The sequence below is a fragment of the Salinibaculum salinum genome, from assembly GCF_037645885.1.
Classification (GTDB): domain Archaea; phylum Halobacteriota; class Halobacteria; order Halobacteriales; family Haloarculaceae; genus Salinibaculum; species Salinibaculum salinum.
On the sequence record NZ_JBBENW010000013.1, the window covers coordinates 1 to 56,099 of the forward strand.

Below are 56,099 nucleotides of genomic sequence, written 5' to 3' on the forward strand. Positions count from 1 at the left end.
TGATCAGAATTGAAGTACGGTGCGTCCGTTTTTCCTGTTGGCGGCCTTTGCTGAGAGTTGGAATTCGCAGCCATCAGGTCGCCATTACCGGCTTCACGCCGGTTTTAAATACTGGAAACGCGACAGACAGATCAAGCAGACTAAACAGACTTATTATTTGGCAGTATGACTTGAGTGGCGCAGATATTGCGACGGTCGTATCAGCCAGTATCTCCCTTATATTCGGCTATTGTTAAGCAGTTATGGTTGAAGATGAAGGAAAAACACAAACAAAGAACCCTCCTGATAGATTACCCCACAACAATAAATCTTAGTCACACTACTCCATATACCCCAACTGCTTCAACCGATCTTCCACTTGCTCAGAATCCGTCCCAACACGCGCGGTCTCGTAATCAATCGGCTCCCGCGTCCCCACATCTGGTTCCTCAACAAAAATATCCAACACCTCACCATCAATATCAGTTGGAACATCCACACCGTGAGATGCCAAAATAGTCGGCATCATATCCTGAATCGCAATCTCGCCGATATCACCCGCGGCCTGGAAATCCGGCCCGTTCGCTAAAAATATACCAGTCGGCGTGTTCTCGGCAGCCCAGCGGTCGGGCTTCGTCTGAATACTGTCGCCACCCATGCCATCGTTCACGTGCACACCGGGACGCTGGTCAACCACCACGTCCGGGCCAATATCGACGTAGGGACCGTCGTAGACCTCATCAGCTGAATAAACTCCCGCAAACAACGGCTCCCCGTCCACGTCAGTCACAGACCGAAGATCAGCAATCAACTGCTCACGAACCTCGTCCACGTTGTAGACGGGATTGATATAAATCGGCCCCTGCCCGCTCGCAAGGGCCTTCGTCTCACCAGGAACGATCAGTTCCATTTTCCGCTCGCGTTTGGCACCGGCAGACTGTGGCACCATCTCCTGAATCGACTCGGGCACAGTCTTCGCAAGTGTCTCCACTAACCCCAGTCGCTTCGCGACCCCGAGCGCATTCTCGCGGGTGAGCCCAACGCGCTGGAAGTAGTCCTCAACGCCCGTCCGCCGAGTGAGATACCCGTTCTCGGCGAGCCACTCGTTGATATAGAACTCCGTCGTCGTCGCGGCCGCACCGTGGTCGGACATGACGACGAGGTTCCCCTCCAGTTCCGCCAACTCGCCCAGCCACTCGTCGACGAGCTTCCAGGCGCGCAGGACTGGTTCGTCGTCCCAGAAGAAGTGATGCAGGACATTCAAGTAAAACAGCGTGACATGCGTGAAGTCGAGTTCTTCCTCAACAAAGAGGTCGCGAGCGACTTTCAGTCGAAGTTCGAGCAGTCGCAGAATCTCTTCGACTTCCTCGCCAGTCTCCTCGTTCGAGGAAAGCAGCGGGTCGGGATGGACCCGGTAGTCGTACTCATCGACGAGGCACTGTTCGAGGTCCGCCGGTGCAGTGTACCCCGAATCAAGCGAGCGGTACTCGCCTTCGACGGCGTCGGGTCCCCCAGAAACCACGAGCCCGTCGATATCTCGCGGCGGGTACATCGAGGGCATGTTGACGACGCCGGCGGTCTGGCCGTCCTCGTTGAGGTAGTCCCAGAGTTCGGCAGTCTTGTAGTCGCTGCCGCTCATGATGTCGATGCGTTCCTCGGCGAGGTCGATGCGCTCCCACCAGTAGACACTGTGTTTTCCCGGGTTCTTCCCGGAAGAATAGCACTTCCAGTTGGGGTAGGTGACCGGCGGCAGACAGCTGCGACTCGTCGCGTAGGTACCACTCTCGCGCAGGGCGGCGAGGTTCGGCAGGTGGCCCGCTTCGATCCACGGTTCTGCGAGGAGCCAGCTGGCTCCGTCGAGGCCGACGACGAAGGTCCGCGTCATCTGGTTCGAAAGGGGATATGCCAGGGGATATACGTTTCGTCTGCCCGGCAGGTTCGGGCGGAAGCGTCCGCATTCGCGGCGTTACTGCTCGCTCGACAGCAGCGTCGCCAGGTCGAGGTCGGCCATCGGAATCGCACCGAGCAGGGCCGGCAGATACACGCCGAATACGCGGTCGGCGAGAACGACAGCAATCGCCAGTTCTTCGCTGACACCGAGGCTGACCAGTACGAGCGTCGCCGACGCCTCTGCGATTCCGACACCACCTGGCGTCAGTGGAAGGACCGTCACGCTGTAGGCCATCACGAGCACGACTGGCAGGAGCCAAAGTGGCGTGAAACTCCCGCCGAGTCCCGTGAGGACGAGCGCGACGCGGAGGCCGGGGAATACCATCAGCGTCCCCGCCCACGCGAGGGCGTACGGGACGACCACACTCGGTCGCGCGGAGAGATCACGGAAGACTGCGGCCGATTCTTCGGTAAAGGTCGGGAGTTTGCCGACGAGTCCGGCCAGCCGATCGCCGATACGAGGGACGCGGACGACGAGTCGATCCAGTCGCTGGAACAGCACGCCAGCGAGTTCGAGGCGGCGGCCAGCGAGTAATATGAGCACGCCAACGACAGCGTACAGCGCTGTCGACAGCAAAATGACGACCACGAGACCACCCGACAGGCGCGGCAAGAAGAGAGCCAGTCCAGCGATGGCAACGACTCCGTAGAGCATCGCGTAGAGGCCCGTATTCAGACCAGCAACAGTTACGGAATCGGTCCACTCGCTGTCGGTGTAGTGTCTGACCACCAGTGGCGCTATCGAGTGGCCGGACACTTTCGAGGGGATGATGTGGTTGATGAACTTGATGACGAGGTCGATACGCGCCGCGGTCACGAGGTGCGTTGACCCGATACCGTTGAGCAACACCCACCACTGCGTGAATCTGGTTCCGAACTCCAGCACGGTGACGACGCCGACGACGGCGAGAATCCACAGGTCGACGCCAGCGAGCAGGTCGAGCGTCTCTCGCCAGGAGATTCCCCGGGCGACGTACCAGAGCGCGACGATGGTCAGCCCCCACTGGAGTGCAGTAATCAGCCGTCTTTTCCACCGTGGATTCATCGGTACCCGCTTCCTCCACTGGTGCTCTCTTCGGCAATCTGTCCGACTGGGACAAATTCGAAGGACGAATCGAGAATGCGGCGGACTGCCCGTCTCATGTACTCACCTGTGCGCCAGTACACACGGGATGGGACGCCTTCGACAGCGGGTAAGTCGACAAGTTCCCACGGGTGGACATACAGCACCGGAGCGATTCCCTGGCGGGCAAGGAGTTCCATCCCCAAAATCGTGTATCGAACCCCGAAAAAGCGAATCCACGTGCCCGTGAGCGGGAGGCGGAGTCCCGGCATCACTGCGACCGGCACCTCCGTCAGTGCGTCGGGCGCGCCTGGGCTGACGACACCGGCAGGCACTGGCTGCTGTGTTTCGTACTCGCCGCCGTACCAGCCAGGAATCGACCGGCAGGGAACGATACTGGAGTCGTACTCGTAGCCAATGTCGGCGAGCATCTCGAAGTGGTCGTCGGCGAAGTCGAAAGACGGTGCCCGAAAGCCAGTCACGTCAGCCCCGCTCGTCGCTTCGAGTTGTCGTTTCGAATCGACCAGTTGTGCGCGTCGTTGGTCGGGTGAGAGTTCAGAAAGGTGGCGGTGAGTGTGCGTGTGCGAGCCGAGTTCGTGACGGTCAGCGATGGTGGCGATAGTCTCAGGGTGGGTCTCGGCAATCTCCGAGACGGTGAAAAACGTGCCACTGCCACCACTCTCGGCAAAGGCATTGAGGAGGAAGTCGATACCGTCGTGGCCGACTGCCATCTGGTCCGTCGTGCCCCTCGCCCTTCGATAGGCGGGCAGGTGGGAGAAGAACTCCACGTCGACGGAGAGCGCGGCACGTGGCTGTGGCATCTGAACCGACGTAGCCAGCCATCCTACTTGTGTTGTGTGCTTTCGCTGCTGAGCGGCGGTACGGTGACCCTGCCTCCGATTCTCATCGGTAGATACAAACCGCCGTGGTGACTCTCCTCAACTGAATCAGCATGGCGGTTACGTCTGCCACCGGTCCGCTCGCTACCCTCCCCGGACTGAGCAACCAGATTCTCACGCTGCTGTTTACCGCACTCGCACTCTTCGTGCTCCTCTGGGGATTCGAACGCTATCGGACGACCTTCTCCAGAACCGAACTCGGCGTGAGCGTCCTCGTCGCCGCCGGACTCCTCGTCGTCGCGTTCGCCCCCGGCGTCGTCGGTGCGTTCAGTGACCTCGTAAACATCGAGAGTCGGTTCATCTTCGTCCAGATTCTCGCGAACGCCATCTTTCTCCTGTTCATTCTCTATCTCGTCGCTGCCGTAAGCGGCAATCAGGCGACTGTCGGCGAACTCACTCGTGGATTGACTGCGCAGCAAGCACCCGAACCCAGCGCCGAAATCGCCGATGAGGACAGCCTCTACGTCGTCATTCCCGCATACAACGAGGAGGACACCATCGGCGACGTGCTTTCGTCGCTTCCGGACCGCGTCGACGGACACGCTGTCACGCCCGTCGTCGTCTCCGACGGTTCCGAGGACCGGACCACCGAGGTCGCCCGCGAGTACGACGCTATCGTCGTCGAGCATCCACTCAACCAGGGCCAGGGTGGATCGCTGAAGACCGGCTTCCAGATTGCGATTCGCCACGGCGCCGATATCGTGGTAACGATGGACGCCGACGGGCAACACCCGGCCGACCAACTGCCGGAACTGGTCGACCCTATCACGGCCGACGAGGCCGACTACGTGCTCGGCTCGCGATACCGCGGTGAGGACCAGTCGGGCAATTCAGTGACTCGACAGAGCGGTATCCGGGTGTTTACCTGGCTTATCAACCGCCTCGCGAAGACGGATATCACCGACTGTACCAACGGCTACCGCGCGATTCGCGGGTCACGGCTGCCGGAGCTGACGCTCACCGAAGAGCGCTTCTCTGCACCAGAGCTCATCATCGAATCGCGGAAGAACGACCTCCGAATCCGTGAAGTGCCGGTGACGATTCACGAGCGAGAGGCCGGGGAGACGAAAAAGCCGAAGCTCGGCTACGCGGTCGGGTTGATGCGGACGATTTTCATCACCTGGATTCGGTGAATACGGCCGAGTTGGTTGGTGGCCAAGCGAATCAAAAGCCTGATACCCCGACTGAGACATTTTCGAGCCAATGGAGGACATCGTCTTCGTCACCGCAGATTCCGTGCGGTACGACTACATGGACGCGATGGAGTATCTCTCCTCGTTCGACGTCCAGGAGGGAATGGCAGCTGCTCACTACACTCGCCCCAGCCTCGCCAGCATCCACTCCTCCACGTTCAAATCGGTACTGACCGGGCGCGTCGAAAACCCGACGCTCGCCGAACAGCTCTCGGCGGCCGGGTACACCTGTCTCGGACTCTCTCCGAACCCGAACACCGACGCGACCTTCGGGTTCGGCGACGGCTTCGACCGCTACGACAGCTTTCTCGACCCCGGCAACCGCGGCAGCGGGCTCCGCCAGTATCTCGCTCGCTTCAACACACTCCGGAAGATCTACTACAAGTTCTATCCCCCACACGCAAAGAGCGAAGACCGACCGCGTGACCGCGAAGTGGTCGAGCAGGCAATCGAGTGGTTCAACGAGGCCGAATCGCCACGCTTCCTCTGGATTCACCTGATGGAGACCCACCGACCCTACGGTGCCGGCGACGACGCCGTCTCGAAAGAACTGGACCAGAAGGCGTTTTTCAAGCCGAACAAACTCACCGACAGCGAGAAAGACGAAATCGAAGGGAAGTACCGCGACTCGCTAGCTCGCGCCGACGAGAACGTCCAGCACCTGCTCGAAAACATCGACAGCGACCCCGCACTCGTCTTTACTGCCGACCACGGTGAGGGGTTCGACGACGAGGGGTACTACTTTCACCAGCCGCAGTTGCGCCGCGTCGACGACTGTCTGGTAAAGGTCCCGGTCATCTTCGACGGGCTTCCGGTCGACGAGGGACCGCTGAGTCTCCTCGATTTGGCGCCGACGATTACCGCCAGCGCCGGCGGCGAGGTGCCCGATTCGTGGCTCGGGAACAATCTGCTGGAAACCGACACCGACTACACGATTACCGTTGCGCCGTGGCACGACCAGGCGACCGTTCTCTGGCAGGACTTCGAGCACCGCCTCGTCAGCCACGACGCCGATGTCATTTTTGAGTCGGCAGGTAGTCGGACAGATGTTTCTGAAGACGAAGACGTTCCGGAGGATCTCAAAGAGCAGATGCGAGACCTCGGGTACGTAAAGTAGTCCCGACGGCGGGCTGTCGTTGCCGACAGACGACCATCTCGGCTACGACGGATTCTCGACGCTCTCGTACTCCCAGATGAGGTCGAAGTACCGCTTCAACCCGGCGACAAAGGAGCCGTTTTCGGTGATTGCGGCCTGGCGCATGTGATTGGGGACGGTCGGTTCCTCCACGAGGAAAATTGCCTCGCCGGAGTCGTAGTCGAGACTCGGGTCGATGAGCGTCCCGCGCCACGGTAGTCGCCCGGTCGAAAACCGAAGTCCCAGTTCCGGATAGCTCTCCTCGATGTACTCGACGATTTCAGCCTGTTTTGGGCGTTTTGCCTCGGCGAGCAGGTCGGGGTGGAGAAAGAGCGCGTCGACGCCCACGCGGTCGAGCGCGTCCGCGACAGTCGACTCCACGGATTCGAAGTACGCGAAGCTGTTCGTGATGACGTACACCTGTTCGGTGGCGTCGTTGTAGAGCCGGCGCGTCTCGCGCTCGCTTGGCTCGCCCACGTCGACGACGTAGAACAGTTCCTCGGCGGGCCGGATCTCCTCGCTCGCCTGTTCGTAGCGGGGCTGGAACTCGTCGAGAAACGCGTCGCGCATCTCGTCGAGTTGGTGGGTGAACTGTTCGAACTCCTGGCGACGGTTCTCGACGGCCCGGTCGAGGATGTCGGCGGGAGATTTGGGCTGGTACTCCTTCGGTCGACCGGGAACCACCTTAATGAACCCGCGGTCGGCGAGTGCGTCGAGGACGCCGTAGATGCGAGCCTTCGGTATCCCGGTCGCCTCCGCGAGGTTCGGGGCGGTGGTCCGGCCGAGCGTTAGCAACTCCGCGAGCGCCTGCTGTTCGTACTCGGTCAGCCCCAACTGTTCGAGCAGCGCCGTCGGCTCGGCGGACATTGCGCTGCAGTTCGACAGCCGCGCTCTTTAACCCTGCCGTTTGTCCACCTGCTCGCGTCTGAGGGACTGGTCAGTCAGCGTCGACGCCGTCCGGCAGTTCGTCCGTCTCGGGGTCGAAGGGGCGGCCGATGTCGTACCGGGGAGCCCCGACACCGAGGACGCGAACCGACCGGTCAGCGTCGGCGGGATTGAACGGCCGGTGTGGACTCTTCGGCTCGGCGACGAACACTTGACCGGCGGGGACAGTGTAGTCGCCATCTGGTGTCTCGACGGTCAGGTTACCGTCGATGATGTAGAACAGTTCCTCGCGCTGGTCGTGGTAGTGGTACGACCGTGGCAACTGTTCGCCGGGCGCGATGTCGTAAACGGCCGATGCGAGCGCCGAGAGGTCGACAGCTTCCGTCAGCGAGCGCCGGTCACACGGGTGGTCTTCAGACGGGGAGAGCGTCTCCGGGTCGACGACGTGGTAGCCCATACCAGTCGTTGCATCCCCAGCGCAAACAGCCCTGCGCTCCGATCAGGGCTCGGTCTTGGCAGGCAGTCCGACCACGTCGCGGAGCGAGCGCGGACTGTGCCGATAGAGGACCAGCACCATGTTGGCGACAAAGAGGAGACTGCCGCCAGCAAACAGACTGGCACCCGGGAGTGTCAACCACGCGAGGTCGGCGAGCTCCGCGAGGACGAGTCCGACCACGCCAGCGACCAGCAGCGAGGAGTCCACGGCGGCGATTCGACCGTCGTAGAGGTCGTCTATCATCGGCACGGGCTCGAATCCGAGCAGGTCGCTGTAGCGGTGGACCCAGACGATGAAGGGAACAATATGGTACAGTGTCCCGAAGACGACGAAACCGATACCGCCCAGGACGAGCAGGAATTCGGTCCCGTCTGCACCCAAAACCACGCTCCGACCGAGCGGGTCGCCGAGCCACGCCGGCAGCGTCAGGGCAGACCAGAGAGCGAGCCCAGCGACGAACACGGCGTACCGCGTGAGCATCGGCGTCCAGTCGACCTGCGTCTCCGCGAGTCGGCGGGCGAGAATACCCGCAACGACGAGAAGGCTGGCCGTCACCAGTACGCCACCGACTATCGCAGCGATTCGCAGGTCGACCAGCCGACCACCGGCGAGCAACAGGACGCCAATTGGGTACGCGACTGTCTCGGCACGCTGGAGGGGTATGTCGATACCGTGGAGTTCGGTCTGTGTGAACATCGTTCCCAGTTGATAGAGCGCACCGATAACAGTCGTCAGCACAGCGCCGAAGACGGCGACGGTAGCGTGGGCCTCGACAATATCGGGTCGAGACACCGGAAGCATCGTCCCCAACGGCTGATAGAGTCCGACCGCGAGGAGCAATCCGAGCGGTGCGAGCAGCGCGAAAAATCCCAGCGCGAGCACGAAGTGACGCTCGGTCACGTCGTGGCTGTCGAGTCTGGCGAGCGTCCGCGCAATGTTGTAGACGAACGTCCACAGGCCTGCGACGAGCGCGAGTCCGGCGGGGACGAACAGCCACCAGACGTTGCTGAGAAACGCGGCAACGAGACCGACGAGCCCGACTGCGACGAAAACGAGTTGGGCGGCGGCGAGTCGCCGTGAGTGAAGAGGTACGCCCGACCAGACCGGAACGAACTGCGTCATCGCGCCCATGATGGTCACGCAGACCCAGCCGACCAGTAACAGGTGCAACTGCGCAACACCAGCGAACCCACCACCAGTGCCGAGCGCTGTCCAGACGCCGAGAGCCGCGCCGACGAGGAGGAAGCCAAAGCCGACCACGAAGTGTCGGAGCGGAATCGTCATCGGCGGCTGGGTGTCCGTCTCGATATCCGACGGAATGGCAGCCATGCAAGACAGTTTGTCTCGGATATCCATCCCGATGGTTCCGAATATGTTCGGCCAAGGAGGCTGCGACGAGACGGCGGGTTCAGTCCGGCAGCGCTGCGTCGTCGATGGCGTCGCGACGCCCGTCGAGAACGGCGAACTGGTCGCCGCGCCGGCGTTCGAGCCACAGGAGGAGCCGCTCGGCCCACACCAGTTTCTGCCGTTTCATCGGGTCGACAGCCGGATCGTCGAAGTCCCAACCCGGGAACGTGAGTGTCTCAGCACCGCAGTGGTCGGCGAGAAACGCCGCGCGGTCGCCGTCGGTGAAGCCACCCACGTTGTGGACGACGGCGGTCGGCGCAGCCTGCGTCGTCGGAATCACCGCCTCAGCATCGAACGTCGGGACGTAGGCCTCCAGTGCCGGGATGTTGTCGCCGTGTGCGTGGACGGCGACGGGAGTTCCCCCAGCGGTGAGGTGGGCCACAGTTTCGGGATTCTTGTCGAGATCAGTTACCATACAGTCGACGCCGACACCGCACGCGTCGAGTCGGTCCGCGGCAGTCGAGGCAGCGACGACGCTGTCGGCAGCAGTTGCACGCTCGGCTTCCGCTTCGAGATTGGATCCTGCGCCCGCGATTGCGACAGTTTCACCCGCGAAATCCAATCGGTCCGGTCCAATCGTGGCAGTGGTATCGAGCAAATCGGCGAGCCTGTCGCGAGCACGTTCGTCGGCAGCCCGTTCGAAACCGAAATCGTCGAGGATCGAATCGTACACCGGCTCCCAGGTCGAGTAGTCCATTACTACCCACCGATGCTGTCAGTAAGGACAACAAAACTGTCGCTGTCTATCGGTTTATGTGTTTCCACTGATGAATAGTAGGTTCTATATAAACCGGGTTGAGCCGAAATGGCACACTGAACTACCCCTGCCCAGGTGCCCTTTCGGCCTTCAAGCGGAGGTTTACTCGCATCCGGCATAAGTTTTCTCACCTACACCCTTCCCGTACCCCATCCAGTGCGTCGGCGAGTGCGGGTGGGTCACGTACCCGCTCGGTCAGTTCGAGTAGCGTCGAGACGGGGCCGCCGAGCAGCACCTTTTCTCCGGTGTCTGCGGTGATGGCCGCAGTATTCCTGGCGGCGTCAGTCAGCGACTGCCGCGCAGGAGCCGGAACATCGAGCGCGAACAACCGCGAAACGGTTGAACCAGAATCGGGTGAACTCTCCGTGTTCGTCAGGTGCCGGGTCGCCTCCCGGACGGTGGTCACGTCGAGTTCTTCGACAGTCTCGTCGCGGACCCGCTCGCGGGCGAACTCGTTGCCAACGAGAGCCGCATCGCGCGTCTCGGCAACGTCGTGGGTTCGGACAACGTGGGCACCCCGCTCGACGGCCATCGACGTGGCCGCGAGCGAAACTGGCAGCGCCTCCTCGGTCGACCGGTCGGCGAGTTCCCGGAGGAAGTTTTTTCTGTTGATCGAGACGAGTATCGGCTGGCCGATGGCTCGGAACTCGCGGAGCCGACGGAACGTCTCGCGGTCGTCTTTGAGCGTCTTCTCCTCGCTCCACCCGCCAAAGGCCGGGTCGACGATGGTCTTGTCTGTCAGCCCATTCTGGAAAAGCGCCTCGTATATGTCGTCGACGTCCTCGACCGCACCCGGCCGTTCGAGGTCCGGCGGACTCGCCATCTTGCCGACAGCCACGTCGTACTCCGCACAGACGTCGGGCATCATCGGGTCGGCAAAACCACAGATGTCGTTGACCATGTCGAACCCGCCATTCAGCGCCGCTTCGGCCACTTCGTGATACCGCGTTTCGATCGAGAAGACGGCATCTCCTGAGACGGAGTCGATTGTCTGGAGCGCCGTTTCGAGACGGTCGAGTTCCTGCTCGGCCGAGAGCACCTCGAATTTCTTGTTCGCGGATTCGAGTCCAATGTCGACGATGTCGGCACCCTCGCCGATGAGTTCGGTATCGACGTACTCGGCGGCCTCGCCGGGGTCATCGTAGACAGAGGGATCGTAAGGCGATTCCTGGCTGACGTTGAGGACACCCATGATTCGCGGAGGGTGGTCGTCACCGATCGGGAGCCCGGCGGCGTCGACAGTTCGCATAGCCGTGACTTGGGCGCAATCCTGTTAAGCCGGTCGGTTGGGGAACTCTCTGAATCGAGTCGGTTGGCGGGTATCACTGTCACGGCAGTGCGGCCACGGTTCAGGCAATTTTTCACCGCGCGGAGCGGAGGAGACAGTATGGCCAAAGTTTCGATCGGGTTGCGGGGATGGCGCTTCGACGAGGAGGAAGTCTTCGACGAGGAGGGTAACATCCGACCGCTCACAGAGATGGAAGACGATACGGTCTATCGGCTGGTGCGCCTCTCGTCGATACTCGGCGAGCCGTGTGACGCCTGCTGGCTCATTCACGGTGAAGAAAACCTCGAGCAGGCAAACGCCGCCCAAATCGTCTACGGGGAGCCGATGGCCGAAGTCGTCCTCTGTGACGAACACGAGGCGGACTTCCTGTACTGGTTCCGCGAAGAAGGCGGCGACGAGTACAAAGGCAGCGGCGACCTCCCCGATGCGTTTCACGAGTGGTTCCTCGAAGGCAACCGTGCGCCAGAGGGATACGGCGGACTCGAACACGTCCAGGAAGACCCGGACAACCTCCCCGAGGCACCCGACGTGCCAGAAGCGGCCGAAGAGGAAGGAATTCCCGAAGTTGACGAGCAACTCCAGGAGATGGAGGAAGCCGAACGCGAGGCCCTCGACGTCGATACCGACGCGCTGGATATATGAGCACCAGCGGGAACAGCGCGACCAGAACGGTGTCGGTCGCTGTGGTCGACGCCGAGACACCCGGCAATATCGGAACCATCGCTCGCGCGATGAAGAACTTCGGACTGACGGACCTGCTTCTAGTCGACCCGCCGGAACTGGACCGGGACGGTGAGGCCTACGGATTCGCCGGGCAGGCTCGCGAAGATATCCTCCCGAACGCCCGTGAAGTACCGTTCGACCACCTCGTCGAGAACTACCACACCGTCGGCTGTACGGCGGTTCCAAACGAGAGCGCCGACAGCCATGTTCGCTATCCGTTCAAAACGCCCGACGAGCTCGCAGCGCACCTCCGGGGTGTCGCCGCCGACACCTGCATCGTGTTCGGTCGCGAGGCAAACGGGCTGAGCAACGAGGAACTGGCGCGACTGGACGAAATCTGTGCGATTCCCGCCAGTGCGGCGTATCCCGTGTTAAATCTCGGACAGGCCGCGACGATTCTGCTGTACGAACTCCGCGACGTAACCGTCGAAGAGAATCAGTTACCGGACGCTATCGACCGCGCAGACGAGGTCGCTATCGAGGGACTGCACGACCAGTTTGCCGACTTCCTGCGGGCGCTGGGTCACACCGAAGAAAAACAGCCGAAAACCCGGCGGATGTGGCGGCGATTACTCGGTCGCGCAAATCCGACCGGGCGCGAAGTGCGGACGCTTCGCGGGCTGTTTCGCCGTGCAAGCGAGCGGCTAGACGGCGAGAACTACCAGGACGACGAATAGCGCGTTTCCCACGGGTTGACCACCCTCGTGGATATCCGCCGTAACGAGTGCATTCTGTGTGCGTCCGGCAGTTATCGAACAAAACACCGACCCGTATAGAGTCTATACTCTTGGTCCCTCTGGCGCATCTACGCATATGGACCGACAACGTGCCCAGGTTCTGTGCGACGACTGTGAAACGTGGATTACGGTCGAAGAGGGGAGCGAAACGGTCGCGTGTGACTGCGGCAATCGATTCGTCGTGACAGTCACACAGATTCCAGCGCGGGTGGCCTGACGCCATGTGTGGACCTACGCGCGCTTTTGAATCTCTTCGCGGAGCACGGAACTGACGGTATCGCCGTCTGCTTTCCCGCGGAGCGCGCCCATGCACTCGCCCATCAGGCCGGAGAACGCACCCATTCCTTCGTCTTCGACCTGTTCGGCGTTTCGCTCGACGACATCGACGACCGCATCGCGGACCTCGTCCTCGCTGACGCCACCCAGTCCCTCCTGTTCGACGGCCGTCGCCGCACTGAGGTCCGGATTCTTCGAGAGTGCAGTCAGAAGGTCGTTCAGCCCCTCCTGTGGGACCTCGCCGTCGTCGACTAGATTGAGTGCATCCGTGAGATGGGTGTCGGTGAGATTCGCGACGGGAACGTCGTCTCGGCGGAGTTCCGTGAGTGTCGATTCCAGCGTCCCGGCGGCGAGTGTCGGGTCGACGCCGTCATCTCCATCAACGATTTCCTCGAACAGCGGCATCCACCTGCCGTAGGCGACCTGTTCGGCCAGACCGGCACTGAGGTCGTGCTCGGCCTGATAGCGCTCGACTTTCTCGGTCAGCAGTTCCGGCGTCTCAACCTCCGAGGGGTCGAGATCGACCGGCGGCACGTCCGTCTCAGGATACATCCGCGCTGCGCCGGGGAGCGGTCGGAGGTAAGTCGTCGTCGCGTCCTCGTTCGCGTCGCGGGTCTCCTCCGGGACACCCGCCATCGCAGTCTCCGCCCGGTCGGTGACGGCTTCGATTGCCAGTTCGGCGGTTTCGGGGTCGTCGGCCACCAGCGCGACGGCGTCTTCGGGTTCGGCGTCGACAGCGTCACGAAGTGCGCCGACTTCGGCTTCGGTGACGCCGTACGCGGGCAGTTCGTCGGTGTGAAAGATGCCGCCCGCACCGTGGCGCTTTGCGTGGTCGGCCAGTTCCGTCCCGAGCCGGCGGTCGGGCTGGATTTCGCGGCCGACGAGGCTGTCGAAGCCGTGGAGTCTGACGGCCATCGCTTTGCCGCCACCGGAGAGCGCTCCCTGGATGACGCCGCTGTCGCTCTCTGCCATCACGTCGGTCACGTCAGTCGGCTCGCCGACTGCTGCGTCGCGTTCCTGGAGCTCCGTCGCGATGTCGAGTAGTTCGACCTGCCGGCCGGCCTCGTTGCGGACGATATCGTCGATGTCGTCGAGGCTCTGGACGCCTTTGATTTCGACGCGGGCACCGTCGGCGATAGAGACGTTCACGTCCTGGCGAATCGTCCCGAGTCCGCGCTTTACCTGGCCGGTCGAGCGCAGCAACATCCCGATCTGCTCGGCGGCCTCCTTGGCCTGTGAGGGGGTTCGGATGTCGGGGTCGGTTCCGATTTCGACCAGCGGAATCCCAAGTCGGTCGAGGCTGTAGCGGACGCCGTCGTCGGTCTCTTCCACGCGCTGGGCGCTCTCTTCTTCGAGCATCATGTCCTCGACGCCGACCGGTCCGTCTTCGGTCTGGATTTCGCCGTCGGTCGCGACCAGCATCGTGCGCTGGAAGCCAGTCGTATTCGACCCGTCGACGACGATTTTCCGCATCACCTGCGCCTGGTCGATAGCGACCATGTCGAGCAGCTGTGCGATTTCGAGCGCGACTTCCATCGCTTCGCGGTCGACGCGGTGGGGCGGCTCGTCGTCCTCTTCGACGAGACAGGTGGTGTCGTAGGCGAGATACTCGAACTCGCGGTCGACCATGCTCTCTTCGAGCGCGGCCGCGTCTATCTCACCGAGTTCGCTCTTCGTCGGGTGGAGATACCGGGTGAATCGCCGGTCAGACTCCTCAGGTTCGCGCAGACGGGTGGGACACTGACAGAACAGTTTCGTCGCGGTGTCGAGTTGCTGGTGAATCTCCAGCCCGGCGACGAGACCCAACTCCTCGTAGTCGTACTCGGTCATTGCCACTCACTGCACGGTCGACAGGCAAAAAACGCACTATCGAACGCGATGTTGCGACCCGACAGAACAGCAAGCAGATATCAGCAGCTGAAACGTCTAGCGGGCTTTATCCGGGAGGAGTTCATTTCCGATTTCATGGGAGTGGCCGAGCGGTCGCGGGAGCACGTCGAAGACAAGATGACGGAGCTGGAAGCGACACACGGGTCGTTCGACATCAATCAGACGACCATCACGCTTCCCGGTGAACAGTACACGAGCATGCGAGAACGGGGGAATCCCGAACCGGTCTCCGCATACATCGCGGTCCGCAATGAGGAAGACGATGTCCTCCACGTCGACGGCGATGAGGACCTCGAACTGCCCGGTGTGCAGGCGGAGCTGGACACAGCACTCGGTGCAGCAATCTGCGAGACAGTCCGGGAACGGACGGGAGTCGACTGCGTCATCGAGGGCATCGAACAGGTGACGATTGCGGGCCTCCGGAACGGCGGGGACCCGAACGCGGGAACGCTGTACAACCTCGTTGTCGTGTTCAACGGGAGCTATCAGACGGGTGCCCCCACCGAAGAGACGACCTGGCAACAACTCGACGAACGCGTCCAGCCTGCCTACGCCTAGTCGTCGGCAGCGCGGTCAGATGACACCCGTGACCGACGCCGCCTCTCGGGCTGCTGTTTCGTCCATTCCGTCGCCGAGAATCGTGTATCGGTCTCGGATTTCGTGACAGGTTATCAGCGCCTCGATAACGGTTTCGTCGTCGATACCGAGTTCTTCGGCAGTCGTCGGTGCGCCAATCGTCGCAAGCGCGTCGCGGACGTTCGTCCACTCGCCGTGTTCGCCGCTGTGGAGATACTCGGTCATCATCGCCCCGATGCCGACCTGGTGACCGTGGAGCGCCGCGTCGGGAACGAGCTGGTCGAGTTTGTGCGAGAAGAGGTGTTCGGCTCCACTCGCCGGACGGGAGGAGCCTGCAATCGACATCGCGACGCCCGAGGAGACGAGCGCCTTCACCACAACCCAGGCCGACTCTTCGAGTCCCTGTTTGATCGAGTCGGCGTTCTGGACGAGCATCTCGGCGGTCATCTGAGAGAGCGCACCGGCGTACTCGGAGTACTCGACGTTTTTCAGGCGGTTGGCCAGTTGCCAGTCGCGAACAGCCGTGTAGTTCGAGATGATATCGGCACAGCCCGCCGTCGTCAATCGCCAGGGAGCGTCCGCCAGGATTTCGGTGTCTGCGACCACTGCGAGTGGCGGTTCGGCGGCGACGCTGTGGCGCGTGTCACCTTCGGCGACCGACCCGCGCCCGGAGACGATACCGTCGTGACTGGCTGCGGTCGGGACCGAAACGAAGCCGACCCCTCGGTCTTCGGAGGCCATCTTCGCGATATCGATTGCCTTGCCGCCGCCGACGCCGTACAGATAGCCGGCGTCGACCTCAGTTGCGGCGTCTATTACGTCCTGAACGGCCTCGAAGGAGGCGTCTTCGACGGTGACCAGCGCGGGGTCGTCACCTCGTGCCGCCAGCTGGTCGTAGAGTCGGTCGCCGGCGACTTCCTTCGGCGTCGGACTGGTGACAATGAGCGGCCGCCCCGAGAGATGCAGGTCGTCGACCGCGGCGGCAGTCTGCTCGATAACCCCGTGGCCCACCAGCACGTTCCGCGGGAGGCGTATCCAGCTTGACTTCTCGAACATACTCACCCGTGGAGAGGCGGCGGTGTTAACAGTTCGGGCGTCGGTCCGCCGTCGCATCTCCCGAGAGAATCACATCCCGCGTTTATGTCGTAGCAAAAACTTTTACAAACTCACACAAAATTGTAGGCTCATGGACAGAAGACAGTTCGTCAAGATTGCAGGGATGGCAAGCGTCGCAGCGACCGGCGGTCTGGCAGGGTGTCAAGATGGTGGCAACGGGGAAGGCGACGAGACAGAAGATGAAACGCCGGATGGCAACGATAGTACTGATGGCGAACCGCCAGCGCGGTACAACGAGTGGGTGTACGCTGACGCCAATGCAGACCGGGAGATGTTCGCTGTCTCACTGGACTGGCAGTCGATTCCGAATATGGACGACAGTCAAGCGACACCAGACGAAAACGAAGCGCTCCAGAACGACGTGCTCGCCACGACGCCAGTGAGTTTTCTCTTTGTTGGGGCATTTTCCGTCGGCTTCGGTCTCGCCCAGCTCGGCGTCGATTCGGTGGTTCAGGAGCAAGGAGACGGCCCCACGGAGTTCGTCCACGTGGCCAGCGGTGGCATCGTCCTGGAAGGCTCCTACGACGAGGAGTCACTCGCCCAGAGTGTCGAAGGCGCTGGCGCATCAGAAGTCGAGGAGTACAGCGGGTACACCCTCTACGAGAACGACACAAGCGGTGCTGTCGTCGCCCTCTCAAGTGAGACTATCATCACTGTCCAGAGCAGCAGTGACGGAGTGGACGACCCGCTGGCCCGCGCGAAGGGACTCGCCGATGCCGGCGCTGGTGACGAGACGCCACTGAGTCAGAACGAAGCGGCGTTTGCGGACCTGATGACTGCCCTTCCCGACCGTGCTATCATGGGCACGTCGTTCAGTTCGGAGGCGAGACCGCTGAACTCGACACCCGACAGCGGTGAAGGCAGCCAGACCGGCTTCTCACAGACGGACCTCGACGGGAACATCAATGGCATCGCGAGCAGCGCATCCCTTTCAGAGGAGAGTATGACCTCGTCGCTTGCGATTCGATACGAGAGCGAAGGCGAGGTCAACGACAGATCTGCCCTGGAAGCCGCTATCGGGACCGAAGCCAGTGACCGGTCGGTCACGATCGACGGGCCGCTCGTCGTCATCGAGGGGAGCTACAGCACGGTTCCAGAGCCGAACGCTTGATCTCGGTTAACTCTCCGACTATCGACCGTCTTCTGTTCAGTTACGTTCTCTGGACAGCACCCGGTATTCACGGTAGCCGAGAACGAGTTGCGGTCCACTCTCTGGGTAGCGAGCTACCTGGTAACAACTACATAACAAACTGGCAGGCAACCCAAGAGACAGATATGAGCTGTGTTAACTGTGAAACCGACGCGGAAGCCTACACACTCAGAGCACACGTGATGGATGCCGAGAGCAAGGTCGACCTGCCGTTTTGCTCGACGGATTGTCTACAAGATTGGGTGTAACTGCTCGCGGATACCGTTTTAGTCGTCGGCGTGGCCGCGAACGGTATCGCTCGCCGTCACAGTCGAGTCTGCGGCCGGCGGAAGCTCGTTGCGCACGTCGTCGCGGTCGCGCTCCTCGATGACTTCCGCGTAGGCGTCGGGCATGACTTTCGTAAAGTTCTCGATTTCCTCGTCCCAGTCCTCGAGTAGCTCGGCCGCGCGGTCGGAGTCCGTGTAGGCGGCGTGATTCTCGACGAGACGGGTTAGCATATCTCGGTCCTTGGGTTCGAGAGTCCCCATGAGCGTGACCATCCCGGTGTTGGCGTGGTTCTCGAACTCGTCGTCCGGGTCGTAGACGTAGGCGACGCCGCCACTCATTCCGGCCGCGAAGTTCTTGCCGGTCTCACCGAGGACGGCGATGGCACCACCGGTCATGTACTCACAGCCGTGGTCGCCGACGCCTTCGACGACCCCCTTGATACCGGAGTTACGGACGCCGAAGCGCTCGCCAGCGACGCCGTTGATGTAGGCCTCGCCCTGGGTCGCGCCGTAGAGGGCGACGTTGCCGATGACGATGTTCTCGTCGGCGGCGTAGCCGGCGTCGTTGGGCGTCCGGACGAGTATTTTCCCGCCAGAGAGTCCCTTGCCGACGTAGTCGTTTGCCGTTCCGACGAGGTCCATCGTGACGCCGCTCTGGGTGAAGGCACCGAAGCTCTGTCCCGCGGTCCCCTCGAATCGGAGGTTGAGCGTGTCCTCGGGGAGTCCCTCGACGCCGTACTCGCGCGAGATACGACTCGACAGCGTCGCGCCGACTGTCCGGTCGACGTTGTCGATATCGAGGTCGAGCGTCATCGGTTCGCCGTTCTCGATTGCCGGTTCGGCCTGGTCAAGAATCTCCCAGTCGAGTTGCTTGTCGACCTCGTGGTCCTGTGGCTGGGTCTTGTACCGGTCGATGTCGTAGTCGGTCTCGGGTTCGGCGAGGACCGCCGAGAGGTCGAGTTTCTTCGCTTTCTCCTGTTCGACGTCGTCGCGCTGTTCGAGCACGTCGACGCGGCCAATCATCTCGTCGACCGTCTCGAAGCCGAGTTCGGCCATGATCTCGCGCAGTTCCTGCGCGACGAACGTCATGTAGTTGATGACGTGCTGGGGCTGGCCGGGGAAGCGGTCGCGGAGCTTCTCGTTCTGGGTGGCGACGCCGACCGGACAGGTGTTCTCGTGACACTGCCGGGCCATGACACAGCCCGACGTGACCATGGAAGCGGTTCCGAATGCGTACCCCTCGGCACCGAGCAACGCGGCGACGGCCACGTCTCGGCCAGTCTTCATCCCGCCGTCGGTGGTGACCTTGATACGGTCACGGAGCCCCGTCGCGCGGAGCATCTGGTTGGCCTCGGAGACGCCGAGTTCCCACGGGAGGCCCGCGTTCTTGATGCTCGTCTTCGGTGAGGCACCGGTCCCGCCGTTGTCACCGGAGATGTGGACCACGTCGGCGTTTGCCTTGGCGACGCCGGCGGCAACGGTACCGATGCCGGCCTCGGCGACGAGTTTGACGTTGACATCTGCCTCCGGGTTCGAGGCCTTCAGGTCGTGAATCAGCTGTTTGAGGTCCTCGATGGAGTAGATGTCGTGCAGCGGTGGCGGCGAGATGAGGCCGACGCCCGGCGTCGCGTACCGGACGTGGGCGATCATCTCGTTGACCTTCTTGCCGGGCAGGTGGCCACCTTCACCGGGCTTGGAACCCTGTGCCATCTTGATCTGCAGTTCCTCGGCGTTGGCGAGGTAGGTCGACGTGACGCCGAAACGACCCGAGGCCACCTGCTTGGTTGCGCTTCCCTTCTCTGTGTTGAACCGCTCCGGTGGTTCGCCGCCCTCGCCAGTGTTGGAACTCGCACCGATGCGGTTCATCGCGATCGCGTTGTTCTCGTGCATCTCCGGCGAAAGCGACCCGAGACTCATCGCAGCTGTCTCGAAGCGCTTGACGATGTCTGAGACCGGTTCGACATCCTCGATTGGTATCGGTTCCCGGTCACTGTCGAACTCCAGCAGCCCGCGGAGCGTGTGGAGGTTCTCGTTTTTGTCGTTGATGAGGTCGGAAAACTCCTGGTATCGCTCGTAATCGCCCATCCGAACGGCCTGCTGTATCGTGCCGACCGTGTCGGGGTTCCAGGAGTGGTAGATACCACCCGAGCGGTTCTCGTACTCCCCGACCCGCTCCATCTTCGGTTCTTCCTCCTCGTCCCAGGCGACTTCGTGACGGCGTTCGAGGTCTTTCTCTATCTCTTCGAGACCGATTCCCTCGGTCCGGTTCTCGGTTCCCTCGAAGTACTCGGCGACGAAATCCGAGGAGAGGCCGATAGCCTCGAAAATCTGTGCGCCCTGATAGCTCTCCACGGTAGAGATACCCATCTTGGCCATCGTCTTCAGCAGGCCGTCCTCGACGGCGTTGATGTAGGCGTCGATGGCCTTCGCGGGGTCTGCGCCGTCGGGACCGGCGACGAGGTCCTCGATGGTCTGGTAGGAGAGGTACGGGTTGATTGCGCCGGCACCGTAGCCGATGAGTGTCGCAAAGTGGTGGACTGCACGCGGGTCGCCGGATTCGAGGACGAGTCCGACGTGGTTGCGGAGGCCGTTGCGGACGAGGTGGTGGTGAACGCCGCCGACGGCGAGCAGACTCGGAATCGGTACCTCGTCGGGGCCGGCATCGCGGTCCGAGAGCACGACGATGTCGTGTTCGGGGGCAACTTCGTCGGCCTTCTCACGGACCGTCTCGACGGCCGCTTCGAGGTCCTGCTCGTCGGGGTCGTACGTGATGTCAACGGTCGCCGTCGAAAGCCCGTTCTCGTCGATTTCTTTGATATCTCGCATCTCCTGGTCGGTCAGGATGGGCGAATCGAGGACGAGTTGCCGGGCGTGCTCCGGTGTTTCGTCGAGCAGGTTCCGCTGGTGACCGAGCCGCGACTCCAGCGATGTGACCAGTTCCTCGCGGATGTAATCAAGCGGCGGGTTCGTCACCTGTGCGAACAGCTGTTTGAAGTAGGTAAACAGCGGCCGGTTGAACTGTGAGAGCACCGATAGCGGCGTGTCGTCACCCATCGAGCCGACGGGGTCTTTGCCCTTCTCGGCCATCGGCTCCAGCAGGTGGTCGACCTCGTCGTAGGTGTAGCCGTACATCGCCTGGTGAGCGCGCAGCGCCGAGACGTCGCCCTGCGGAAGGTTGTCGTCGTCCAGGGAGATATCGCCGAGTTCGACCTGCTCCTGTTCGACCCACTCGCCGTACTTGTCGTCGGCGAGGTCCTCGAACACTTCCTCGTCGGGGACAACCCGGCCCTTCTCGGGGTCGGCGAGGAAACACTGACCGGGCTGGAGACGGCCGCGCTCTGCGATTTCGTCCTCGTCGTAGTCCAGTGCACCGATTTCGGAGGACATGACGAGCGTGTTGTCTTTCAGGATATCGTACCGGCAGGGACGAAGCCCGTTACGGTCGAGAACAGCGCCGACGCGCTCGCCGTCGGTCGCAGCGACGAGTGCGGGGCCGTCCCACGGTTCGACCAGGGAGGCGTGATAGTCGTAGAAGTCACGTCGGTCGCCGGTCACGTCGTTTGCCTCACCGCGCCACGCCTCGGGAATGAGCGTCCGGAGCGCGTGCGGCAGGTCTCGCCCGCCCTGCATGAGCAGTTCCAGCGCGTTGTCGACGCTCGCAGTGTCGGACTGCTCGGGGTCGTCGATGATTGGCTTGATTTTGTCGATGTCCTCGCCGAAGGCCTCGTGAGCGATGTCTGTCTCGCGGGCGCGCATCCAGTTGATGTTACCCTGAATCGTGTTGAACTCGCCGTTGTGGATGATGTTGCGGTACGGGTGCGCGAGGTGCCACGCGCCCAGCGTGTTCGTCGAGAAACGGGCGTGGACCATCGCGAACGTCGAGGTCATCCGCTCGTCGTGGAGTTCCGGGAAGTATTCGGCGACCTGTTCGGCCAGAAGCAGCCCCTTGTAGACGACGGTGTCTTTGTCCAGCGAGACGATGTAGAACCGTTCGTGTCCCGGTGGCTGTTCCTCGTCAACTTTGTTCTCGACGACGCGGCGGCCGACGTAGAGTTGCCGGTCGAATTCTTTGTCAGTCTTCCCCTCGCTGGAGGTGACGAACACCTGCTGTACGTCTGGTTCAGACTCGACAGCGGTGTCGCCCAGCGTCGAGTTGTCGGTCGGGACCGACCGCCAGGCGAGGACATCCAGTCCTTCTTCGGCGAACGTCTCTTCGACGAGGGTCTTCAGGTCTGCTCTCGCGTCGTCGTCCTGCGGGAGAAAGAGTGAGCCGACGGCGTATTCGCCGGGGGACGGCAGATCCGCGTCGACTTCGTCGGCGAAGAACTCGTGCGGTATCTGGAACATTATTCCGGCACCGTCACCGGTTTCGGATTCGGCACCGGTCGTGCCACGATGTTCCATACATTCGACGAGGTCGAGCCCGTCCTGTACTACCTGGCTCTGTTTCCCGCCGTCGAGGTCCATTACGACCCCGACGCCACAGTTCGACCGTTCGTCAGTGGGGTCCGCGAGCCCGGCATCGCCCGCAGACTGCCCTGTGTCCTGTCGCTCCGTCATTCTAACCCGTTTCAAGGACTGCATCCATAAGAGGCTACCCCTGAAATAGGCATGGTGTGTAAAACGCAAATAATGGTGTATTAGGAAAATATTGTCAATATTAATTTTCGTCTGTTCGGCCGGCAGTAAATGGCAAGTGAGAGGATATATGTGCCAGCCACGTGGCGTCACCGACAGGAATGGAGGTCATCGACGAGAACGGACGGGTGTTCGGTGTCGTCAACGTTATCGACCTGTTAGTCCTTCTGCTGGTCCTCGCTGTCGTCGCTGCCGGTGTCGCTCTCGTCCTCGGCAGCGGAGCCAGCGAGGCCGAGTCGGAAACTGCCACGATAACCGTCCGAGCAGACAGTGTCCAGCCCTACGTCGCAGATGCAGTGCCACCAGTTGGCGACCTCGACGGCGGGAGTGTCACCAGTATCGAAAACAAGACCGTCGAACCAGCCACGATCGTCACCACGAATTCCTCAGGTGACGTACTGGTTCGCGAGCATCCCAGACTGAAGACCGTCACTCTAACGGTAACTGTCGACGTTTCGCAGACGGACGGAACACGCGTCTACGACGAGCAGTCCCTCAAAGTAGGGAAGGGCGTCAGTCTCGACCTGCACACCGTCGACCTGCGAGGAAACGTAACGGCGGTCGAGCACGAAACCTAAGCAGCGGTCAGTAACTCTTCGCGAAGTAGGCGGTCTCTGTTGCGTCTTCGCCACAGATTGCACACTCGTCGTGAATCGGTTCCTCGTCGCGGTCAAGCGGCACCATCACGATTTCGGCGGCGATTGCCTCTTTGATCGGCTCTTCGCAGTCTTCGTCGCCACACCAGCCACACTTGACGTAACCGCCGTGCTGGCCGATCGTGCCCAGAATCTCCTCGCGGCTCTCGGCCTCTCGGATCTCGCCCTCCAGCGTCTCCTCGGCACTGGCGTAGAGTTTGGCGTGAACGGTGTCGAGGTGGTCCCAGGTCGTCTCGCCGATGTTCTCACGCGCTTCGACTTCGTTCTCGCCGTCGGGGCGGTGGACGAACGTGACGTCCCCGTCTTCGACCTCGTTGGGTCCGACCTCGATGCGGACGGGGACGCCCTTGAGTTCCCACTCGTTGTATTTGAAGCCGGGATTGCGGTTCTCCCGGTCGTCCAGATTGACGCGCACGCCGGCGTCTTCCAGGTCGGCCGCGATCTCCTCGGCGTAGCCGACGACCTCCTCCTTGTTCTCCTCTTGCCAGATCGGGACGATGACGACCTGCTCGGGTGCAAGCGACGGCGGAAGGACGAGCCCCTGGTCGTCGGAGTGAGTCATAAAGAGCGCGCCCATCGCGCGCCACGAGAGCCCCCAGGAGGTCGTGTGGGCGGTGTTCGACTCCTCGTCCTCGTCGGCGTACGTGATGTCGAACGCCTCGGCGAAGGAGGTGCCCAGATAGTGCGACGTTGCGCCCTGGACGGACTTGCCGTCGGGCATCAGCGCCTCGACGGTCGTCGTCGTGTGCGCGCCGGGGAACTTGTCGTGGGGTGGCTTGCGTCCACGGAGCACCGGCATCGCCAGCACCTCCTCGTAGACGCGCTCGTACTGGTCGAGACGGGTCATCGTCTCGTCCCATGCCCCTTCCTCGTCGCGATGGGCGGTGTGCCCCTCCTGCCAGAGGAACTCCTTGGTACGGAAGAACGGCTTGGTCTCGGTGGCCTCCCAGCGCACGACCGAACACCACTGGTTCAGGCGGAGCGGGAGGTCGCGGTGTGAGCGCGTCCACTGGGCCATGAAGGGCGCAATGATGGATTCACTCGTGGGGCGGACCGCCAGGCGTTCCTCGAGTTCGTCGTATCCGCCGTGGGTCACCCACGCGACTTCGGGGTCGAACCCCTCCACCACGTCCTTCTCGCGTTCGAGGAAGGATTCGGGGATGAACATCGGGAAGTAGGCGTTCTGGACGCCGGTGTCCTTGAACCAGCCGTCGAGGTGGTTCTGGATGCGCTCCCAGATGGCGTACCCGCGGGGGCGAGTGATGATGAACCCGCCCATCGGGGCGTAGTCTGCGAGCTCTGCCTTCTGCACGAGTTCGGCGTACCACTCGCCGGTCTCGTGTTCTTTCGACTTGGTGATGCCGAGGTCTTGCTCGGTATCGTCGGTCATTGGCGGTGAGTGCGACGCCGAAGGATAAACGCGCTTTGTTTGTCCGCGAGGAGGGTCGGGTCTCGCGTCAAATGGTGAAAGGACTCTCGCCGTCCGTCCACTCCCAGCCCGGCAGTCGGGTCTGAATGCCCGCGGCCAGGGCTGCATCGAGGTCGTCGGCGCCGGCAGGGTCTCCGTCGTCGCCGTGGGTGTGGACGTCCGCGTAGTGGAAGGTGGCTTCGCCGAGCAGGCGGAGTGGTTGCTGGCCGGCGAGCATCCCCGCGAGTTCCCGCCCGAGCAGTTCGTCGACGACGAACCCTGGGTAGTCGGCCTCGACATCGAGGTCGCGGAGCAGCCAGACGAGCGTGGCGACGTTCACCGCGAGGTCACCGTCCGCAAAGACCGAATCGACGGCGTCGACGTACTGCTGTTCGGCGACGCGAGCGACCTCGGTACCGAAAATACTCCCGAGGTCGTCACGGACACTGTTGATGAGCGGCACGATCACAGTATCTCGGTCGCGGACCCACTGGTATTCCCGTTCGACGACGGCAGGTGTGATTCGCATGACGGGAGCGACGGTCGCCGGTCGCTTGGTTCTTGGCGTTCAACCACCTCACTGAGTAGGGGAAGCACATTTATCCGGGAGTCGAGAACGACTGGATAGCAACCGTCGCGCGTTCAGTCGGCATTCGCTCTGGGATACGACGGCTTCGAGCGCGCGACACGGGGTAATCAATGGAGTACATCGAAGATATCACCGCGCTGGTCGTCGACGACAGCGAGTTTTTCGCCTCGTTGACGGCCGACCAGCTAGAGACGAAACACGACATGAACGCGCAGACGGCGTCGAGTCCGAAATCTGCACTGGAGGAACTGGAGGCCCTCGGCGTAGACATCGTCGTCAGCGACTACGACATGCCGGAGATGGACGGGTTAGCGTTCTACGAGAAGGTCGACGAACGCGTCCCCGAGATGCCGTTTATTCTCCTGACTGGGCGGACGGACGGCGATATCGCGAGTTCGGCAATCAGCGCTGGCGTCGACGACTACCTCCAGAAAGAGGCCGTCGCCGAACGCAACGATTTCGAGGTGCTGGCAAACCGGATTCAAAACGTCGTCAACCAGCGCAAATCGAGACAGAAGTACGAACTCGTCGTCGACAACACTCCCGAGGGTATCGCGCAGGTGAGCCGCGACGGAACGATCATGGCAGCAAACGAGCGTGTTTCGGAGTCGTTCGAGGTCCCGAGCCATGACATCGTCGGCGCAAACGTCGGCGAGGTGCTGCCCGACGAGATCGCGAACCGCTGGCTCGCCTACGGCGATGACGCGCTGACGACCGGCGAGCGAGTCAGTTTCGAGAGCAGTTACGACGACCGATACTTCCACACGTACGCCGTTCCTGTCGACGTCGGTGGCGAGACCGACACCTTCCAGATCATCTCGCGAGATATCACCCAGCGCCGAGAGCGCGAACAGGAACTCGAAACTCGAACCGAGCAACTGGAACTCATCAACCGCTTCGTTCGCCACGACATTCGCAACGACATCGACCTGATTTACACCTGGTCGGAGCTGTTGCGCGACCACGTCGACGAAGATGGGCAGGAGTATATCGACCGCATCAAGTCGACGAGCGACCACATCACCGAGTTGACGACGATTGCAGGTGAGTTCGTCGAGACAGTCTCCAGTGACAGTGACGCCCAACTGGAAGCGATACCGCTCCGACGCACACTCGGCGAGGAACTGGAGAAGTGTCGCTCCTCGTACGAAGCTGCGTCGTTCACGCTCAACGGCGAGATACCCGCGGTTGACGTTCGCGCGAACGGGATGCTTTCTTCCGTCTTCCGGAACCTGCTGAACAACGCCGTCCAGCACAACGACGCCGACCACCCGAGCGTATACGTGACGGCGACCGACCGTGGGGAGACGGTCGAAGTGACAGTCGCCGACAACGGTCCCGGCGTTCCCGACGACCAGACGGAGAAAATCTTCGGGAAAGGCGACCAGGGCGCAGAGAGCGCCGGAACCGGTATCGGACTGTATCTCGTTCACACGCTGGTCTCCCAATACGGCGGTACGGTGACCGTCGAGGACAGCGACATTGGTGGCGCGCGGTTCATCGTCACACTCCAGGCGGTGTGACCGGTCGAACGGGCCGAACCATGTGAAGGGGTTGCGAAGGGCTTTTATAACCGCGAGAATGTACGGAGAACCACACGTCGGTTTTCCGGGAACAGATTCACCCGGAGGTACCTATTCCCCAGTCCGGGGACCACAGACTAACACAATGACTAGTGTTCCTGTATATCGTCCTGTTCGGATAGCGTTTCAGGAGGGACACTGCTCGCCAGGCGTCACGATACACGTTTCTCAGCTATGAGTGCAGTAGAAAAGCGGCTCGAAGAGATGAAAGCAGAGATTACGAACGAAGTCCCCAACGATATAACCATAACCCAGGTTACATACGAGGGACCGGAACTGGTCATCTACACACGCGACCCGAAGAAGTTCGCGCAGAACGGTGACCTGATTCGACGACTCGCTTCACAGTTGCGCAAGCGAATCACCGTTCGTCCGGACCCGGCAGCGCTGTCGTCACCGAAGGCGGCCCGGAAAGAGATCACGTCGATTATCCCCGAAGAGGCTGGTGTCACCGGCCTCGATTTCCATCACGACACCGGTGAAGTCGTCATCGAAGCCGAAAAACCGGGCATGGTCATCGGGAAACACGGAGCGACACTCCGAGAGATCACCCAGAAAGTCGGCTGGACCCCCGAAGTGGTCCGCACACCACCGATCGAGTCCTCGACAGTCCAGAACGTCCGGAACTTCCTCAAACAGGAACGCGAGGAGCGCCGGGACATTCTCGAACGGGTCGGCCGACAGATTCACCGCGAGGAGATGTCCGACGACGAGTACGTCCGCATCACGACACTGGGCTGCTGTCGCGAAGTCGGACGGGCGGCCTTCATCCTCTCGACGCCGGAAACACGCGTTCTCATCGACTGCGGAGACAAGCCGGGCGCCGAAGGGGAAGTCCCCTATCTGCAGGTGCCGGAGGCACTCGGCGCTGGTGCGAGCAACATCGACGCGGTCGTGTTGACCCACGCCCACCTCGATCACTCTGCGCTCATTCCGCTTCTCTTCAAGTACGGCTACGACGGCCCGATCTACACGACCGAACCCAGTCGCGACCTGATGGGGCTGCTGCAACTCGACTACCTGGACGTGGCCGCCAAGGAAGGACGAACCCCTCCCTACGACTCCGAGATGGTCCGGGAAGCCATCAAACACACTATCCCGCTGGAGTACGGCGACGTGACCGACATCGCCCCAGATATCAAACTCACCCTGCACAACGCCGGCCACATTCTCGGTTCCTCGATCTGTCATTTCCACATCGGTGACGGGCTGTACAACGTCGCGTTCTCGGGTGACATCCACTACGACGACACGCGGCTGTTCAACGGCGCCGTCAACGACTTTCCGCGCGTCGAGACGCTCGTCCTCGAATCCACGTACGGCGGGCGGAACGATTATCAGACCGACCAGAAAGACTCCGAGCGAAAGCTCAAGCGCGTCATCAACGATACGATTGACGAGGACGGGAAGGTACTGATTCCCGCCTTCGCAGTCGGGCGCTCCCAGGAGATCATGCTCGTCCTCGAGGAAGCGATGCGCGAGGGCGAGATTCCGGAGGTGCCGATCCACCTCGACGGGATGATATGGGAGGCGACCGCGATTCACTCGACGTATCCCGAGTACCTCCGCGACGGGGTCAGAGATCGCATCTTCCACGAGGACGAGAACCCGTTCCTGGCCGACCAGTTCAACCACATCGACGGCGGCGAGGAGGAGCGCCAGGACGTCGCCGACGGCGGCCCCTGTATCATCCTCTCGACGTCGGGGATGATTGAGGGCGGCCCCATCTTCTCCTGGCTCGAACACGTCGGCCCGGATCCGAACTCGACGCTGACGTTCGTCGGCTATCAGGCTCAGGGGACGCTGGGTCGGCGGATTCAGAACGGCTGGGACGAAATCCCCATCGGGAACGACAACGGACGCGGCCGCGGTGACACGCTCACGCTGCGGATGAACGTCGAAGTCGTCGACGGCTTCTCCGGCCACGCCGACCGACAGGGGCTGGAGAACTTCGTCAAGACGATGAACCCCCGGCCAGAGAAGATACTCTGTGTCCACGGCGACGAGTCCTCCGTTCAGGACCTCTCCTCGTCACTCTATCACGACTTCAACATGCGGACGTTCGCCCCGAAGAACCTCGAAACGTTCCGCTTTGTCTGAGGCGGGAGCTTTTCTCCGTGACTTCGAAACCGCAGAGTCACTACGATATCCTGAAGTGTGACGTATTTGCCACTGTGGGACATCGTTACCGGTGTGACAGCAGCGATACCACCGACAGTCCTGGTAACGGGTGCATCGGGAACAGTCGGGACGCAGGTTCGGGCACACCTGGATGCCCGAGCGTGTACAGTTCGGGCGCTCGTCCGTACCCCAGATGCCGACGACGAGCAGGAAGTTCGGTTCGACTTCGAGAAACCCGAGACGTGGGGACAGGCATTCGACTCGGGCGACCGACTCTTCCTCGTGAGACCGCCGTCGATTTCGCGCGTCGGTGAGTTTCTGCTACCCGCCATCGACGCCGCCCAGCGATGCGGTATCGAACACGTCACGCTGCTGTCCGTCCTGGGCGCCGAGAAGAATCCACTCCTCCCCCACCGCCGAATCGAGCGACATCTGGAAGCCAGCGGACTGGACTACACCTTTCTCCGTGCGTCGTTTTTCATGCAGAACTTCGATGAGGTGCACGCGCGGGATATCCGCGAACACGACGAGTTGTTCGTCCCCGCTGGCGGTGGCAAGACGAGTTTCGTAGACGCACGAGACGTCGCCGAAGTAGCCGCAGTAACGTTGACTGACGACGGCCACCGCAATCGGGCCTACGACGTGACCGGTCCGGAGGCACTCGGTTACGACGAAACTGCAGCTATTTTTAGCGACGTCCTCGGCCGCGACATTTCGTACCCTCGACCGGGAGCAGTCGCGTTCGCTCGGCGCTGGTTGGCGCGGGGTGAGCCCCTGGGGTTCGTCGTCGTGATGCTCGCCATCTATACGACTGCTCGGCTCGGACTCGCTAGCCGGGTGACCCACGACGTACGCGAGGTACTGGATCGTGACCCGCGACCCCTCCAGACATACGTCGCGGATTACAAAGATGCCTTCGAGGAGAGCGATACATAATGATACACAATACGAAAACGATTGCACTCCGTGGAGTCGCCGCTGCGGCCGTCTCGGCACTCGTCAACGCCGGCATCGTTGCAGGCGCACAGAGCGTCGACCTCGCACCGGGATTCCGGGCGCTGACGTATCCGCCCGTACTCTTCCTCAGCGTCGCCGGCGCGCTCGGTGCAGCCGTCGTTTATGCGCTCCTCGCTAGACGCGACGGACGCGGGACGGGCCAGACGTTCACGCGCATCGCCGTTGCAGTTCTCGTCCTGTCGTTCGTCCCCGACATCGGGTTACTGGTCGCCGACGATGCCGCAACGACGTCCGGCGTCGTCGTCCTGATGGCGATGCACGTTGTCGTCGCGGCGGTCTCCGTGTCGCTGCTGACCGGCCGACCAGTTGCACTGGGAGGGTCGGAAGCGACCACGTCCCGACCGCGCTGACCTTCGCTGTCGATGACCCCCCCTCTCGAAGTTCAGGTCAGAGGTGGCATCAGGTCAGAAGCGGCGTCGATATCGACCGGCCGCGAGATGTTGGCCAGTCAGTCGCCGACCGTCTCTACCGGGTCCATTGCCGCACCGTCTATCTTATCGACACCCTACCCGGCCACAGAGGTCTACCAGCGGACAGATTTCGGGGACGTCCAGACGGGCCGGCTTGCGTGCCGAGCAGTACTCACGACCGAACTGAATCATCGCCGCCAGAGCCACACTTCGGAATAATTCGGCCTGGAGAGCCAATCATCTACGTGGAAGTTGACTGGTTACCTACGAGGGACGCAGCCAGGTGACTGGACCCTAATTATCCGACACCGACCATTTACCAGATTGCGACGAAATCGCCCTCATGGGACAACCTGCTCCGAATCGCGGCGGTAGAGGGGGGGACTGGCGAGCGATTGCGGCGTTTCTCGTGCTCGCGTTCGGTTGGTCCTGGGCGTTCTGGGTGCCGAAGGCATTGGCGGGTCTCGGCGTTCTGGACGGTGTGCCCGTCCTGCCGGAACTCGGCGCGTTCGGCCCGACCGTCGCAGCCTTCGTACTCGTCGCGTACGCGAACGGGGTGACGGGTGTCCGCCGCCTCCTCGGTCGTGCAATCCAGGTTGACTACCCCGCACGGTGGCTCGCTGTCGCTCTACTGCTTCCAGTCGGCGTCGTCGCCACAGCCCTCGCCACCGCCTACGCCACTGGCACAGTACCATCGTATCCGTGGACCGGGACGCCCATTGTCTTGCCCATCGCGTTCGTCTTCATTTTCTTCCTTGGGGGGCCCGTCCAAGAGGAGTTCGGCTGGCGGGGCTACCTACTGGACCCGCTCCAGAACCGCCTCGGCGCGACCGTCGCCGGCCTCGCTATTGGCCTCGTCTGGGCTGTCTGGCACCTCCCGTTGTTCTACATTCCCAGTCAGACCATCTACTATAATATCCCTATGTTCGGCTTCTTTGTCTCCACCGCCTTCCTCTCGGTCCTCCATGCGTGGTTGTACAACAACGCCAACCGCAGCCTCCTGCCCTCCCTTCTCATGCACACGGCGTTCAACTGGGCGAACGGGATGTTCCCGGTGCTTGAATCTGACCCCGCGAGCCTCACGCTCCTGATAGTGCTCGCCGCGGTGACCGTCGCTGTCGTCGCCTACTGGGGACCGTCGACGCTGACACGGCCGCGTTCACGGTCCGACGCCACTGTCTGACCGCTGCAAACCTGCCCAAAACGAGCGATAAAAACACCGCCCTCAGATAGTTCTCACTCCGTTATAGCAGTTTCAGAAGGGTCAACGACTTCGCCTGTCGCAGGATAGACACCGACCTGGTCACACAAATCAGACAGAGGGCAAGCTTCTGGTCCTTCAAGACAGGCCGGCTTGCGGGCCGAGCAGTACTCACGACCGAACTGAATCATCGCAGTGTGGCCGAAGCCGCACTTCTCGCCGGGTACTGACTGCTCCAGAGCCTCCCGGACCGCTTCGTGGGCGGCGTCAGCCGGCGCGAGACCCATCCGGCGTGCGATGCGGTGGACGTGCGTATCCACCGGGAAGACGCCAGAACGACCGCCAGCAAACAGCAGGACGCAGTCGGCGGTTTTCGGACCAACGCCGTCGACCGAAAGGAGCGTGTCCCTGACATCGCTGGGGACGCCCGTCTTCACGAACTCGTCGAAGGTAGCTGCGTCGCCGTACTCCGTGCGGACCCACTCGGCCGCGCCGATGATTTTCTCTGCTTTCTGGTTGTAGAGGCCGGCCGATTTGATGGTCTCCGCCAGTGACGCGTGGTCGGCCGCTGCGAGTGCGGTAGCGAGGTCCGCGCCAGCACCGTCGTACCGCTCCATCAGCGAGTCGTGGGCCGGCTGACTCGCGGTGTCGGATGTGTTCTGACTCAAGATCGTGCGGACCAGACACTCGAAGGCGTCCTGCGTGTTGTCTGCCGTCTCCCAGTAGGTGGCGTCGTCGCCGGTTTCGATTGTCGCGCCGTCGCTCTCGGGAAAGAGCATGAAATCGTCGGGATCCAGGTCTTCGTGATAGAGCAGACCCAGTGCGTCGACGACCGCCTCTGCGCGCGTGTCGGCGTCCAGTTCCGCGGGCATATCCGAGAAACGGAACCGCACGGAGAAAACGAGTGTGGTTGCCCCGGGAGTTCCACGAGGTTTAGGAGCCTCGACGTGGTAGTATCGGTCGAAGGAATACCGACCAGAGAGAAAGACCATGCCAGGAATTTGGACGTACGTCCGGGAAGATATCTGTGCAGCACTGGAAAACGACCCGGCAGCGCGGTCAGTACTCGCAGTGCTGACCTATCCGGGACTCCACGCCGTCTGGGCACACCGCATCGAGCACGCGCTCTGGACGCGCGGGTCCCATCTGCTCGCACGGGCGCTGTCGCAACTGACGCGTTTCTTGACGGGTGTCGAAATACATCCAGCCGCGGAGTTCGGCCGACGTGTGTTCATCGACCACGGAATGGGCGTCGTTATCGGCGAGACGGCGGAAATCGGCGACGACGTGCAGATGTACCACGGTGTGACACTGGGCGGGAACGACCCGCGACCAGTCAAACGTCACCCAACTGTCGAAGATGGTGCTGTACTGGGGGCGAACAGCACGCTCGTCGGTGACATTACAATCGGTTCGGGGGCGTCCGTCGGTGCGGGCGCTGTCGTCCTCGAAGACGTCCCCCCTGGCGCGACAGTCGTCGGAAACCCCGCGACAATCGTCGCCGAGGGCCGGGACGGCATCGAAATCACGCCGGACCCGGGAGCTGAGCCGAGTCGCGGTGGTGTCTCGTTGCTATCCTGTTGACCAACAGTTCCGTCATGCGTACGTCAGACGTGCGTCAGACGGTGCATCAGGCTTTAAGACAGTCGAAAACAGTTATTACGCCGTGCCGTCACTTCGCTCAGACCCCCTCGACGAACTGGTCGTCCCGGACGGGACGCACGTCGAGGAGCACGACCTGGTAACGGACGGGGACGTCATCGTCGGCGGACAGAGTACCGTCGAGTTCGGCGTCCGGGGGAACAACGTCATCGCGGGCGAACGCGTCCAGTTCGGTGGCCACATCGAGGCCGAGGGGGACTGTCGGCTCGACATGTGGTGTGACGTGGCCGACAACGTGCTCGTCGGCGAGAACGCCTACCTCGGCGAGCGCGTCCACATCGCCGGCCAGCTCAAGGTCGCCGGTGATCTCGACATCGGCGACGACGTAGACATCGAGGACGGATTCGAGGCCAACGGTTGGATCGTCATCCGCAACCCGATGCCGACTATCGTCTTCCTCTTCGTCTACCTCTCGCAACTGCTTCGCATCGGCGAGGAGGAAGCCGCCGAAGAGGTACTCTCGGAGATGATGGACGACGAGCGCGAGCACGAACCCGTCGTCGTTCCTCGCAGTACGCGCGTCAGCGACGACGCCTGGCGCGTCTCGACGCCGGCCCGCATCGGCGACAACTGTCGCCTCCACGGCAACATCCGCGCCCAGTCGCTCGTCGTCGGTCGAGACACCGAAATCTTCGGCAGTCTCCGCGGCAAGGAGGGCGTCACGGTCGGCGCTGGCACCCAGGTGACCGGCAACGTCACGACTCGAGACGGGACGATTCGAATCGGTCCCGACACCGATATCCGCGGTGACGTCTCCGGCGAGTACGTCGAGATTCACCAGGACGCGGCTGTCGAGGGTGCGATTCGCGCCCGCGAAGAGATGACGATGGTCAACGAAACCGTGCTGGACGATTCCGTCATCGAATCCGTCGACGTCGCGGAGACTGACGAAGCGGAATCGGCAGCCGATGCCACGGTCGACGAAGACAGCAGCGCCGAGACAGACGATGAAAGCGACGCCGAGACGGACGAGGACACGGAGACGGTCTCCGCAGACGACGCAGATTGATACTGTCGGCTATGACCTCCAGAGGAGTTTCGGTACCGAGTATCTTAGCGAAGTTGTAGCCGACAGTATGCGTCGGTGCCGCGAGCGCCCGCCAACCAAAAGGGGCTTTTGAGCGTTCGTGATAGAGATGAGCATGCTCTCTATCGCACTCGCCGGCAAGCCAAACGCGGGGAAATCTACCTTCTACACCGCCGCGACGATGGCCGACGTGGAGGTGGGAAACTACCCGTTTACGACCATCGACGCCAACCGCGGCGTTAGTCACGTCCGCACGCGCTGTCCGTGTCTCGACCGCGACCAGCGGTGTGGCAACGACAACTGCCACGACGGCAAGCGCTACGTCCCCATCGAACTGCTCGACGTGGCCGGACTCGTCCCCGGTGCCCACGAGGGAAGGGGGCTGGGCAACCAGTTCCTGGACGAACTGACCAACGCCGACGCAATCCTCCACGTCGTCGACGCGTCCGGCGGAACGAACGAGGAGGGAGAACCCGTCGAAGTGGGGAGTCACGACCCCGTCGAGGACCTGGACTTCATCGAAGAGGAGATGGACCGGTGGCTGGCATCTATCGTCGAACGCAACTGGGAGTCCATCGTGCGGCAGTCCCGCTCGCCCGATTTCGACATCGACGACTCGCTGACGGAGATGCTGACCGGCGTCGGTGCGACGGAACTCGACGTGGCGCGCGTCCTCCGTCGCGTCGACTATCCGGCAGCTCCTCGCCAGTGGACCGACGAGGACCGACAGCGACTCGCGGCGGAAATCCGGACCGAAACCAAACCGATCATCGTCGTCGCCAACAAGGCCGACATCGCCCCCGAAGAGAACATCGACCGCCTCCGGGACGCAGCCGAGACCGTCATTCCGGCCACGGCGGACGGTGAACTCGCCTTGCGTCGTGCAGTCGAGGCGGGCGTCGTCGACTACGACCCCGGTGACGACGACTTCGACATCGTCGGCGACGTGAGCGACCCCCAGGAAGACGGATTAGAGCGCATCCGCGAGGTGATGGCCGAGTGGGGCGGCACCGGCGTCCAGCGAGCCCTCGACACCGTCGTCTACGATGTCCTCGACCAGATTACCGCCTATCCCGTCCAGAACGAGACGAAGTGGACCGACGCCAGCGGCAACGTTCTCCCCGACGCCCACCTGCTCCCCGACGGATCGACGCCGAAGGACCTGGCCTACGCCGTCCACTCCGACATCGGAGAGGGATATCTCCACGCCGTCGACGCTCGCGAGAAACGTCGCATCGGCGAAGACACGGAACTCGAAGAAGGCGACGTAATCAAGATTGTCAGCAGCGCAAAGTGAGGCGGCAAAACGAGGCAGTGCGGCTCGGTTTTAGATGATAGCGCCGACCGGCCCCTCGATGAGGAAAAACAGCGTCTGGTAGGCGGCGTACGCGAGGACGATCGTCGCTGCTGCCAGCGCGCCTTTCGGTCGTTCGAGCGAGACGCCGCGGCGTGCCTCGGCCTTGCGCGCCTCGAACTCGAAGAAGTCCGTCAGGACCAGCCCGATGACGAGCGACGAGAGGACGAATCCGGGGTGGTACGAGACGGTCATGTAGTAGAACGCGCCGACAAGGAGGACGACGTTTATTGCCTCGTGGGGGACGAAACGACTGACTGCTTCGGCCCCGTCGTCTGCCTGTGCGACGTGCCGGTCGTGGGCGATTTTCCGCGTGACGAAGTTCAGCACGACGAGCGCGAGGAGAAGAGCCTCGATGACGAGCACATCGGCGATACCGATTTCGACGCCGAAGATGCTGTCGACGGGCCCGAAGAAGTTTACTCGGGTCATAGTTGAGTCTGTGTCCTTACTACATTAGAGTTTTTCCAATTCCGCGCCCCGGTGAGCGAACGGTGATCGGCTCTCTGGGACCCGGACCAGCTCGACGGTCCCGCCTGTCGAGAGTTCGACCGGGACGCCGACGCTCGCGTGACCAACAGTCCGGCCGTCGGCGAGCACCTCGACTGTGGCGTCCTCGCGTTCGACGGTGATACGCACGTCGTCTGCAGGGACGACCCAGTGGTCGAGTGTCGTGGCGAAGGGCGCGATAGGGACCAGCGCCAGCACTGACGGCCCGGGCGGGATCACTGGCGCGCCCGCGTTGCGAGCGTACCCGGCGGTCCCCGCTGGTGTCGCGGCGACGATGCCGTCGGCTCGAAAGCGGGCCACACGCTCGCCGTTGGCAGTGACGGTAAACTCGGAGATGTGTGCTGGTTCGGCCGTGGCGAGCATGGCGTCTGTGAGCGCCAGCGTGCGTCGAGTGCCGTCGTCGACGGTGACGAGCGGGTGGGACTCGGTTTCCCAGTTTCCGGTCAGCAGGCGCGTGGCGGTGTCACCGAGTCTGTCCCGCGGAACCGACCGCAGGCCAGCCCCGGCGTCGACGGGCAGGAGTGGAACCGTCGGGCCCTCGCGCGCGAGCTCTAGGACCGACGGCTCACCAACTCCGACCGCCACGTCCAGGTCGGCGTCGAGAACCGTTCCCGGTGGTCCGACGACGGATTCCAGACCGGCGTCGTCGAGTGTCGCAACGGCCCGCTCGGTGTCCTCACCGACGACGCCGACGCGCCGTACCTCCCGTGTCATACCGAGACGTGAGAGCAAGACAGGCAAAAAGGCACCGCACGCGGGGCAACAGCGCGAACACTCGACCCCGAACCCGAGACGCGTCTCCGAGTGTACTCGCTTCGTCATCAAGCGGAAGACCTGAATTCGATCGAAGGAAATTCCGAAGACGGGGATTGTCGAAGCGTTTTAGCCAGGTCGCCGCGCACGTCGTATCGTGAACTGAGATGTCGGCCAACTCGGAGTCGGGCACGGTGACGCCACAGGACGAAGCGACGCTTCCGGAGGTGCTGTCTCCCGACCCGGACTGGAGCAGCGTCCTCATCAGCGGGCCGGCGATGACCGGCAAGCAGTCGCTCGGTGTCGAACTGCTCGCGACGGCAAACAGCGCCGGCGGGCAACCGATTGCGATTACCACTGCAGACACCGCCGAACAGGTGCGGACGGCGTACCGGACTGCCGGCGGCGAAGCCACAGACAACCTGGCAGTTATCGACTGTCTCCCCGGATCCGAGGGCAGCGGCGACGACGCCTGGACACGGGCCATCGGTTCCCCGGGTGATTTCACCGGCATCGCGATGGCAGTCTCGGACGTATTCGAAAGCGTCTCAGACAATCGCCAGGCAGGGGCCAGAGTCCTGGTCGACAACCTCGCAACGTCGCTCGTCTACACCGACATCGAACCGCTCTATCGATTTCTGCACGCGCTCGTCGGACGGGTCACTGCCAATGGTGGCGCAGTCATCGCGACGCTCGACACCGACGGCACCGGCGACGCCGAACGACAGGCCCTGGTCGGTCTCTTCGACACTGTTGTCGAAGTCCGTCGGGCCGACGACGCGACCGAGTTTCGCGTCGTGGGCCGAGAAGACGTTCCAGACCACTGGTACCGCCATTCGTCTGGAGGTGATGACGAATGAAAGAACTGCTCGAATACCTCCGTGAACAGGTGATAACGCTGACCGTATACAACTACGAGGGGAGCGACGAGCGACTGGAGACGCTAGCTGGGGCGTTCTCCGGCGCTGGTGTGGCCGTCACCACGGACACCACTGGCCGCGGGTCGCCGACGAACCTCGGTGTACTCCACCGCGGCGACGAGGTGTTCGGCGCGCGTTCGGTCGACGAGTGGGAAGCAGACGACGGCTTCGCGGCTGCGTTCGAAGGGGACGACAGCGACCGGGCCGAGATTCCACACCTTCCCAGCGACGGCATGACGATATCGCCGGAGACGAGCCGAACGAAGATGGTCGGCATCTCCCGGACGTTCGAGCGGCGAGCGCTCCGCGAACGCGGCGGCAGGCTCGTGGCAGGGTTCCAGACGCTGTCGACGATAACCGGCTCCGAACGAACCCGGGCGGTGTACGACCGTCTCGCAAATTCGGGCGTGTCTGTGACGGTCTGTGGCTATCCGGATGCCACTATCGAAGACCCACCCTTCGAGATCTTCGAGGACACCGACGAGAGATTCCGGGAGTACTGGTTCCTGCTGTACGACGGAAACGGCAACGACAGCCGAAAGGCCGCGCTGGTCTCGCGGGAGCAGGACCCGTCGCTGTACGACAGCTTCTGGACCGACAACCCCGAGACAGTCGACCAGCTGTTTGCGCTCGGCTCTGCGGAGTACCCGGAACTACTCTGAGCGGTATCATCGCCGCCCGGAGCGGCAATCCCCGAAGCGTTATCCGGTCGGCAGCCTAATACAGTATCATGCCCGTAGAGCTATTCGGAATACCGCTGTCCTTGCTATTGCTGCTGGCAGGAGCGGGACTCGTCATCGCGGAGGCGTTCGCTCCCGGTGCCCACTTTTTCGTGCTGGGCGTGGGGCTGTTCGTCGCCGGGCTGGTGGGGATTGCCCTCCCGAGCGGCCTCGGTGCCGTTGCGCTGCTCATCATGGCACTCGCCGTTCTCATCTCGACGGGACTGACCCTCTACGTCTACCGCGAGTTCGACATCTACGCGGGGTCTGGCGAGGGGACGACGAGCGATTCGTCGTCGCTCCGCGGCCAGACCGGTCGAGTCACAGAGCGTGTGACGCCGACCGACGGCGAAGTAAAACTCGAGAGTGGCGGGTTCAACCCATATTACAAGGCACGGAGCGTCGACGGGACAATCGAGGAGGGCGAGACTGTCATCGTCCTCGACCCCGGCGGCGGAAACGTCCTCACCGTCGAGTCCTTCGCGGACCGAACCGACGACATCGACAGGGAACTGGCCCGCGACCGCGAGCGGAGAGAGCGCGAAACCGAGTCCGAATCGAGTTCGTAACACCGCCACTTCCCCAAACTGACCGGTCAAACGGACAAACACTTTTCACCGGCTACCCCTAAGCCTCCACGAGATGTTCCCCGCAGTAGTATTACAGACAGATGGGGCCTTCCCGATTATCGCAGGGATTTTCCTCATTCTGGCACTCGTTACAGCGTACAAGAGTATCGTTATCGTCGACGCCTACGACAAGGAAGCGTACACGCGCTTCGGGAAGTATCAGGGGCTGCTCGAACCGGGCCCGAGCTTCGTGTTGCCGTTCGTCACGCGGACGTACCGCTTCGACATGCGGACCCAGACGCTCGACGTTCCCCGGCAGGAAGCTATTACCCGCGACAACTCGCCGGTGACCGCCGACGCCGTGGTCTACATCAAGGTGATGGACGCCGAGAAGGCGTTCCTCGAAGTCGACGACTACAAACGCGCCGTCTCCAACCTCGCCCAGACCACCCTCCGTGCAGTGCTGGGTGATATGGAACTCGACGACACGCTCAACAAGCGCCAGCAAATCAACGCAAAGATACGCAAGGAACTGGACGAACCGACCGACGAGTGGGGGATTCGCGTCGAGAGCGTCGAGGTCCGCGAGGTCAACCCCTCGAAAGAAGTCCAGCAGGCCATGGAGCAACAGACCTCCGCAGAGCGTCGCCGCCGCGCCATGATTCTGGAAGCCCAGGGTGAACGGCGCAGTTCCATCGAGGAGGCCCAGGGTGACAAGCAGTCGAACATCATCCGGGCCCAGGGTGAAAAGCAGAGCCAGATTCTCGAAGCACAGGGTGACGCGATCTCGACGGTGCTGCGTGCGAAATCCGCCGAGTCGATGGGCGAGCGTGCCGTCATCGAACGCGGGATGGAAACCTTAGAAGAGATCGGCAAGGGCGAGTCGACGAAGTTCGTCCTCCCGCAGGAACTCACCTCACTAGTGGGCCGCTACGGCAAACACCTCCAGGGGAGCGACGCCAAGGAGAACGGCCACGTCCTCGAGGGGCTGGACTTCGACGACGAGACCCGGGAGATGCTCGGTCTCGACGACATTGAAGAGATTCTGGGAGAACTCGACGACGAAGAATCGGTCATCGACGTCGAGAAGATGGAGCAGGAAGCCCAGGCCGTCAAATCCGGCGAGTCGACAGCCGACATCAAAGACCCCGACGATGTCATCGACGAGATGGACGACGGGATAGACATGGACGCGGGCGGCGCGAACTTCAGCAGGGAGTCCTCCGACGACAGCGAGAGTTCGAACTAGCTGGCCACCCGCCTTTTGCCGTGCGTGCGATACTCTCACAGAGCGAAGGTATTTTCCCGTCGTCTCGCCAACAAACGAGCAATGAGTCGGGATGGGGACGTAGACGAGTCAAAGCGTGCGACACTGCGTCGCTTCGCTGCACTGGGGGCCGCCAGTCCGCTCGTCGGACTCGCGAGTGCGAGCGACAGTGACGCGCCCGACGCGATTATAGGATATCTGACTGCAACGCCCGGAGCACACTTTTCGAAGATTCGCGACGACCTGCAGTTGGGTACCGGCGAAACCCAACACCACCTCCGTCGCCTGGAGAGCGAGGGGACCATCGAGAGTCGGAAGGACGGCGACTACAGCCGGTACTTTCCCGCGGGACGGTTCTCGGAGTTCGAGCAGGTTGCACTCGGCTATCTCCGCCGAGAGACGCCACGCGGAATGCTCGTGGCGCTGTTGCAATCGCCGGGCATTTCTGCGGGTGATATCGCGTCACAGCTGGACGTGTCGCGCCCGACAGTGAGCAAACACGCCGCCGAAATGGAGACGGCGGGGTTGCTCTCCCGCGAGGACGGGTACGCTGTCGAACGGGCAGAGACGCTGCTCATGCTGCTGGTCCAGTACGCCGATTCGTTCGGCGAGGAGGCAGTGGCGCTGGCGGCGGCGGCTGACGACCTGGTCGCCTACGACCCCGAGTGACCGTCGGTGACCATCCAGGTGGTACTGGAAGAGTACCCCCACTTCTCGATGTCGAGTCCGACTTCCTGCTCTTCGAGAGCAGTCATGTTGGTGCCGACCTCCTTCGCCGAGAGGTCAAGCTCCTCGCCGATGAGCCGTGATTTGAAATACGTCTGTGTGTCGGCGTTGTCTCGCAGATACGTGAGAATCTGGCGCTGTTTCTCTGTGAGGTTCGGCGTGTCCGCGCTCGCTGTGGCGGTCGCGCTCATACCAACAGGAATGGCTGTCTCGCATATAGCCAGTTTGGTACGGTCGGTTAACAGGCTCCCCTCTGGTGATTTTAGTACTATCTCGCCATCTGTAACCGGCCGTGCCGGAGCAACAGACCTGAACGTTGGTACGGGCGCGAACAGGCCCGACCATCGCTCGGCCGTTCACGAAATATTGCGGTACCTGGGGTGTCGACTCACGTCACGGAAGGGTAGCCAACAGTCTCAGATGTCTTCGTCAATAATTTCGCCGACCGCGAAGTTCGACTTGACCTCCGTGACTTCGACTTTGACGCGCTCGCCGATCTCCGAATCGGGGACGATGATGACGTAGCCACGCTCGACGCGGGCGATACCGTCACCCTGTTTGCCGATGTCCTCGATTTCGACATATCGGATTTCCCCCGCTTCTACCGGAGGCTGTGGTTCCGACGGTACCCCCTCGTCGCGCTCGGGTTCGGGTTCGGATTCGGCCGTCTCGGCTGAAATCAGCGCGACACGGTAGGTTTCGTTCGGGTCGATAGAGCCAGTCTCGATTTCCCGCTTCGGGACCTCGATAACGTACTTGTCGTCGTCGGACGTGATATTCGAACTGAACAGACACAGGAGTTTATTCGAGATTTCCAAGGTAGTTAGACCTCCATTCGACGTAGAGGAATTCCACCCCCAAAATAGTGTGTGTACACGCGACCGGGACTAGAGCGGCGTTCCGTCGGGACGTTTCGCCCCTTCGGAGTCGTGAACCACGATATCGCCCCGTCCGGCGTCTGTCGGTTCGTACCCATCACGCACGGCGATTGCCTCTTCGAGTTCTCTGATTGCGCGGGTTTTGAGCGCTGCCGCGAGTTCCTCAGCATCGTCTCGACCGATATCTCGCCCGAGTCCCTCACACTCGTGGGCGCGGACCATCCCCTCGGCATCAACAGCCTCGCCCATCGGCTGGCTCGTGCCACCGAGTGCGACGCTGAACGGGTAGGTCTGGCAGACCAACGGCCGGTTCTCGTGGACGGTACAGGCACCTTGCGTCCCGTCACCCGAGGTCGTTTCCTCGTAGAAGGTGCAATCTCCGCAGTCGTCGGTCTGCAGCGCCCACTCGAAGGTTTCGCCTTCCAGTCCGTCCGCTCCCTCGGTGAGACCGTAGGGCATCGGCCGGGCCACGTCCCGGAAGTCGTAGTCGCCGCCGTCCTGAATCGTCTGGATTTCGTCGGGGAAGATGGTCGCCGTGTGCGGATCGCCACCATCGGTAGTCGCCTTGTCAGCGTCAGCCCCGCCACTTCCGCAGCCGTCCTCGGCTTTGCAGCAGGCCCCACAGCGAGTACACTCGAAGCCGATCGATTCGATGGCGTCGGCGAGCGCAGTCACTGAGAGGTCACGCGCGCGGTCCAGTTCCGATTCGAGAGTCTCCACGCAGGAGCCTATGTGGGCAAAAACAAAAGCCCGTCGCCGGGCATCGGTCCAGCCGCCTAGACCGGTGACGCCCGTTCGCCGTCCCACCGAACCTGACCCTCGATGGCCAGCTTTTCGAGGTGCGCGACGACCGTCGCGCGGGCGAGGTCCCGAACCGCGGACACGTCCTTCTCGTAGGCGGCGTCGACGATATCGTCGGGCGTCATCGCGCCCTCCTCTGTGACGGCCCTGCCAACAGTTCGCTCGCGCTGGAGACGGTGAGCGATGAGGCGGCTGCAGGTGGCCCGCGGGTCGTCGACGACAGGGCCGTGTCCCGGATAGAGGTTGTCGGGCGCTCGAGCGTGTACGCGGCGCAGCGACGAGAGGTAGGCGCGCATATCACCTCCCGGTGTGCCGACGACGACAGACCCCTCTGCGACGGCGAGGTCGCCGCTGACGAGACCGTCGTCGACGACAAACGCGACGTGTTCGGAAGCGTGACCGGGGGTATCGACGACCGGAACGCCGTCAGCGACGGGAAGCGTCTCGCCGGGCGAGAAGGTGCGGTCCGGGTCGACGCCGGTGGCGGCGGCGAACTCCCGCTCGTGCCCCGCACGCGCCCAGACTGTGAGGTCGAACGTCCGGGCGGCTTCGGCAACGGCACCGACGTGGTCCGGATGGTGGTGTGTGACCGCGACGTGGCCGACGTGTCGGTCAGAAATCACATCGTGGAGGTCGTCGGTCAGTGTAGCAGGGTCCACCAGCAGGGCGTCGTCACTACCGAGAACGTAGGCGTTGGTTCTACCGTCCGGTGCTCGTGTGTTTGTGGAAACTGGAATTTGCTGTGGTGTCACTCTACCAGTGCGTACACCTGTTTGCGCGCATCGTGGAAACTGTAACGGGATTCGACGAGACTCTCGTCTTCGAGGCGGTTCAGCGCGTAGCGGACCGTCCGGTCGGGCAACCGTGATTCCTCGGCGAGCTGTCCCTGTGAGAGTGGTGAGTCGGTCTCGAGAACCTTCGCGACCAGTTTCGCGCTCGGGGGCAGTTCACGGAGCCGGCGTTCGAACTCCGAATTTCCGAGTTCGTTGCTACTTTCACCAGTTTTCGTGCTCATACGTTTGCTTCTGCAGCGGATAGTGGTAAAACTTCCCTACAAACAAGGCTATACAATACAGAGTGTTAACCCAATATAACCATCCTAAAACAGCGTCGCGGGCGTGGCCTCCGAGGGCGCACTCTCGTGAGGGACGACCGGAGAGTCAATACCATTTTATCCCCCGGGTGGTGAAAAGACGGTAGCGTGAAAGGACAGGAGTGGTATCAGGCCGACGACGTGGCGGAGGCCTACGAAGACAAGCGCTTCTCGCGCGGTGGACGACTCATCGACGACCGGGAGAAAGCAGCGGTGCTGAACGCTCTGGGACCCGTCGAGGACAAGGACATTCTGGAGATCGCCTGTGGGACGGGGCGGTTTACTGCGATGCTTGCCAAAGAGGGTGCGAACGTCGTCGGTCTCGACATCTCGGGACCGATGCTCCAGCAGGGCCGAGAGAAGGCCATTCAGCTGGGGGTCGACGACCACATGGAACTGATGCGCGGGGACGCGGGACGACTCCCGTTCCCCGACAATCACTTCGACGCCGTGCTCGCGATGCGGTTTTTCCACCTCGCGGACACGCCACGAGAGTTCCTCAGAGAGATGCGTCGCGTCTCGGCGAATCAGGTGTTTTTCGACACGTTCAATCGGTTTTCGACCCGGTCGCTGTACAACTGGACGCTCCCGATGGGGTCGCGGCTCTACTCCGGAACGGAAGTTGCCCGCTTGCTCCGAGACACGAACCTCGAACTCGCGGGATCCGAGCACGACTGGATATTCCCGTACGGATTCTATCGGCAGATTCCGGGCAGCGTCGCCACTGCGTTTCGCAAGCTAGACACCGTCATCGGTAGTTCCTACGTCGGTGACCGGCTGGCGTCGGTCTCTTACTGGGACGCCCGGGTGTAAGGTTCCCCCGCGACTTTTTTACCTTTCGAGCGCGCTATCGGTGGATATGGATGTCTCGGTCGTCGTCCCGACACTCAACGCCCGCAACCAGCTAGCGGGTTGTCTGGACGCGCTCGCCGAGCACGTCCCTGACGCCGAAGTAGTCGTCGTCAACGGTCCGTCGACAGACGGAACGACGGGAATGATTCAGGAACGCGACGACGTCTCTGTCCTGGTCGAGGTCGCCGACCGGACGATAAACGCCGCACGAAACGCGGGTATCAACCACACGAGTCGTGATGCAATCGCCCTCGTCAATCAGAGTCTCTCCGTGACAGAGACGTGGAAAGCGGCCGTCGAGAGTGGCCTCGACGACAGCGACGTGGTAACTGGACCGACGCACACACAGCTTGTCGCCGGTATCGAGACCGAACAGAAAGAATCGCGAACGATTTCGGGCCGTGACGTTACCTATCTCAACGGCGGAAACGTCGCTTTCCGCCGGGAGCCGCTGGACGAACTCGACGGCTTCGACGAGTATCTCGATATCGGGGGAATGCGAGACCTGTCACACCGACTCGCGGCGCTTGATTTTTCGGTGCAGTGGGACGACGAGATGTGCGCGCGCCGTGAAGTCGGTGCCGACGGCGGCGAGACACCGGCCGACTGGGGGTGGAAGTACCGGTCGCTCGCCTATCGCCTCGTGAAAAACTACGGCTTTCGCCCGACAGTCGTCCGGCGACTTCTCGGCCACGCCGGGTCCGATGCGTTCACCGAACTCCGAGATGTCGTCAAGGGCGACGGACGTCCGTCGCGCTGGCTGGGGACCGGGCGAGACGTAACCACCAACATGCTCCGCGGAATCAAAGACGGACTGGTTGCACGCCGACTCGACAAGACGATTCGACGCAACCCGAGAGGGCGCTCCTACCGGACGGACCGGTCAGTCACAGTCTACGACTGGCGATAACCGTCAGGGTGCGAGCGCGTCAATTACCCGCGAGGCGTTCTTCGAGAACACTTTCTTCATCGCATCCTCGGGAACGTCGAGTGTCAGAATCTCCATGATCGCGACGTTGGGATGGGCGACCGGTGCGCCGCTTCCGAAGAAGACCCGATCGGGATGTTCCATCACTGCGCGCTCCAGCGGGTCGCGTTTGCGCACGAACGTCGTGTCGAGATAGCAGTTGTCGTGTCCGGAAAGCAGGTCGATGGCATCGTGCATCATCTGGTCGTCGAGCGGGTAGCCGCCGAAGTGTGAGACGACCAGCGGGAAGTCGTAGCCGAGCAGCGACTCCTCGATAGCCGACGGCGGGAAGCCACTGCCCCCGTAGGTGAGGACCGGAAGTCCGCGCTCGGCCAACTCTTCGAGGACAGCCTCGTCGGGGAGTCCGTCGACGACGGGGTTGAGTTTGAACCCCGCAAAGCGGTCGTCGTACGCGCACTTCTCGATATCGTCGGGGGACGTGTGGTCGTCCGTTCGCGACGCCGTAATGTTGCGCAGGCGTGAGCCGGTACTTTGCCCGGGGTCTCTGGCACCGTTGACACGCGCCATCGCAACGAACGGCCGACCGACGCTCATCCGGGCGACGGCGTTGTTCGCTTTCAGATACGACCCGTCTCGCTCGCCGGGAAAGACCAGGGCCCGGACGACCCCCGCCTGATGTAGCTCCCGTTCGACTTGCTCGGGGTCGCCGCTGTCCCGTGGACGACGGCTCTCGTCCGGTTCGAGCTCGAGGTGAACGTCGACGACCCTGAACCCGTGCTCCAGTTCGAGCATCTACGGGTCAATCGCGGAGGGGACTATTAAACCCTGTACGACCAGTGCCGCCCAGGACCGTCCCCGCTGCCTTCCGATACGATACATTTATATAGAACCACAAACCACACATGAAACGAGGAACTCAATCATGTCTCAATCTGGCCAGCGACGCATGGGTGGACAGCCCCTCTTTATTCTCAACGAGGATTCCGAGCGAACTAGCGGTGAAGACGCACAGTCGGCGAACATCACAGCCGGCAAAGCGATTAGCGAATCGGTACGGACGACACTGGGTCCGCGCGGCATGGACAAGATGCTCGTCTCCGACAGCGGTGACGTCGTCATCACCAACGACGGAGCAACCATCCTCGACGAGATGGACATCGAGCACCCGGCCGCGCAGATGCTCAGTGAAGTCGCCGAAACGCAGGAAGAGGAAGTCGGCGACGGTACCACGACGGCCGCCGTCCTCGCCGGTGAACTCCTCTCGAAGGCAGAAGACCTGCTCGACGAGGACGTTCACCCGACGACGATCGTCGAAGGGTACCACGCCGCAGCCGGCATCGCCCAGGAAACCATCGACGACGTCACGCTCGGCGGCGACCTGAGCGACGAACAGTTGCTCGAAGTTGCCGAGTCGAGTATGACCGGCAAGGGCACGGGCGACGTTGCTGCCGAGGCACTCGCCGAAACCGTTGTCGATGCAATCCGCCACGTCGACGGTGACCGCGAGAAAGGCGTCGACCGGGACAACATCACGATCCACGCCCAGACGGGTTCGGCGTCCAGCGCGACGGAACTCATCGAAGGCGTCATCATCGACGAGGAGCCCGTCAGCACCGACATGCCGCGCAGCGTCTCCGACGCCTCCATCGCTCTCGTCGACGCAGACATGGAGGTCCGCGAGAGCAACATCGACGCCGAGTACAGCGTCTCGAACGTCGACCAGCTCAACGCCGCCATCGAGGCCGAGGACTCCGAGCTCCGAAGCTACGCCGAACAGCTCGCAGACGTCGGCGCAGACGTGGTCTTCATCACCGGCAGTATGGAGGACCGCGTCGGAGCGTACCTCGCCGAAGAGGGTATTCTCGCCTTCGAGAACCTGCAGGACAGCGACGTCAAGTCCATCGCTTCCGCGACCGGTGGCAACCGCGTCGGCTCTGTCGACACGCTCGACGCCGAGGACCTGGGTGCAGCCGACGACATCCACGTCGAGAAGTACGGCGACGAGGACCTCGTCTTCGTCGAAGGCGGCGCGGCCGCCGAGGCCGTCACCGTCTTCGCCCGCGGCGGCACCGAACACGTCGTCGACGAACTCGAACGCGCACTCCGCGACGCGCTCGACGTCGTGACCGCCGCCCTCGATAAGGGTGGCGTCGTCGCCGGTGCCGGTGCGACCGAAATCGCCATCGCCGACCGCATCCGCGAGGAATCGGCGGGCATCGAGGGCCGCAAACAGCTGGCCGTCGAGGCCTTCGCCGACGCCGTCGACGTGCTCCCGCGCACGCTCGCGGAGAACACCGGCATGGACCCCATCGACGCGCTCGTCGACCTTCGCGCCGCGCACGAAGAGACCGGCCGCGCAGGCGTCATCAGTGAGGGCCAGACCGGCGTCATCGACGACCCCGTCGACCACGGTGTCCTCGATCCCGCCGCTGTCAAGCGCGAGGCAATCGAGTCGGCCAACGAAGCCGCGACGATGATCGTCCGTATCGACGACGTCATCTCGGCAGAGTAAGTCACTCAATCTACCACGTTTTTTGGCGGTGCCGTTACCCTTCCCCAGTCCCTACTGTCGCTCGTGTCAGCACCGCCTGCCATCACGACAGCACCGTGGGAGAAGGTCGACGAGTGGTCGGAAACGGCATTCGAGAACCGGTTCGTGACTGTGAAATCCGACAACGCCGTCTACGAGGACCCGGACTTTCTGACGGAATTTCGCCCGCTGATGCCCGATGGCATCGACCAGTCGCCGCGAGCGGTGTTCACGACTGGCCTCACGTTCGACCCACCGCCACCCGGCGACCGGACGATGGAGAAACTGCTCGCCATCGCCGCGAAGTACGCCAGTCGCGAGTTCAGAAAGAGCCTCGGCGAAGACGGCCTGCGAAACGTCGAACAGACCGGCTCGCAGGACCTCCGCCTGCGCGGCCGGCGCACCGCGAAGGCGTTCCAGTACGACGCCGGCTATCCCCTCAACGGTGAGGCACTGGCCGTTCCCGATGCCGATCCAGTACTCTCGATTCGCGTCTGGGTGGCCATCTGGCCGAAAGAGGATTCCTTCGAAATGGGTGGTGGGATCTATCCGCTGGAGAACCTCGCGGACGCAGTGTCGCGGGTCGGTGGGAAAACCGACGTTACCGTCACGGCCCAGCCCGGCGGCGACCGCCGTGAAGTTCTTGCCCGAATCCGAGAAGCGGCGGAGTGAGTTACCACTTGAATCGAATGCGGTCGCCAACGCCAATGCTGAACGCCTTGTCTCCTCGGCCACGGTTGACCGCAAGTTCGACGTTGCCGTGACTGCCGACAGTCACGACGCGGTGGCCGCCGTCGACGGCCGCATAGGAGTGTCGGACCGTGGCTGAGATTCCGTTCGCCTGAACGTGGTCGCCAAAGCGGCCGGCGAGGACCTCACCGGGAACGTTCGTAATGACGTTCCCGAAACTGTCGATGGTCAGCACTTCCCCGACTGCGCCATCGTCGGTAATTGTCGGTTCCGGAAACGTCACCTCGGCAAACTCGTCGGTCCGCTCGAATCCGTCGTCCGTCTGGAACGTCTCGTGTCCCGCATCGTGGACGTGCGCTGCTGTCGGTGCAAAGAGGTCGCGACCGTGGAACGTCTGACTGTCCGGTTCCGGCGGCCAGGCGCTCGTTGTCGGGTCCGCTTCGGTCGGATCGCCCTGTTCGAACTTGACGGCAAACACCGCTATGTCCTCGGCGAGACGGCGCGCTGCGGGGAGCAAGATGCCGTTGTCCGGGCCGACGAGAACGTGTTCATCTGCCCGGACGACGACGGCGCCGCGGTCCGTCCCGACGCCGGGGTCGACGACGACGAGATGGACTGCCGGCGGAAAGTACGGCAGCAGTTCCTGCAACCAGAACGCGGTGGCGCGGACGTCCTGTCTGGGGAAGTCGTGTGAGATGTCGACCAGTCGGGCGTCGGTGTGCTGGAGGAGCACACCTTTCATGGCTGCCGGATACGGAGAGCCGAAGTCAGAACTGAGTGTTATCATACCCTGTGATTCGGTCGACACTCCCTTACCGATGTTGCCTGGCCAACCGACCAGTGGTTTGATTTCGCTCTCAGACCCACTGCTGGTATGGACGATTCGGACCCAGTCGAGAGACGCGTCGGCCAGCGACTCCGAGAGTCGGATGCCACTGTCGCCGTTGCCGAGTCCTGTACGGGTGGGCTGGTCGGCTCACTCCTGACAGATGTGCCGGGGTCGAGTGACTACTTCGACCGGTCGGTCGTGACCTACTCGAACGACGCAAAACAGGACCTGCTGGCGGTCAGCAGAGAAGCACTCGATTCCAACGGTGCCGTCTCGGAATCGGTCGCTGGTGAGATGGCCGCTGGCGTGCGCGACACCGCTGGCACGACATGGGGCGTCGCCACGACGGGTATCGCTGGACCGAGCGGCGGCACGCCGGACAAGCCAGTTGGCACAGTGTACATCGGCGTCGCCTACGCCGGTGAGTGGGGAACAGAGTCGTCGTCGGTGGCCGTCGAGCGCCACGAGTTCGATGGAACGCGAACGGAACGAAAAGAGCGGTTTGCCCGGCAAGCGCTGCGAGCGTTGTTCTCGGAACTCGAGGGGCAGCCGTAGCCAGCTACTCCTCGGCAGCAGTGTCGAGCTGGCTCACGGTCTGGAGTCGCTCGATGCCGTCGATTTCGTCAATGGTTTCGGCGACGGATTCAGGGACGAACTGCCGCCACGTGCTATCAGAGACCATCCGTTCTCGAATCTCGCTGCCTTTCAGTTCCTCGCGGTTGAACATCCCGGTCTGGCGCACCTCGACGCCGGCTTCACGAAACAGTTGGAAGACCAGCGGATTGTTCGAATATGCGATGTCGAACCGAGGCGACATACTCTGGACGTGGCTGACCCAGACAGAGTTTCTGTTCAGGTCCTCGATAGGGACGGCGTAGGTGGTGATGTCGAGCGATTCGAGCGTCTTTGTAATCATCATCACTCGTTCGCCGGCGGTGAAGGGGTTGCGGACGCTGTGAGAGTCGCCGGCACTCCCAATACCGATGACGAGTTCGTCGACTTCCTCGGCGATGGACTCGACGAGTTGGAGATGGCCGTCGTGGAACGGCTGGAACCGGCCCACGAGGAATCCACGGGTCGTCTGCATGTGGTCGGAACTGGGGTGGCTGTTTGATAAACCCGACGGGTTCCGTACCACTCATTTGCCAACCCCTTTGTTCGGGAGCCTTCTGTCGATTAGTGGCGTATGCAATCCTAGTCGATGGGAGAAAGTATATCAGTCGACAGGCCTTCGATACTGGTGTTAGCAACGTTTGCATGAGTGACAATATAGAAACAGACGACATTCCGGGAATCGACCCGGACGTCGACTCCGAGGAAGACGACACGGAGACCGAAGAGGCTCCGGAGTCAGACGGAGAGATCGGGAGCGACACCGACCTCGGGAGCGACGTCACGGTCGATGCCGGAGTGGAAGTCGACGAGGAGGCAGCCGAAGACGACCTGCTCGGCGGCCTGAAAATCGACTCCTCGGCGGACATCGAGGTCCCCGACAGGCTAGTCGACCAGGTCATCGGGCAGGGCAACGCCCGCGACATCGTCAAGAAGGCGGCCAAACAGCGCCGCCACGTGATGATGATCGGCTCGCCGGGAACCGGCAAGTCCATGCTGGCCAAAGCGATGAGTCAGTTGCTCCCCAAAGAGGAACTACAGGACGTACTCGTCTACCACAATCCCGACGACGGCAACGAGCCGAAAGTCCGGACGGTCCCGGCCGGGAAGGGCGAACAAATCGTCGATGCGCACAAGGAAGAGGCCCGCAAGCGCAACCAGATGCGGAACTTCCTGATGTGGATCATCATCGCCATCGTCATCGGGTACTCGCTGATCATCGTCCAGCAGATTCTGCTGGGCATTCTCGCTGCCGGTGTCATCTATCTCGCCTTCCGCTACGGGTCGCGTGGCAGCGACGCGATGATTCCGAACCTGCTGGTCAGCCGCGGCGACCAGAAGACCGCCCCCTTCGAGGAGGCGACCGGCGCACACGCCGGCGCGCTGCTGGGCGACGTCCGCCACGACCCGTTCCAGTCCGGTGGGATGGAGACGCCGAGCCACGACCGCGTCGAGGCCGGTGCGATCCACAAGGCGAACAAAGGCGTGCTGTTCATCGACGAAATAAACACGCTGGACATCCGCAGCCAGCAGAAGCTGATGACCGCCATCCAGGAAGGCGAGTTCTCCATCACCGGGCAGAGCGAACGCTCCTCCGGTGCGATGGTCCAGACCGAACCCGTCCCCTGTGACTTCGTGATGGTCGCGGCCGGGAACCTGGACGCCATGGAGAACATGCACCCGGCGCTGCGCTCGCGTGTCAAAGGGTACGGCTACGAGGTCTACATGGACGACACCATCGACGACACGCCGGAGATGCGCCGGAAGTACGCACGCTTCGTCGCACAGGAGGTCGAGAAGGACGGCCGCCTGCCCCATTTCACCCGCGAAGCGATAGAGGAGGTCATCCTGGAAGCCCAGCGTCGGTCTGGTCGGAAGGAGCACCTGACGCTCAAACTGCGTGACCTCGGTGGACTGGTCCGCGTCGCTGGCGACATCGCCCGCGCCGAGGACAAAGACTACACCGAGCGCGGAGACGTGCTCCAGGCCAAGAAGCGCTCGCGCTCCATCGAGCAACAGCTCGCGGACAACTACATCGAGCGCCGCAAGGACTACGAACTGACCGTCAGCGAAGGCGACGTGGTCGGCCGCGTCAACGGGCTCGCAGTCATGGGCGAGGACAGCGGTATCGTCCTCCCCGTCATGGCCGAGGTGACACCGTCGCAGGGCCCCGGCGAAGTCATCGCCACGGGACAGCTCAAGGAGATGGCCGAGGAGGCAGTCCAGAACGTCTCGGCAATCATCAAGAAGTTCTCGGACGAGGACATCTCCGAGAAGGACGTTCACATTCAGTTCGTCCAGGTCGGCGAAGGCGGCGTCGACGGCGACTCCGCCTCGATTACCGTCGCGACCGCAGTCATCTCCGCGCTGGAGAACGTCCCCGTCGAGCAGAACATCGCCATGACCGGCTCGCTGTCGGTCCGCGGTGACGTGCTGCCCGTCGGCGGCGTCACGCACAAAATCGAGGCCGCCGCAAAGTCCGGCCTCGACAAGGTCATCATCCCCGCTGCAAACGAGCAGGACGTGATGATCGAAGAAGAGTACGAGGAGATGATCGAGATCATCCCGGTCAGCCACATCAGCGAAGTGCTGGAAGTCGCGCTGGCCGGCGAGACGGACAAGGACTCGCTGGTCTCCCGGCTGAAGTCCATCACCGGCTCGGCACTCGAACACGACGTGGGCCGCGGCTCCGGCAGCCCGAACCCACAGTAACGCGTGCCGGGGTGGGTTCCGTTCACCGGGCTCACCGCCGTCGTCGTACTGCTTTTACTCGGTCTCGCACGACTCTCACAGCAGGCTGTCAGCGACCAGCCAGCACTCCCCGACGGAGACGAACCGATAGCAACTCCGGACACACCAGCGCCCGCTGAAACGCCATCGACGGAGTCCACGGCACCCGACGCAGGTGTGACAGACGGCGACGCGGTGACGATTACCGGAGAGATAGAGACGGAGTCTGGACCAGTCCAGCCAGTCGAGGACTCACCGAGTGCAACCCAGCAGTTCTCGACGGGAGCGTTACTGGCAAACGTCGCACTCACACAAGGTCTGTTTGGAGCAATTCTCGTGGCCGGCGCGTGGTACTACGAGATCCCACTGTGGGCGCTTGGGCTGACCGAGACAGCGGTCGGAACCGGCACGCTCGCCGTCAGTATCGGCATCGTCTTCGGCGTGTTGCTGTGGACGGCCAACGAAATCAGCGCGACGGTGGCCGACGCCGCCGGTGCGACGTACGACGAATCCCTTCGAGAGATGCTCGCACCGGATACGGTTCCGGGCTGGCTACTCTTACTCGGTGTTATCTTGCCAACCATCGCCGTCGTCGAAGAACTGCTCTTTCGGGCGGCGCTTATCGGTGTCCCCGCGGCCGGGTTCGATATCTCACCGCTCGCGCTCGCCATCTTCTCGTCGGCGCTGTTCGCGCTGGGCCACGGCGCACAGGGGAAAGTCGGCATCGCCGTCACTGGTGGACTCGGACTCGTCCTCGCCGGTGGCTACATCCTGAGTGGAAGTCTGCTCGTGGTCGTCATCGCCCACTATCTGGTGAACGCACTGGAGTTTCTCGTCCACGAAGGAATCGGCGCGGACCGACTCTAGAGCCCTTCGACGGCGCGGAGTTTCTGCTCGACGGGCGGCGGGGCGGCACTCGGCCCGTCACGGACGCGGTGGTCGGGAATCAGCAGTGGGACAGGGTTCTCCGCGAGCGCTTTGCGGACGAGCGTGTGGTCGCTCTCCTCGCCTGCGTCGAGCCCCGGCGTCATACTGACGAGTTGTTCGACGGTGATATCGTCGCCGTACGGCACCTCTCGGAGCTGTTCGAGTACTTCCCGCTGGTCAGTCGGGACCGTTAGCGCGATTTCGACATCTTCGAATTCGTCAGTCGCACCCTGTAGATACGACTCGATGCGGTCGAGCAAGTCGTGGTCTGTCGACGCGTTCTCATCGAGCGCCGTCGGGAACGACACAGAGATGACCCGCCCCTGCGCGACACCGAGTTGTACGTAGCGGTCGAGATACCTCGACTCGCGGGCGTAGATACCGGCAGTCTCGTCCATACACCCTCGATGGTCCTCGGTGCCTTGAAAATTTGCGTCGCGCGTGCGCCTCTCGTGATTCTCGACGTTCAGCCTCCCGGAGAGTTCTGTTTAGCTGCTGTGCCGTGCGGCGGACTGAGAGAGCACGAGGACGCAAGCCTTTTGTACATCTCTGTCCATTAGTGTTCACTAATGGTCTCTGATGAAGAGTTCGCGCCAGCGATTCAGTCGATACTGGAGACAGCGCGCGAGCGCGGAGGTGGGGACGAACGAGTCAACGTGGATGCACGGTCGCTCCCGGCCGCAATCGAGCGGACGGAAGCAGAGAGCCGTGTTCCGATTATTGCAGAGGTAAAGCCCACGAGTCCGACGACCGACGGCAAGCGGCGGTCAGACCCGATCGAACTCGCCGAACAGATGGTCGCCGGCGGTGCGACTGCGCTGTCGGTTCTCACCGAGCCCGAGCACTTTGGTGGGACTCCCGACGACCTGCGGGCGGTCCGCGGGGCAGTCGACGTACCCGTGCTTCGGAAGGATTTCATTCTCCGCGAGGAGCAGCTGGACACCGTCGAAGCGGATATTATTTTGCTCATCGCTCGCTTCGTCGACGACCTATCCGGCCTGCTGGCGGCCGCTCGCGAGCGCGGGTTTCAGGTGCTCGTCGAAACGCACACCGAATCGGAGGTCGAACAGGCTCTCGATGCGAGCGCAGATATCATCGGTATCAACAATCGGGACCTGGCGAAACTGGAGGTAGACCTGGCGACGTTCGAGCGAGTCAGCGAGAGCGTTCCCGAGAGCGCCACGTTGATAGCCGAAAGCGGCATAGGGACCACCGACGACGTGGCACGGATGCGCGCGGCCGGGGCCGATGCCCTGCTGATCGGGTCGGCAATCATGGACCTCTCCGGGAGTGAAGCGACCGGAGGCTCGTCGGACGCCGCGTCCGACGGTGGGGACGTAGAGACGAACACACGACGATTTACACAAGCATGAGTACGGACAGCAAATTCGGAGAGTACGGCGGACAGTACGTGCCGGAAGCGTTGATGCCGGCAATCGAAGAGTTGACAGACGCCTACGAGCGCTACGTCCTCGACAACGAGGCCGGCTTCGTCGACGAGTTCCGCCGCCGGATGCGCGATTTCGGCGGCCGCCCGACGCCGTTGCAGCGTGCCGACCAGCTCTCCGAGCGCTACGACACCGAGGTGTATCTCAAGCGCGAGGACCTGCTCCACGGCGGCGCACACAAGCTCAACAACGCACTCGGCCAGGTGCTACTTGCCAAGTACATGGGCAAAGAGCGCATCATCGCTGAGACGGGGGCCGGACAGCACGGCACCGCAACGGCGATGGCTGCGGCCCACCTGGATATGCCCTGCGAGATTTACATGGGGGAAACCGACATCGCCCGCCAGCGACCCAATGTCTTCCGGATGCGCATCAACGGCGCGGCGGTCAACCCCGTCACGGCCGGCCGTGGCACTCTGAAGGAGGCCATCAGCGAGACGATGCGCGACTGGGCAACCACCGTCGAGAACACCCACTACGTCATCGGGAGCGTCGTCGGGCCCGCTCCGTTCCCGGCGATAGTCCGTGACTTCCAGGCGCTCATCTCCGAGGAAGCCCGCGAGCAGATCCGGGAGCAGGCCGGTCGCCTGCCCGACTCGGTGCTCGCGTGTGCCGGCGGCGGCTCGAACACGATGGGAACCTTCGATCACTTTATCGATGATACTGGCGTCGGCCTCTACGCCGTCGAAGCCGGTGGCTCCTCGCTGTCCGTCGACGAGGAAGCGGGCGTCGCGCCAAATTCGGCGTCGCTGTCGACCGGCGAGGAGGGCGTTCTCCACGGTGCGCGCACAAAGGTGCTCCAGGATACCGACGGTCAAATTATGGAGTCACACAGCGTCTCGGCGGGGCTGGACTACGCCGGCGT

55 protein-coding genes and 1 pseudogene (1 of these 56 running past the window's edge) are annotated in these 56,099 nt (G+C 62.5%); 30 read left to right on the forward strand and 26 right to left on the reverse strand.

The genetic code is table 11. The features are described 5' to 3' along the window. Positions 1-319 precede the first annotated feature (319 nt). The 3 genes from WDJ60_RS12145 to WDJ60_RS12155 form a co-directional block, all read right to left on the reverse strand. Positions 320-1,864: an alkaline phosphatase family protein gene (locus WDJ60_RS12145; RefSeq protein ID WP_340100740.1), complete on the reverse strand. Its 1,545-nt coding sequence runs from the start codon at positions 1,862-1,864 to the stop codon at positions 320-322. 81 nt (positions 1,865-1,945) lie between these two features. Continuing rightward, entirely contained in the window at positions 1,946-2,974 is a 1,029-nt protein-coding gene (locus WDJ60_RS12150; protein WP_340100741.1) for a lysylphosphatidylglycerol synthase transmembrane domain-containing protein, read from the reverse strand. After that, on the reverse strand, positions 2,971-3,813 hold the full coding sequence (locus WDJ60_RS12155) for a polysaccharide deacetylase family protein (RefSeq protein WP_340100742.1): 843 nt from the start codon (positions 3,811-3,813) through the stop codon (positions 2,971-2,973). Before WDJ60_RS12155 ends, WDJ60_RS12150 begins: the two co-directional genes overlap by 4 nt. 131 nt (positions 3,814-3,944) lie before the next feature. Between WDJ60_RS12155 and WDJ60_RS12160 the strand changes: the two genes are divergently transcribed. Both WDJ60_RS12160 and WDJ60_RS12165 read left to right on the forward strand, forming a co-directional pair. Continuing rightward, the gene (locus WDJ60_RS12160) at positions 3,945-5,024 is read left to right on the forward strand and encodes a glycosyltransferase family 2 protein (protein ID WP_340100743.1); all 1,080 of its coding nucleotides are present in this window, start codon (positions 3,945-3,947) and stop codon (positions 5,022-5,024) included. A 70-nt stretch (positions 5,025-5,094) separates the two neighbouring features. Beyond that, complete coding sequence (locus WDJ60_RS12165; protein ID WP_340100744.1) at positions 5,095-6,201, forward strand: sulfatase-like hydrolase/transferase; 1,107 nt, start codon at positions 5,095-5,097, stop codon at positions 6,199-6,201. Between the two features lie 42 nt (positions 6,202-6,243). Here the strand turns inward: WDJ60_RS12165 and WDJ60_RS12170 are convergent, their stop codons facing one another. From WDJ60_RS12170 to folP, 5 genes are all read right to left on the reverse strand, one after another. Next, complete coding sequence (locus WDJ60_RS12170) at positions 6,244-7,086, reverse strand: TrmB family transcriptional regulator (RefSeq protein WP_340100745.1); 843 nt, start codon at positions 7,084-7,086, stop codon at positions 6,244-6,246. Positions 7,087-7,156: 70 nt separating this feature from the next. After that, positions 7,157-7,561 carry a cupin domain-containing protein gene (locus tag WDJ60_RS12175; protein ID WP_340100746.1) on the reverse strand — a complete coding sequence of 135 codons (405 nt, stop codon included), beginning with the start codon at positions 7,559-7,561 and terminating at the stop codon, positions 7,157-7,159. A 42-nt stretch (positions 7,562-7,603) separates the two neighbouring features. Further along, positions 7,604-8,929, reverse strand: coding sequence for a hypothetical protein (locus WDJ60_RS12180; RefSeq protein WP_340100747.1), 1,326 nt, complete (start codon positions 8,927-8,929; stop codon positions 7,604-7,606). A 79-nt stretch (positions 8,930-9,008) separates the two neighbouring features. Continuing rightward, positions 9,009-9,704, reverse strand: a complete 696-nt coding sequence (locus WDJ60_RS12185; RefSeq protein ID WP_340100748.1) for a 6-hydroxymethylpterin diphosphokinase MptE-like protein — start codon at positions 9,702-9,704, stop codon at positions 9,009-9,011. A 187-nt stretch (positions 9,705-9,891) separates the two neighbouring features. Further along, positions 9,892-11,013 (reverse strand): dihydropteroate synthase, encoded by a 1,122-nt coding sequence (gene folP, locus WDJ60_RS12190; RefSeq protein WP_340100749.1) that lies wholly within the window; start codon positions 11,011-11,013, stop codon positions 9,892-9,894. A gap of 138 nt (positions 11,014-11,151) precedes the next feature. Here folP and WDJ60_RS12195 point away from each other — a divergent pair, with 138 nt between their 5' ends. From WDJ60_RS12195 to WDJ60_RS12205, 3 genes are all read left to right on the forward strand, one after another. Beyond that, on the forward strand, positions 11,152-11,694 hold the full coding sequence (locus WDJ60_RS12195) for a DUF8114 family protein (protein WP_340100750.1): 543 nt from the start codon (positions 11,152-11,154) through the stop codon (positions 11,692-11,694). Then, entirely contained in the window at positions 11,691-12,452 is a 762-nt protein-coding gene (locus tag WDJ60_RS12200) for an RNA methyltransferase (RefSeq protein ID WP_340100751.1), read from the forward strand. The genes WDJ60_RS12195 and WDJ60_RS12200 overlap by 4 nt, the downstream gene beginning before the upstream one ends. A gap of 136 nt (positions 12,453-12,588) precedes the next feature. After that, a complete protein-coding gene (locus tag WDJ60_RS12205) occupies positions 12,589-12,729 on the forward strand; it encodes a hypothetical protein (protein WP_340100752.1) in 141 nt (46 codons plus the stop codon). A gap of 14 nt (positions 12,730-12,743) precedes the next feature. Here the strand turns inward: WDJ60_RS12205 and gatE are convergent, their stop codons facing one another. Beyond that, entirely contained in the window at positions 12,744-14,618 is a 1,875-nt protein-coding gene (gatE, locus tag WDJ60_RS12210; protein WP_340100753.1) for a Glu-tRNA(Gln) amidotransferase subunit GatE, read from the reverse strand. Positions 14,619-14,753: 135 nt separating this feature from the next. On the opposite strand from gatE, the gene WDJ60_RS12215 reads away from it, so the two are divergent. Then, a complete protein-coding gene (locus tag WDJ60_RS12215; protein ID WP_340100754.1) occupies positions 14,754-15,236 on the forward strand; it encodes a hypothetical protein in 483 nt (160 codons plus the stop codon). A gap of 15 nt (positions 15,237-15,251) precedes the next feature. Here the strand turns inward: WDJ60_RS12215 and WDJ60_RS12220 are convergent, their stop codons facing one another. Beyond that, positions 15,252-16,310, reverse strand: coding sequence for an NAD(P)-dependent glycerol-1-phosphate dehydrogenase (locus WDJ60_RS12220; RefSeq protein ID WP_340100756.1), 1,059 nt, complete (start codon positions 16,308-16,310; stop codon positions 15,252-15,254). Positions 16,311-16,440: 130 nt separating this feature from the next. Between WDJ60_RS12220 and WDJ60_RS12225 the strand changes: the two genes are divergently transcribed. Continuing rightward, positions 16,441-17,481 (forward strand): hypothetical protein, encoded by a 1,041-nt coding sequence (locus WDJ60_RS12225; RefSeq protein WP_340100757.1) that lies wholly within the window; start codon positions 16,441-16,443, stop codon positions 17,479-17,481. A 305-nt stretch (positions 17,482-17,786) separates the two neighbouring features. Here WDJ60_RS12225 and gltB read toward each other — a convergent pair whose 3' ends face one another. Continuing rightward, complete coding sequence (gene gltB / locus WDJ60_RS12230) at positions 17,787-22,346, reverse strand: glutamate synthase large subunit (RefSeq protein WP_340100759.1); 4,560 nt, start codon at positions 22,344-22,346, stop codon at positions 17,787-17,789. Between the two features lie 179 nt (positions 22,347-22,525). Between gltB and WDJ60_RS12235 the strand changes: the two genes are divergently transcribed. Beyond that, positions 22,526-23,002 (forward strand): DUF4330 domain-containing protein, encoded by a 477-nt coding sequence (locus WDJ60_RS12235; RefSeq protein ID WP_340100760.1) that lies wholly within the window; start codon positions 22,526-22,528, stop codon positions 23,000-23,002. Between the two features lie 7 nt (positions 23,003-23,009). On the opposite strand, the gene proS is transcribed toward WDJ60_RS12235, so the two are convergent. Next, entirely contained in the window at positions 23,010-24,470 is a 1,461-nt protein-coding gene (gene proS, locus WDJ60_RS12240) for a proline--tRNA ligase (protein WP_340100761.1), read from the reverse strand. Positions 24,471-24,537: 67 nt separating this feature from the next. Then, a complete protein-coding gene (locus WDJ60_RS12245) occupies positions 24,538-25,017 on the reverse strand; it encodes a DUF7984 family protein (protein WP_340100762.1) in 480 nt (159 codons plus the stop codon). Between the two features lie 170 nt (positions 25,018-25,187). Here WDJ60_RS12245 and WDJ60_RS12250 point away from each other — a divergent pair, with 170 nt between their 5' ends. The 4 genes from WDJ60_RS12250 (at position 25,188) to WDJ60_RS12265 (ending at position 30,148) form a co-directional block, all read left to right on the forward strand. Next, positions 25,188-26,600 (forward strand): ATP-binding protein, encoded by a 1,413-nt coding sequence (locus tag WDJ60_RS12250; protein ID WP_340100763.1) that lies wholly within the window; start codon positions 25,188-25,190, stop codon positions 26,598-26,600. Positions 26,601-26,834: 234 nt separating this feature from the next. Continuing rightward, positions 26,835-28,760, forward strand: coding sequence for a beta-CASP ribonuclease aCPSF1 (locus tag WDJ60_RS12255; RefSeq protein WP_340100764.1), 1,926 nt, complete (start codon positions 26,835-26,837; stop codon positions 28,758-28,760). A 93-nt stretch (positions 28,761-28,853) separates the two neighbouring features. Beyond that, entirely contained in the window at positions 28,854-29,717 is an 864-nt protein-coding gene (locus tag WDJ60_RS12260) for an SDR family oxidoreductase (protein WP_340100765.1), read from the forward strand. Continuing rightward, the gene (locus tag WDJ60_RS12265; protein ID WP_340100766.1) at positions 29,717-30,148 is read left to right on the forward strand and encodes a DUF6069 family protein; all 432 of its coding nucleotides are present in this window, start codon (positions 29,717-29,719) and stop codon (positions 30,146-30,148) included. The genes WDJ60_RS12260 and WDJ60_RS12265 overlap by 1 nt, the downstream gene beginning before the upstream one ends. A gap of 98 nt (positions 30,149-30,246) precedes the next feature. Here WDJ60_RS12265 and WDJ60_RS12270 read toward each other — a convergent pair. Further along, positions 30,247-30,403: pseudogene (locus WDJ60_RS12270) on the reverse strand (endonuclease III domain-containing protein); the annotation flags it as partial. A gap of 148 nt (positions 30,404-30,551) precedes the next feature. On the opposite strand from WDJ60_RS12270, the gene WDJ60_RS12275 reads away from it, so the two are divergent. Next, positions 30,552-31,391, forward strand: a complete 840-nt coding sequence (locus WDJ60_RS12275; RefSeq protein WP_340100767.1) for a CPBP family intramembrane glutamic endopeptidase — start codon at positions 30,552-30,554, stop codon at positions 31,389-31,391. Between the two features lie 53 nt (positions 31,392-31,444). On the opposite strand, the gene WDJ60_RS12280 is transcribed toward WDJ60_RS12275, so the two are convergent. Continuing rightward, on the reverse strand, positions 31,445-32,281 hold the full coding sequence (locus WDJ60_RS12280) for an endonuclease III domain-containing protein (RefSeq protein ID WP_340100768.1): 837 nt from the start codon (positions 32,279-32,281) through the stop codon (positions 31,445-31,447). 118 nt (positions 32,282-32,399) lie between these two features. On the opposite strand from WDJ60_RS12280, the gene cysE reads away from it, so the two are divergent. The 3 genes from cysE (at position 32,400) to WDJ60_RS12295 (ending at position 35,395) form a co-directional block, all read left to right on the forward strand. Further along, positions 32,400-32,993 (forward strand): serine O-acetyltransferase, encoded by a 594-nt coding sequence (gene cysE / locus WDJ60_RS12285; RefSeq protein ID WP_417750456.1) that lies wholly within the window; start codon positions 32,400-32,402, stop codon positions 32,991-32,993. 82 nt (positions 32,994-33,075) lie between these two features. Next, positions 33,076-34,080 carry an acyltransferase gene (locus WDJ60_RS12290; RefSeq protein WP_340100769.1) on the forward strand — a complete coding sequence of 335 codons (1,005 nt, stop codon included), beginning with the start codon at positions 33,076-33,078 and terminating at the stop codon, positions 34,078-34,080. Positions 34,081-34,213: 133 nt separating this feature from the next. After that, complete coding sequence (locus WDJ60_RS12295) at positions 34,214-35,395, forward strand: redox-regulated ATPase YchF (protein WP_340100910.1); 1,182 nt, start codon at positions 34,214-34,216, stop codon at positions 35,393-35,395. 30 nt (positions 35,396-35,425) lie between these two features. Here WDJ60_RS12295 and WDJ60_RS12300 read toward each other — a convergent pair whose 3' ends face one another. Beyond that, positions 35,426-35,884 (reverse strand): DUF7313 family protein, encoded by a 459-nt coding sequence (locus WDJ60_RS12300; RefSeq protein WP_340100770.1) that lies wholly within the window; start codon positions 35,882-35,884, stop codon positions 35,426-35,428. Positions 35,885-35,908: 24 nt separating this feature from the next. After that, positions 35,909-36,676, reverse strand: coding sequence for an NAD(+)/NADH kinase (locus WDJ60_RS12305; protein ID WP_340100771.1), 768 nt, complete (start codon positions 36,674-36,676; stop codon positions 35,909-35,911). 206 nt (positions 36,677-36,882) lie between these two features. Here WDJ60_RS12305 and WDJ60_RS12310 point away from each other — a divergent pair, with 206 nt between their 5' ends. The 5 genes from WDJ60_RS12310 (at position 36,883) to WDJ60_RS12330 (ending at position 40,859) form a co-directional block, all read left to right on the forward strand. Next, entirely contained in the window at positions 36,883-37,575 is a 693-nt protein-coding gene (locus WDJ60_RS12310) for an RAD55 family ATPase (RefSeq protein ID WP_340100772.1), read from the forward strand. After that, complete coding sequence (locus WDJ60_RS12315; protein WP_340100773.1) at positions 37,572-38,297, forward strand: hypothetical protein; 726 nt, start codon at positions 37,572-37,574, stop codon at positions 38,295-38,297. The genes WDJ60_RS12310 and WDJ60_RS12315 overlap by 4 nt, the downstream gene beginning before the upstream one ends. A gap of 68 nt (positions 38,298-38,365) precedes the next feature. Then, entirely contained in the window at positions 38,366-38,923 is a 558-nt protein-coding gene (locus WDJ60_RS12320) for an NfeD family protein (protein ID WP_340100775.1), read from the forward strand. A 73-nt stretch (positions 38,924-38,996) separates the two neighbouring features. Further along, a complete protein-coding gene (locus tag WDJ60_RS12325; RefSeq protein ID WP_340100776.1) occupies positions 38,997-40,172 on the forward strand; it encodes an SPFH domain-containing protein in 1,176 nt (391 codons plus the stop codon). A gap of 81 nt (positions 40,173-40,253) precedes the next feature. After that, positions 40,254-40,859, forward strand: a complete 606-nt coding sequence (locus WDJ60_RS12330; RefSeq protein WP_340100777.1) for a winged helix-turn-helix transcriptional regulator — start codon at positions 40,254-40,256, stop codon at positions 40,857-40,859. Here the strand turns inward: WDJ60_RS12330 and WDJ60_RS12335 are convergent. From WDJ60_RS12335 to WDJ60_RS12355, 5 genes are all read right to left on the reverse strand, one after another. Beyond that, on the reverse strand, positions 40,844-41,107 hold the full coding sequence (locus WDJ60_RS12335) for a DUF7123 family protein (RefSeq protein WP_340100778.1): 264 nt from the start codon (positions 41,105-41,107) through the stop codon (positions 40,844-40,846). The genes WDJ60_RS12330 and WDJ60_RS12335 overlap by 16 nt on opposite strands. A gap of 225 nt (positions 41,108-41,332) precedes the next feature. Continuing rightward, a complete protein-coding gene (locus WDJ60_RS12340; RefSeq protein ID WP_340100779.1) occupies positions 41,333-41,734 on the reverse strand; it encodes a TRAM domain-containing protein in 402 nt (133 codons plus the stop codon). Positions 41,735-41,803: 69 nt separating this feature from the next. Beyond that, positions 41,804-42,514 carry a YkgJ family cysteine cluster protein gene (locus WDJ60_RS12345; RefSeq protein ID WP_340100780.1) on the reverse strand — a complete coding sequence of 237 codons (711 nt, stop codon included), beginning with the start codon at positions 42,512-42,514 and terminating at the stop codon, positions 41,804-41,806. Between the two features lie 56 nt (positions 42,515-42,570). Then, complete coding sequence (locus tag WDJ60_RS12350) at positions 42,571-43,347, reverse strand: MBL fold metallo-hydrolase (protein WP_340100781.1); 777 nt, start codon at positions 43,345-43,347, stop codon at positions 42,571-42,573. After that, complete coding sequence (locus WDJ60_RS12355; RefSeq protein ID WP_340100782.1) at positions 43,344-43,610, reverse strand: MarR family transcriptional regulator; 267 nt, start codon at positions 43,608-43,610, stop codon at positions 43,344-43,346. Before WDJ60_RS12355 ends, WDJ60_RS12350 begins: the two co-directional genes overlap by 4 nt. Positions 43,611-43,796: 186 nt before the next feature. On the opposite strand from WDJ60_RS12355, the gene WDJ60_RS12360 reads away from it, so the two are divergent. Then, positions 43,797-44,501: a class I SAM-dependent methyltransferase gene (locus WDJ60_RS12360; RefSeq protein ID WP_340100783.1), complete on the forward strand. Its 705-nt coding sequence runs from the start codon at positions 43,797-43,799 to the stop codon at positions 44,499-44,501. A gap of 46 nt (positions 44,502-44,547) precedes the next feature. Then, complete coding sequence (locus WDJ60_RS12365) at positions 44,548-45,450, forward strand: glycosyltransferase family 2 protein (RefSeq protein ID WP_340100784.1); 903 nt, start codon at positions 44,548-44,550, stop codon at positions 45,448-45,450. A 3-nt stretch (positions 45,451-45,453) separates the two neighbouring features. On the opposite strand, the gene WDJ60_RS12370 is transcribed toward WDJ60_RS12365, so the two are convergent. Further along, positions 45,454-46,260: an amidohydrolase family protein gene (locus WDJ60_RS12370; RefSeq protein WP_340100785.1), complete on the reverse strand. Its 807-nt coding sequence runs from the start codon at positions 46,258-46,260 to the stop codon at positions 45,454-45,456. Positions 46,261-46,414: 154 nt separating this feature from the next. On the opposite strand from WDJ60_RS12370, the gene thsA reads away from it, so the two are divergent. Both thsA and WDJ60_RS12380 read left to right on the forward strand, forming a co-directional pair. Beyond that, positions 46,415-47,980: a thermosome subunit alpha gene (thsA, locus tag WDJ60_RS12375; protein ID WP_340100911.1), complete on the forward strand. Its 1,566-nt coding sequence runs from the start codon at positions 46,415-46,417 to the stop codon at positions 47,978-47,980. A gap of 63 nt (positions 47,981-48,043) precedes the next feature. After that, the gene (locus WDJ60_RS12380) at positions 48,044-48,670 is read left to right on the forward strand and encodes a DUF6517 family protein (protein WP_340100786.1); all 627 of its coding nucleotides are present in this window, start codon (positions 48,044-48,046) and stop codon (positions 48,668-48,670) included. A 1-nt stretch (position 48,671) separates the two neighbouring features. Here WDJ60_RS12380 and WDJ60_RS12385 read toward each other — a convergent pair whose 3' ends face one another. Then, a complete protein-coding gene (locus WDJ60_RS12385; RefSeq protein ID WP_340100787.1) occupies positions 48,672-49,475 on the reverse strand; it encodes an SAM hydrolase/SAM-dependent halogenase family protein in 804 nt (267 codons plus the stop codon). An 87-nt stretch (positions 49,476-49,562) separates the two neighbouring features. Between WDJ60_RS12385 and WDJ60_RS12390 the strand changes: the two genes are divergently transcribed. Next, the gene (locus WDJ60_RS12390) at positions 49,563-50,072 is read left to right on the forward strand and encodes a CinA family protein (RefSeq protein ID WP_340100788.1); all 510 of its coding nucleotides are present in this window, start codon (positions 49,563-49,565) and stop codon (positions 50,070-50,072) included. A 4-nt stretch (positions 50,073-50,076) separates the two neighbouring features. On the opposite strand, the gene WDJ60_RS12395 is transcribed toward WDJ60_RS12390, so the two are convergent. Next, positions 50,077-50,604 (reverse strand): nicotinamide-nucleotide adenylyltransferase, encoded by a 528-nt coding sequence (locus WDJ60_RS12395; protein WP_340100789.1) that lies wholly within the window; start codon positions 50,602-50,604, stop codon positions 50,077-50,079. 170 nt (positions 50,605-50,774) lie between these two features. On the opposite strand from WDJ60_RS12395, the gene lonB reads away from it, so the two are divergent. Next, complete coding sequence (gene lonB / locus WDJ60_RS12400; protein WP_340100790.1) at positions 50,775-52,841, forward strand: ATP-dependent protease LonB; 2,067 nt, start codon at positions 50,775-50,777, stop codon at positions 52,839-52,841. A gap of 3 nt (positions 52,842-52,844) precedes the next feature. After that, positions 52,845-53,726 (forward strand): CPBP family intramembrane glutamic endopeptidase, encoded by an 882-nt coding sequence (locus WDJ60_RS12405; protein ID WP_340100791.1) that lies wholly within the window; start codon positions 52,845-52,847, stop codon positions 53,724-53,726. Here WDJ60_RS12405 and WDJ60_RS12410 read toward each other — a convergent pair. Next, the gene (locus WDJ60_RS12410; RefSeq protein ID WP_340100792.1) at positions 53,723-54,184 is read right to left on the reverse strand and encodes an MGMT family protein; all 462 of its coding nucleotides are present in this window, start codon (positions 54,182-54,184) and stop codon (positions 53,723-53,725) included. The genes WDJ60_RS12405 and WDJ60_RS12410 overlap by 4 nt on opposite strands. A gap of 171 nt (positions 54,185-54,355) precedes the next feature. On the opposite strand from WDJ60_RS12410, the gene trpC reads away from it, so the two are divergent. After that, the gene (trpC, locus tag WDJ60_RS12415; protein ID WP_340100793.1) at positions 54,356-55,159 is read left to right on the forward strand and encodes an indole-3-glycerol phosphate synthase; all 804 of its coding nucleotides are present in this window, start codon (positions 54,356-54,358) and stop codon (positions 55,157-55,159) included. Continuing rightward, a protein-coding gene (trpB, locus tag WDJ60_RS12420) for a tryptophan synthase subunit beta (protein WP_340100794.1) crosses the window boundary here: on the forward strand, positions 55,156-56,099 show its 5' portion. 307 nt of this gene lie beyond the right edge of the window; only the first 944 of its 1,251 coding nucleotides appear in the window; it begins with the start codon at positions 55,156-55,158; its stop codon lies beyond the right edge, outside the window. Before trpC ends, trpB begins: the two co-directional genes overlap by 4 nt.

Excerpts from the sequence above, each read along its gene's own strand:
- WDJ60_RS12355 (WP_340100782.1), bottom strand. The coding sequence starts at position 43,610 with ATGAGCACGAAAACTGGTGAAAGTAGCAACGAACTCGGAAATTCGGAG.
- WDJ60_RS12365 (WP_340100784.1), top strand. The coding sequence starts at position 44,548 with ATGGATGTCTCGGTCGTCGTCCCGACACTCAACGCCCGCAACCAGCTA.
- WDJ60_RS12180 (WP_340100747.1), bottom strand. The coding sequence starts at position 8,929 with ATGGCTGCCATTCCGTCGGATATCGAGACGGACACCCAGCCGCCGATG.
- folP (WP_340100749.1), bottom strand. The coding sequence starts at position 11,013 with ATGCGAACTGTCGACGCCGCCGGGCTCCCGATCGGTGACGACCACCCT.
- WDJ60_RS12235 (WP_340100760.1), top strand. The coding sequence starts at position 22,526 with ATGGAGGTCATCGACGAGAACGGACGGGTGTTCGGTGTCGTCAACGTT.
- WDJ60_RS12310 (WP_340100772.1), top strand. The coding sequence starts at position 36,883 with ATGTCGGCCAACTCGGAGTCGGGCACGGTGACGCCACAGGACGAAGCG.
- WDJ60_RS12335 (WP_340100778.1), bottom strand. The coding sequence starts at position 41,107 with ATGAGCGCGACCGCCACAGCGAGCGCGGACACGCCGAACCTCACAGAG.
- thsA (WP_340100911.1), top strand. The coding sequence starts at position 46,415 with ATGGGTGGACAGCCCCTCTTTATTCTCAACGAGGATTCCGAGCGAACT.
- WDJ60_RS12275 (WP_340100767.1), top strand. The coding sequence starts at position 30,552 with ATGGGACAACCTGCTCCGAATCGCGGCGGTAGAGGGGGGGACTGGCGA.
- WDJ60_RS12330 (WP_340100777.1), top strand. The coding sequence starts at position 40,254 with ATGAGTCGGGATGGGGACGTAGACGAGTCAAAGCGTGCGACACTGCGT.
- WDJ60_RS12395 (WP_340100789.1), bottom strand. The coding sequence starts at position 50,604 with ATGCAGACGACCCGTGGATTCCTCGTGGGCCGGTTCCAGCCGTTCCAC.
- WDJ60_RS12155 (WP_340100742.1), bottom strand. The coding sequence starts at position 3,813 with ATGCCACAGCCACGTGCCGCGCTCTCCGTCGACGTGGAGTTCTTCTCC.
- gltB (WP_340100759.1), bottom strand. The coding sequence starts at position 22,346 with ATGACGGAGCGACAGGACACAGGGCAGTCTGCGGGCGATGCCGGGCTC.
- WDJ60_RS12160 (WP_340100743.1), top strand. The coding sequence starts at position 3,945 with ATGGCGGTTACGTCTGCCACCGGTCCGCTCGCTACCCTCCCCGGACTG.
- WDJ60_RS12215 (WP_340100754.1), top strand. The coding sequence starts at position 14,754 with ATGGGAGTGGCCGAGCGGTCGCGGGAGCACGTCGAAGACAAGATGACG.
- WDJ60_RS12165 (WP_340100744.1), top strand. The coding sequence starts at position 5,095 with ATGGAGGACATCGTCTTCGTCACCGCAGATTCCGTGCGGTACGACTAC.
- WDJ60_RS12145 (WP_340100740.1), bottom strand. The coding sequence starts at position 1,864 with ATGACGCGGACCTTCGTCGTCGGCCTCGACGGAGCCAGCTGGCTCCTC.
- trpC (WP_340100793.1), top strand. The coding sequence starts at position 54,356 with ATGGTCTCTGATGAAGAGTTCGCGCCAGCGATTCAGTCGATACTGGAG.
- WDJ60_RS12280 (WP_340100768.1), bottom strand. The coding sequence starts at position 32,281 with ATGCCCGCGGAACTGGACGCCGACACGCGCGCAGAGGCGGTCGTCGAC.
- WDJ60_RS12245 (WP_340100762.1), bottom strand. The coding sequence starts at position 25,017 with ATGCGAATCACACCTGCCGTCGTCGAACGGGAATACCAGTGGGTCCGC.
- WDJ60_RS12265 (WP_340100766.1), top strand. The coding sequence starts at position 29,717 with ATGATACACAATACGAAAACGATTGCACTCCGTGGAGTCGCCGCTGCG.
- WDJ60_RS12220 (WP_340100756.1), bottom strand. The coding sequence starts at position 16,310 with ATGTTCGAGAAGTCAAGCTGGATACGCCTCCCGCGGAACGTGCTGGTG.
- WDJ60_RS12255 (WP_340100764.1), top strand. The coding sequence starts at position 26,835 with ATGAGTGCAGTAGAAAAGCGGCTCGAAGAGATGAAAGCAGAGATTACG.
- gatE (WP_340100753.1), bottom strand. The coding sequence starts at position 14,618 with ATGACCGAGTACGACTACGAGGAGTTGGGTCTCGTCGCCGGGCTGGAG.
- WDJ60_RS12170 (WP_340100745.1), bottom strand. The coding sequence starts at position 7,086 with ATGTCCGCCGAGCCGACGGCGCTGCTCGAACAGTTGGGGCTGACCGAG.
- WDJ60_RS12390 (WP_340100788.1), top strand. The coding sequence starts at position 49,563 with ATGGACGATTCGGACCCAGTCGAGAGACGCGTCGGCCAGCGACTCCGA.
- WDJ60_RS12200 (WP_340100751.1), top strand. The coding sequence starts at position 11,691 with ATGAGCACCAGCGGGAACAGCGCGACCAGAACGGTGTCGGTCGCTGTG.
- WDJ60_RS12320 (WP_340100775.1), top strand. The coding sequence starts at position 38,366 with ATGCCCGTAGAGCTATTCGGAATACCGCTGTCCTTGCTATTGCTGCTG.
- WDJ60_RS12300 (WP_340100770.1), bottom strand. The coding sequence starts at position 35,884 with ATGACCCGAGTAAACTTCTTCGGGCCCGTCGACAGCATCTTCGGCGTC.
- WDJ60_RS12150 (WP_340100741.1), bottom strand. The coding sequence starts at position 2,974 with ATGAATCCACGGTGGAAAAGACGGCTGATTACTGCACTCCAGTGGGGG.
- WDJ60_RS12385 (WP_340100787.1), bottom strand. The coding sequence starts at position 49,475 with ATGATAACACTCAGTTCTGACTTCGGCTCTCCGTATCCGGCAGCCATG.
- WDJ60_RS12325 (WP_340100776.1), top strand. The coding sequence starts at position 38,997 with ATGTTCCCCGCAGTAGTATTACAGACAGATGGGGCCTTCCCGATTATC.
- proS (WP_340100761.1), bottom strand. The coding sequence starts at position 24,470 with ATGACCGACGATACCGAGCAAGACCTCGGCATCACCAAGTCGAAAGAA.
- WDJ60_RS12295 (WP_340100910.1), top strand. The coding sequence starts at position 34,214 with ATGCTCTCTATCGCACTCGCCGGCAAGCCAAACGCGGGGAAATCTACC.
- WDJ60_RS12370 (WP_340100785.1), bottom strand. The coding sequence starts at position 46,260 with ATGCTCGAACTGGAGCACGGGTTCAGGGTCGTCGACGTTCACCTCGAG.
- WDJ60_RS12225 (WP_340100757.1), top strand. The coding sequence starts at position 16,441 with ATGGACAGAAGACAGTTCGTCAAGATTGCAGGGATGGCAAGCGTCGCA.
- lonB (WP_340100790.1), top strand. The coding sequence starts at position 50,775 with ATGAGTGACAATATAGAAACAGACGACATTCCGGGAATCGACCCGGAC.
- WDJ60_RS12315 (WP_340100773.1), top strand. The coding sequence starts at position 37,572 with ATGAAAGAACTGCTCGAATACCTCCGTGAACAGGTGATAACGCTGACC.
- WDJ60_RS12305 (WP_340100771.1), bottom strand. The coding sequence starts at position 36,676 with ATGACACGGGAGGTACGGCGCGTCGGCGTCGTCGGTGAGGACACCGAG.
- cysE (WP_417750456.1), top strand. The coding sequence starts at position 32,400 with ATGCCAGGAATTTGGACGTACGTCCGGGAAGATATCTGTGCAGCACTG.
- WDJ60_RS12195 (WP_340100750.1), top strand. The coding sequence starts at position 11,152 with ATGGCCAAAGTTTCGATCGGGTTGCGGGGATGGCGCTTCGACGAGGAG.
- WDJ60_RS12205 (WP_340100752.1), top strand. The coding sequence starts at position 12,589 with ATGGACCGACAACGTGCCCAGGTTCTGTGCGACGACTGTGAAACGTGG.
- WDJ60_RS12175 (WP_340100746.1), bottom strand. The coding sequence starts at position 7,561 with ATGGGCTACCACGTCGTCGACCCGGAGACGCTCTCCCCGTCTGAAGAC.
- WDJ60_RS12250 (WP_340100763.1), top strand. The coding sequence starts at position 25,188 with ATGGAGTACATCGAAGATATCACCGCGCTGGTCGTCGACGACAGCGAG.
- WDJ60_RS12410 (WP_340100792.1), bottom strand. The coding sequence starts at position 54,184 with ATGGACGAGACTGCCGGTATCTACGCCCGCGAGTCGAGGTATCTCGAC.
- WDJ60_RS12185 (WP_340100748.1), bottom strand. The coding sequence starts at position 9,704 with ATGGACTACTCGACCTGGGAGCCGGTGTACGATTCGATCCTCGACGAT.